Raw genomic sequence first — 53,438 nt, forward strand, 5'->3', positions numbered from 1 at the left:
TGAGGTCAGTGTCTGAGTGCGGCAGGTTGGTGCCGTAAGCCCGGCTGCCGCTCACGGCTTCGAAAAGTATCAGGTTCTGCTCGCGCAGGTCGGCAATGGTCATAGGCGAATGTAGCGCGGACTTTTAGTCCGCTTCTCGCCCCACTACTCAGCACAGTTGCCACGGTGGGCGGCAAGCACTACTCCAAGCCCGTAAACCCAGTGGCAGCTTTACCTAGGGAAAGCCGCGTGCAGCAGCGTCCGAAATATCACATCCAGCTCACTTGCCGCGCTGCCGGCCCTGATAACCGGCAATGACTCCCGCGCCACCTGACCCGCCGCCAGCTCGTCCCGCAGAAACGCCGTCAATGCCTCGGGTCGCGCCACCACCGTTTTCTCGTTCGCCCCAGCCTTGCGCTGCAGTAGCTCGTCCACTTCGGTGTCCAAGGCCGAAGGCAACAGTACCCGCAGCGGGGTAAACTCCATGGGTGGTACCGTCTGCCGCTCCCGAATCCAGCGCGCCGCCAGGGCCGAACGCAAGGCGTAGAACAGCCGCTTTAAGCGCACGTCCTCGCCCGCTAAATCTTCCTCTACTCCGCGTCGCAATTGCCCCAGGTAATGGTGCAGCCCAGCTTTGAGATTGAACGTGGCCGGCAGCAATGGCCCCAGCTGCGCCTGAAAGTCTAGCGCCTCGTGATACAACACCGGCGACTGAAGCCACTCGAACAGCGCCGCATTCGACCCGCGTAGCAGCCGCAGAGCCTTGCGCAGCTCCCAGCCGGCTAAGTCCAGGTCCTCATCCACCGGAAAATCCAGGGTATCACGCCCCTCGTCCAGCGTCAGGTACCACTCCGCCGGGTGGCAGTAGATAAAGCGCACGTCGTAGTCCGAATCCGGCGAGGGAAACCCCCAGGCCCGGCTGCCCGACTCGCAGGCGTAGAGGATGCGGATGTCGTGGGAGGCTTCGAGGGCGGTGAGGGCGGTTTGGATGCGGGCGTGCATGGGCAAAATGGTTTGGTGAGCTCGGCATGATAGCACACTGAAAGCAGTAGAAGCCGCCGCCACGGCTTACTTTAGCGGCTTACTTCGCCAAAGATGAAAACGTATTCGCTGGACGGAGTTATCGAGCAGTACATCGGGTCTATCGGGACGCTTGAGCGTGACGCTTTTGAGGAGCCACTACGCTTCGGTCTGCTCGGCAAGGCCATCAAGGAAGCCCGCCTGAAACGCCACCTGACCCAACAGCAGCTCGGTGACCTCGTGGGCATGCAAAAGGCTCAGATTTCTAAGCTGGAAAATAGCCTGACCGATGCACATTTTGATACGGTGATAAAGGTTTTCAAGGCGCTAGATGCGAAAGCTAGTTTCAGCGTGGAGCTGCTGAATCAGACGATGCCAGTTGTGTAATCTTAATACCTGTAAGAAATTTTTCATAATCACCTACACCATGGAAGCACTAAATTTACAATTTCTCTATGGAAAAGAATTTTGGACTAAATTAGAATTTCTTCTAAAAAATGCTAGCGAGAGAGTTTTTATCCTGAGCGCTTTCATGGGTGAAAACACGTATAAAAAGTATATCAAATTTATTCCAGATGATGTGTTCATATTGACAGTATGTAGAGAGGATAGTTCATATAAGCCAGTGGAGTCGTTGAAGATAAATCATAAATATTTCCACGGCAAAATATATTTAATCGATAACACGATAATAATTGGCTCACAAAATTTATATGAGGCCAACAAGGAAGGCGAATTCAGTACACTTATTGAAACTGATTCATTTAATTCAAGCCTAATTCTCTATCAAGCGCTATTAAAAATAATTGAAAAAGAGCCTATCCAAGCAGAGCCAGTAGATGAGGATTTTATAAGCCTATATGAAGATGGCTGCCCTTTTTGTGGTCATTATATCGCCTCGGATTCTGTTTCGCTTCATACTTGTCCAGGATATGGCGGCGACTTCGTTTCAGACGACGATTGTGAATCTTATGGAGGCGATGGTTTCTGTAAGTACTGCTTACCTGAAAATCGCAGAAGTATTGGTGAAGCAATTTGCTGTGATGACAGCGGTTGTGGACTAGGTATTTCTCTAAAAACGAACTATTTACTTCATCATGCTATAAATCCTGTTACTAAAGAAGAATTTGATTTAGCAAGACAGTACCTAAGGCTATTCAATTTCTTTGCAAAGCAAGGAGAAGATGCTGTCGAAATATTTCATAAACTCGGCTTTGTTGGTGAAGTCTATAAAATAAATCATGAAAGAAAGCAACATAAACTTGTAAGTCATGATGTTGCTCAACGGATGGTAGCTAACCTGCAAAATAGGATAGCGAATAACCAATAACTATTCTACAACCGTGGGTCCACCGCTTCGCTTTCCAGTGCCAGCACCCCGAACACGCACTGGTGCACCTTGCGCAGGGGCTGACCGGCTACAAAACGCTCTAGCCCCTCCACCCCCAGCGCGAACTCGCGCAGGGCTAGGTTGCGCTTGGTTTTCACGTTGCGCTGCTTGAGACGCTCGAGGTTGCCGGGTAGCAGGTAGTCGGGCCCGTAGATGATGCGCAAGTACTCGCGCCCCCGGCACTTGAGCGCCGGCTGCAGCAGCCCCTTGCGGGTGCTGCTCACGAAGTCGTAGGGCTTCACTACCATGCCCTCGCCGCCGGCTGCCGTCAGTTCCGTCCACCACTGGATAGCAGCTTCCACCTCGGCTGGGTCGGCCAGGGGCACCACCCGGTAGGGCGTGGCCCGGAGCAGGCCCGGGTCGGCCAGGGCGAGCGTGCGCAGCGTTTCCATGTGCCAGGCGTGGTCGCGGTCAAAGTACGTCTTGCCCTCGGTGGCCAGCAGGTGAAAGGGCGCCAGCTTCAGGTCCTCGAGCGAATGCACGGGCCAGCAGTAGCGGCGGTATGCATCGGCGTAGTGGCCGGCGGCCTCGCGGCGCGCCACCGTGCGGGCCAGCAGGGCCTCGGCTCCGTCCAGGTCGCGGGCCGCTGCTTCCACCAGCACCGCTTCCACTTGGGGCAGGGCCGCACCGGCAGCAGCAGCCACGGCCGCGTATTGATTCTTGACCAATTCTTGCGCCTTGGCCGACCAGGGTAGTAGCTCGGCATCGAGGCACACCCAGTCGGTGTCGAATTTCTCCCAGAAGCCGGCTGTGGTCAGCGCGTCGCGCAGCCGGGCCAGAAACGCCGTTTCCAATTCGGGGTCAGTGAAGAAGTTGCGGCCGGTGCGGGTGTAGCACTTGCCGATGCCTTCGCCCACGAGCCCGAGCCGCCGCCGGATAGCTTCCTCGTCCTTGCCAAGCACGACGACCACGCGGCTGCCCATGTGCTTTTCCTCGCAAACCACCCGCTCCACGCCCAGCTGCTTGTAGTAGGCCAGGGCCTCGGCAGGGTGTTCGAGCAGGTCGGGCAGCTCCGAGGTTTCGGTGGGGGACATGGTGGGGGGAAGGTACAGCAGCCACTTGGGGTGCAAGGCAAAGCGCGACATCACCTCCAGGGCGGCCACCGCGTTTTCTTCGCGAATGGTCACCCCGCGCATGAGGCGGGTTTCGATGAACTGCTTGCCCGTCACGTCGCGGATGTCGAGCAGGTCGTCGTCTTGCTGCTGCATGGTTAGCTCGCCCTCGCCGGCCGCGCCCTCTGCCAGCAGCGCGGCGGCCCGGTAGTTGAGCGGCCGTGCCGGCTCGCAGTATACTCGCGCCGCGGGCACCGTCACCAGCTCGCGCTCGGGGTAGCGCAGCGCCGTCAGCCGGCCGCCAAATACGCAGCCCGTGTCCAGGTCGATGGTGTTGTTGAGCCACTCCGGGTCCGGCACCGGCGTGTGGCCAAAGGCCACCATGGCCCGTCCCCGGTACTCGCGGGCCCACTCGTACCGCACGGGCAAGCCGAACTCGTCAATCTCGCCGGTGCTTTCGCCAAACAGCGCGAAGGCCCGCACGGCCCCCGAGCCGCGGCCCTGCATCTCCTCGGTCAGGCCCGCGTGGGCCACCACCAGCTTGCCGCCGTCGAGCACGTAGTGGCTCACCAGTCCGTCGAGGAACTGCCGCACCTGCCCGCCAAAGGCCGCCGGCTCCAGCTCCATCTGCGCCAGCGTTTCGCCCAGCCCGTGGTTCACGGTCACTTTTTTGCCGTTGAGGTGGCGCAGCAGCTTGATGTCGTGGTTGCCGGGCACGCAGAGCGCGCTGCCGTCCTTCACCATGCTCATCACCAGGCGAAGGACCTGCGGCGAGGCTGGGCCCCGGTCCACCAGGTCGCCCAGAAACACCGCCCGCCGCCCGGCCGGCGGCGTTACCCGCACACCTAAGTCCCGGTCGTCCGCCACGGGTTCGGCTTCCACATGATAGTCCATCTGGCCAAGCAGCGCCAGTAACTCGTCGTAGCAGCCGTGCACGTCCCCGATGATGTCGAAGGGCCCGGTTTCTTCCTTGCGGTTGTTGTAAAGCCGGTCGCGGACGATGCTTTGCACTCCGTCAATTTCCTCCACGCCACGCAGGTGGTGAATGTGCCGAAACCCTTCCTGTTTGAGGTTGCGCAGGCTTTTGCGCAGTTCCTGGCGGTGCCGGGCCACCACGTGCGGCCCCATGTGCTTGCGGTCCGGCCGCAGCGCGTTGCGCTCGTGCGCCACGCCTTCGGGCACGTCGAGCACGATGGCCACGGGCAGCACGTGATACTGCCGGGCCAGGGCCACCAGCGGCTTGCGCCCTTCGGCCTGCACGTTGGTGGCATCGACGACAGTGAGCAGCCCGCGCTTCAAGCGCTTGGCCACCAGGTAGTGCAGCAGCTCAAATGCGTCTTTGCTGGCCGACTGGTCGTTTTCGTCGTCGGCCACCAGCCCCCGGCAGGCATCCGAAGAGACGATTTCCGTGGGCTTGAACAAGCGCCGGGCGAACGTGGACTTTCCTGCGCCCGTGCTGCCGATGAGGAGAACGAGGGAGAGTTCGGGGAGCTTGAGGGTATCTTGGGGCATAAAAACAGACGCGGACGGTAGTTGCAGGCTACAAGATTAGGCACAACTACCCACTATTGACGCTTTACTATGAAGGTTGGCAAGCAATTCAACACGCTCACCCACGGGGAGTACCTGCACCTAATTGAGCACCACAAGAAGTTCACGGACTTCAACACCCTCGGGCTGTTCCGCTCCATTGTGGAAACCACGAAGCTGAGCCTTGAACAGAAGCTAGAGCTGCGGCAAGTGGCTATTGCCGCGTTTCCGAAGACGTTTGATTTCCTGCAATTGAAAGACCCCCAGACCTATTTCAACGTGAGTACGTTGGGTGAAACGTTAACCGAAGCCGATGAAAATCAGGTGTGGGAAAACATCAAACGAAATCAGCAGAAAATTTGGGAAAACAAGCGGCTAGGCCACCGAAATTTCGGTACATACTCCAAGCATATCTGTGGCTATGATACCTGCCATCTAAACGGAATGATGATTCGACAAGGCTCTCACCTGGAGTATGGCGGGCCAATGCATTTTCACTCGGATAACCATAGCTGGTCCAAGCCAGCAAAAGCTGCGCGGTACAAACAGGAAAGAAAATCAAAACAGCAGCTGATTGCTAAGCGGATTATAGAGGCCTGATGCCACCCGCATGGACAAGTACCAATCCTCCGCTCACGAAAGCGAGATTCTACCCAACCTACTAGGCCTGACCGATGCCTCGTCCATCGGCTTGGCCGAGTTTGAAGGCTTCCTGCGGGCCGACATCGTGTTGACGGAAGCCCTCACGTCCGCCACCACCTTCACCTTGCCGTACCTATTGGCCATGCACCGGCTGGCGCTCGGGCACCTCTATGCCTTCGCGGGCCGCTACCGCGAGGTGAACATCTCCAAGGGCGGCTTTGCGTTTCCCGCTGCTCGTTTTTTGCCAGCATCCATGCAGCAATTTGAGCGTGACTGGCTCCATCAGGCGTTGCCCGCCGACCCGAACGCCTTGCTTGACCGGGTGGGAGCGGTGCACGGCGAGCTGCTGTTTATTCACCCGTTTCGAGAGGGCAACGGGCGCACCGCCCGCTTATTGGCCAATCTGATGTTGGAGCAGCAGGGCCACGAGCGGCTGCGGTGGGAGCGAATCGACGAAGCGTCGTTCCCGCGCTACGTGGCCGCGGTGCAACAAAGTGGCCTCGGCAACTACGCGCCCATGCAAGCCCTTATGCGGATACTTTCCCCAGGCTAGCTTCCACCTTGCGCAAGGCTGCCTGCGCCTGCTCGGCCGATACCTGGATGCCCTCGATGCGGAATGAGGCCCGGAGGGCTTCGGCAATCTGCTGGCGCTTGGCAGTCTGGCGGGTAACAGTGGGGGTAGGCTTCATCTGTAAATGGCTTAGAATGGCAAGGTAGCAACATCGGCCATTCGGTGCCCGGTTCCGTTCGCTACCAACGCCTGACAGACTTCCGGCGACAAAATTTCAGTGGGCTAAAACAAGTGCCGCGCAAACATTGACTTGCCCAGGCCCGTGCTGTCAATAAGGAGAATAAGAGAGAGTTAGGAGAGCTTGAGTGTGTTTTGGGGCATCGGAAGGAATGAGAAGGCTAACTGACACGCTAACTTTGAAACGTGGCCAATGAGTTTGTTGGGCATTAGAACTTGAGTGAAAAGCCCCGCAACTTACAGTACCATGGATGTTTTTATTTGTGAAACACGCGGCCAGAACAAGCCTTTATATTGGTTAATAGAAAGGCCTACACCTAAAGAAGGACGTGCCCTAGTTAACATTTACAGCTGCTCAAGTCGCATCTGGGCTCAAAATCAGACTAAAGACCGAATGGTATCCGTCTGTAATCCTGAACGTGGGGATAAGTATTGGGATTTCCAATGGCAGGAAGATGTCAAATTTGAGTACTGGCTCACAATAGATGTTGACGGAGAGTCAAATTGTTATTATATCAAGTCTCATTATGAATCCTACTCTATTAAGTATGGTGATGAATCTTTGCACAAAGACTATCAGCGTTTTGAAACTATCGAGAGTGAATTCTCTCTCTATTCAATAACTTTGATTTCGCACTTGCCTGACCTGATTAAATTCGCTGTTATGGTAGCTGCTTCCCAAGGAGTACGTGTAACACTTGACGGTCTTGATGAATCATATCTTTAGTTTTTCTCAATAAAAATGGTGCGCCCCGACTCAAACACTGCCATCTGCGAGGGCGGCCCAACGCCCTCCACTTCCTCGCCCATCGCCACAATCCGCACCTGATATCCGTGCCATTCGGCCACGCCCGCAGCCCAGGCCGCAAACTCGGCGCGGGTCCATTCGAAGCGGTGGTCGTCGTGGCGGAAGTCGCCGGCGTTAAGCTTGTCAAATAGCTGGTTATAGTCCGCGTTGGGCGTGGTCACAAAGACATGCGCCGGCCGGGCTTGCCCGAACACCACGGCCTCCAGCGCTGCCAGGCGGTTTTCGTCGAGGTGCTCAATCACTTCCACCAGCGCCGCCGCGTCGAACCCAGCCAGCCGTTCGTCCCGATATAGTAGCGACCCCTGAATCAGTTCGATGCGGGTACGCTGGCGCGGGGGCATCTCGTCCAGATGCAGCCGCTGCGCCGCCCGGCTCAGCGCCTGGTGCGACACGTCCATGCCTAGAATGAACTCAATCTTGTGCTGGCGCAGCAGTAGGCGCAGGAGCTTGCCCTCGCCGCAGCCCAGGTCCAGCACGCGCTTGGGCCCGAGCTGGTAGATTTCGTGGGCCACCTGCTGCAGCCGCTGGTCGTGCAGCGACAGCTTCGGCTCGGCGCTTTCCGCCGCTACCGTCTGGTCCGATGCTGGCACTACTGCTTTCTCGGTTTCATCGGGTACTGCTTCCAACGGGGCTTCTTCCACTTCGTCGCCTTCCATCAGCCGCAGCAGCGTCGGATTTACGATGCCAGCCAGGTAGCGCAGGTACCGCCGCGTGATGAAGCCTCGCTCCGGGTGTTGCGGCAGCCACTCGCCGCCGCGGTGCAGCAGCTTTTCGGCCTCGTTCTCGCCGATGTAGTAGTGCTTGTCGTTGTCGAGCACCGGCAGCAGCACGTAGAGGTGGGTGAGCACGTCCTGCAGGCGCAGGCCCTCGTGGCGCAGGTGCAGGGTGTAGTAGCGGCTGTCGCCCCATTCGGGCACGGTGGGGTCGAGCAGGGTGGTTTCAATCTCCACCTCGTAGCCCAGCGGCTCGAAGAGACGCCGCGGCCAGTCCGGACCGGGTGCCGACACCACGGCCACCTTCACTTCCAGCGGCAGGGCCTGGGCAGGCAGGTTCGGCCGGTCCTTACACGTGCCGTTCATGGCCGTGCCGAATGCTTTGCTCAAGGCTGCGCTCAGGAAGGACGAGGCTACGTAGGGCCGGTCGTTCACGTATTGCTCCAGGGCAAAACCTTCGCCGGATGCCCCGCCCCGTCCACGCACCAGGCCCACGGGGTCAAGGTCGAGCAGCAAGGCCGCCGTGCACCGTTCCGCCGTAGCTTCGGGGTAAAACACGTGGGCCACGCCCCCGGCCACTTCCACGCTTTGCAGGCGAGCCGGGTTCTTATGCAACAGGTAGCCGAGGTCGGTAGCGGGCGAGTAGGAGGTAGTAAGCGTCAGGAGCATGAAAACAGGGGAAGAGCCAACAGGAAGCCGAATGTAGCCACTGCGCCCCGGCTCTGCCTAACCCACAGCAACAGGACATGCTAGGAAACGAAACGAGCGGACTATTTGGCCCGCTCGTTTCGTTTCCGCCCTACACCTCAAAATGCGGCCTGTCCTTGAATTTGGGCCAGTCGCCGCCCCAGCGCACCCGCGCATCGGCCGCTTTCATCAGCCGGGCAAACTTGCTCAGCAGCAGCCCTGACCACGACACCGACCCATCGGCCAGCAGAAACGCCACGTCCAGCGCCCGGCTCGGCAGCGTGTTGTGTTTCGACTCGCCGCCGCGCTTGTACGTCACCACCGGCCCCGGCGCGCTCCGCCCACGGGTATACAGCTCATCCTGCCGTTCCGGACTCCGGTAGCCTTCCGTCACAATCGGCAACCCCAGTAGCCGCAGCACCGGGTCGCCCGACCAGCGCCGCAGCGCCACCTGGTACGCTGCTACCAGCTCCGGCCGTACCTCCGCCAGCCGCGCCGCTTGCCGTACCATCTGCGTCACGTTCAGCCGCGGGGCTACCCGCTTGACTGGTACTCCTACCGGCCGTGGCGTCCCGCTCCCAACCGGCTGGTCACTCAATGCCGCCGTTGCCATTTCGTTCGTCGCTACCGGTTGAATCCTTGCGGGTTGGCCGGGCTTCCACCGGTACCCTCACTACTTCCTCGGGCTGCTGCAGGGTCTTGCGTACCGTCGCCCAAATGGTCACAATAGCTACCAGCGCCTGAATTATCAGCCGTCCGTAGTTCTCGATGGCCGTCGGGTCGGGCGGCACCAATTCGTTAGTGGCCACCTGCCCAAGCAAGGCCGTCATTCCAATGTGGGCCAAGTGCCCGGCTTTCGTGCTGCTGAACATATGCGTATTGTCTAAAAAAGTTGCTTGTCACTATTGACCTTACAAATTTACACTAAATAGACAATTTTGGTTGCACATATCAGATGGCTTTATTCATGTCAATATAATTGCACTTTTAATAGTCAAAAAATTGGCGTGTTGAGTGACATGCAGGAGTTGGGCGGGCCCCCGGCCCTCCGCGCTGCTCCGGGCCGGGGTCAGGCTGTCCAGGGGTCCGCTAACGCTGCCGTGCTGCGCACCACTCCCGTTGGTCGTGCCCTTCCCATCCTTCCCGCATTCCCCCGATGCTGCAGCTGCTGAGTGCGACGACCGCCCTACGCTCCGGCCCACCTCATTTCGCTCCCTGCGCCAACGCGGCGCACCGTTCATCGCTCCTGGCGTCCCTCTGCACTAAGCTTGCTATGGCTCCGGTCGCTGCATTCGGCCAGCCTCCGCTACCGAAAACCCACCCCACGGCCCGCTTCCCGATGGTCAGCCAGCCGTCCACCGCCAACCCACCGCACCGCTGTCGTGCCGCGCAAGGCCCAAAAAGGCCCTCACGCCGCCCGCCAGCACCCCATGATGCGGCCGCAGGCCACCGGCTGGAAAACGCCGGCCACCTGCCCCCAAATTCTGCGTTCAGGCCACGCAGGCCAAAGCATTAGGCCCGCTTCGCGGAGGGTTTCATTGGGGAGGGCCCCAAGCCCCCGCCATCATGCCCCGGCTGACGCCCGGTCATCTTCCTCGGGTTCTGCAGCCTCCCGTTGGTCGGCCGCTCCACCCTCAAGCGGCCGGCTCCGCCGAGTATCCATTGGGGGCCTCAGCCCGCCCCCAAGCCCCTAGGGCAAGGCATTTAGGCTGTTGTGTCAGCGCCTGCCCGGTGCCGTTTCCGGTCGGGTAGGGGGCCGCTAGTCCAGGGGCAGCAGCTCCACCTTGCGGCCCAGCCGTCGGGCGGCCTTCAGCGCGCTCAGCGTGCCCTTGCTCCGGCCATCCCACACCACCAGCACCAGCGCGGCCCGCTTCACTATCTCGGCGTTGCGCACGTGGGTAGCGGCCGTAGGGCCGTGGGCGGCATAGTCCGGACGCAGCTCGGTCAGCGGCACCCCGTGCGCCCGGGCCCAGCTTGCCGCCAGGGCATCCACGCCGGCGGCCCCGCCGCTCACTACTTCCGCCGGCTCCAGTTCGGCTAGCCGTGCCAGCAGCGCAGCACAGCTTTTCACGCCCCGGCTACCCACCACCGCCACTACTTGATTTTTGTTCTTTTCCATGTTTAAAGATACAAAGAAAATACTTGCAGTGAAACAAACTTTTATAAATGTTTAGTTTGTAATTACAAATTTTGTTTGTATCTTTAGAGAGTAGAAAGGAAGGACCTAGCTACTCGCCCACCCGGAGGCCTACGGCGCGGGCACCCCACGGCTAACTCTTACAGCCATGCAACCCAATCAACTTTTGCAGCTCGCCGCTGCTGCTTGGAAAGGCCCCGCCCTCTGCCCGTTCGCCGGCATTTGGGTATCGCAGTCTGCCGCCACCTACGACCAGGGCGGCACCTCCTGGTACATCAGCCTCAAGCTGGCCCAGCAGCCCGCCGAAGGGCAGCCCCGCCCGGACTTCAAAGGCACCGGTAAGTGCCCGTTTCATGCGCTGCGGGAGGCCTTCCGCTCCATGCGCGCCGCGTACCCCGGCTATGCCTTCGGGGCCGTGTGGGAGGTTCTCAAGGCCGAGGATGAGTTTGCCGGCGTGCTGGCTCATGCTTAGCCTAGTTCTAGCCCCAGCCGCGCCCGCCACGGGTGCGGCTGTTGGCCAAGCTGCAATCAAAATGGCTGCCTTGCAGGCCACCCTGGCCCGGTTGGCAGCCAAGTATCCGCCCCGGCCGCAGGTAGCGCCCGCGCCCACGCCGGCTCCCATCAACCCGGCCGCCACCGCCGCCCGCCACGCGCTGGCCCGTGCCCATTCGGCCATGTTCGATGCCCGTGCCGCCAAGTATGCGCTACGCGACGACTACCGCCCCCAGGCCGGCCGCTTCGCCCAGCTGCGTGCTGCCATCATCCGCTGCCGCGAGGCTCAGGCCGCTTACAAAGCCGCTGCCGCCGCTTTCCACGCCAGCCCCGCCGGTGCCGCTTTGCAGGCCGCCCGCGCCAAGTACCCCCGCTTTTAGTCACCCGGCCCGCGCCCTTGCCAGCGCGGGCCCTAAAGCCCGCATCATGCAATACGAACCAACGGAGGCCGAGCTAAACGGTCTGAGCGGCGATGAAATGGCCGCTGATGAAGCCCAGGCCGCCTACTACGAGCAGCAAGAGGAGTGGGAACGCCAGGCCCACTACCACCACGAGCAAGAGCAAGAAGCGTGGGAGGAGGGCAAATACGAGCAGATGATTTTCGAGGTCGAAGGCTACTAGCAGCCCGCCTCACCATTCCCATTCTTTCACCAGGGGCCGCCAAGCCGGGCGGCCCCACCAAAAACCACTCCATCATGTCAAAAACCGCTACTACCTACCAACCTCAATTGCTCGACCCGCACAGCGCCCAGCCGCAACCGGTCAGCCCCGCCAACGGCCGCAGCTTCAAGCTGGCCGAGTTGTACCGGCTGCTCGATTGCCAACTGGTCGATGTCATCCGCCTCACGCCCGAACTGATACTCATTATCGACGACGAGGGCAAGTTTCGCAACCCCGCTTACCTCAATCTGGTGGCCACCTACCTGTGGTACCACCACCAGCCCGAGGCGCGGGGCGTCGACAGCATCGTGGGCCGCGCCATCCTGTGCCACGATAAGCAATTCAAGTAGCATGCCCACGGCGAAGGGGCCGGCCGCCAACAGGCCCCACCTTTTTCATTTCCAACCCACAACCATTTCCCATCATGTCCACCAAAGTAAAAGCCCAACGCACCGCCACCACCGAAGCCGGTGCCGCATCCACCACCGCCACCGAGGCCCCCATGTTCACGCTCAGCGGCCCCATTACCGCCGTGCCTGCTTACCTCACCGAGAAGCTGGACGAGTCCACCGGCGAGCTGGCCCAGGTCTCGCGCTTTCGCTACCTGCCCGGCCATCCGCGCCAAGTGCGTTTCGACGCCAAGGCCGGCCAGTTCAACATTGGCGGCACCGTGCTGCTTGGTAACTCGCTTTCCTTCATTCCGCTGGCCTGGCGCGTGTTCCAGGACGACATTCTGAATATGGGCCGCAAGCTGTGGGCCGAGCTGTTTTTTGCCGATGAGAAGGGCGCCATCTGCGCTGTGCTCTTCCACGGTTACAGCGTGGAAAACCTATACCGTCTCATCGAGCCGCTGTTTTACGACGACCTCACCCTGGCCGACGTGACGGTAAAGGTCACCGCCGAGAAGAAGCAGACCACCAAGGACGGCAAGACGGCCACTTACTACATCGCCCAGTTCAGCTACGAAGCCGCCGACGCGGCCGAGGTAGCCGCCCGCCGCGACTTCGCCCGCGACTTTCCCATCTGGCGTGCCGAAACCTACACCGGTGCCGCTGACCTGCGCATCCAGCACGGCTACACCGTGCCAGCCCAGGACGACCCCACCAGCCCGGAGCCGGCCGCTGCTGAGCTGGCTGCTTTGCCCCAGGCCGCCTAATGCCCCGGCCCCCGCGGTGCACGCCGTGGGGGCCAACCGGCTACCCATTCATTTTATACTATGCCCAATGAATACCACCGCCCACATGCCGCAGCTGTCCATCGAGCAGCCGGCCCGCGACGATGCCGAGGCCGCCTTATTGGTCCGGCTAGCCGAACTGTTAAAGGATGCCTACCTACTGCCTGACCTGCGCGACGTCGCCCCGCAGATACGCCAGCTCTTCCCCGAGCCCGCTTATCTGGTCGGCTGCGGCAGCTCCCACATCTGGCTACACCGCGCCGCCGACCCCAACCGCCTAGCCCTAATCCGCTAATCTTACTCCTTACCCGTCATGTTTCACGCCCTCATCCATCACCCCGACCTGACCCAGGCCCAGCACCGGGCTTTACCTCACGTCAGCAACACCGACCTGAGCATCCTTAAAAACGAGCTGCTAGGCCAGCCACGCCAACTCAACGCCGTGGCCCTGGCTTACGGCTCCCACTTTCACACGGCTGTGCTGGAGCCCACCACCTACGGCCGCACCGAGGAGCGCGGCATCAAGTGGGCCGACCTGGAGACGCTAGCCCGCCAGGTGCGCCGCCAACGCTACTGCCGCGACCTGCTCTACCGAGGCCAGGCCGAGCAGTCCTACACCGCTACCCACACGGCCACCGGAGTAGGAGTGAAGCTGCGCCCCGACCTGTTGGTGCGCAGCCGCGCCGGCCGCCAGCTCACGCTCATCGATTTCAAAACGACCAGCAGCCCCGACCTCGCCCACTTCCTGACCACCATCGAGAAGTACGATTACGACCGCCAGGCCGCCCTTTACCTCGACGTGCTCGGGGCCACGCGCTTTCTCATCATCGGCGTGCAGAAGAAGGCACCGCACGAAGTGTGGCGCGTCGAGCTAACGGCCACGCCTGGCCTCATCGAGCAGGGCCGCAAGAAGTACGCGGCGCTGCTGCGCCACCACGCCCGCCAAGCCGGCTGCTTATCTGTTCCGCTCTACACACCCGCGCCGTTGGCGCTGGCCGCCTAACTTACCACCGTTCATTTCACCCATTCCCTTTTCAGGTCCAACATGGCAACCTTCCAAATCTTCCAGAGCAGCGGCCAGCATTGGTACCGCCTGCGCGCCGACAACGGCGAAATCGTTCAATCCAGCGAAGGCTACACCACCAAAGCCAGCTGCCATAACGGCATTCAGAGCGTCAAGGCCAACTGCCAGCCCCACCGCTTCCAGTCGTTTCTGGAATCTGGCCAGTACGGTTTCAATCACGTGGCCGCCAATGGCGAAATCATCGGCCGCAGCGAGAAATACACCACCGCTCAGGCCAGAGACCATGGCATTCAGGTTGTGTTGCGCGAAGCTCTAGAAGCCCCTATAGAGGACCTCAACTGACTTTGTTTGTATTAACTATTGTTTTAGCTGATGGCATCCGCTTTTACACAGCTTATCTGAAGTCTGCTGCCACCGCTCACTCCGAAGCAGTGACTGTGTGGTTGGTGCTGACAGTCATATCTACCGTACTGATTATTTATAAACCCGCCGGTAGCATGCCGGTGGGTTTTTTACTGCTGGTATTTACCATTTGCAGCTTGCAGCCGCTCCGATATTCTTGCACGAAGGCTCGAAGGCGCTAAAACCTCCAAATCCTCCCCAAAACCTAAAAGCAGCGTTTCCAACTCTTGCGTTGGGATTACCTTAAGGCTCACTTCTATAAATTCTGCGTTTTCGACTTCCAGCCGTTGGCTTGGATGCAGGGGCTTTGTACGCACATAACGTCCTCTGCCTGCCCGAAACCGCAGTAACACTCGTTCCACAACGCTACCTTCAGACGGCACCGACACTCCTACAACATCCGCAAAACGCGCTTCAATATCTGCCGGCGGAGGGACATAGGTAGCATTCGTGACTGGTTCCAACCCCTCGATACGGTCCAGTGCAAAGTTGCTCACCCCGGCTCGTCCCGTGCCTGTACCAATCAAAAACCAGCGGTGATTATACTGCTTCAGTAAGTAGGGCTGCACGTGAATTTCGTAGGCTTCTGGCGCATCAAAAGGTCGGTATCGTAATGCCAGCATCTGTCTCTCCCGAATAGCTTGGTACAGCGGACCCAACAAATGGGCTCCAGCATAATCCGGTACCTGTTCGAACCATACTAGTTGCCGAGAGGTCTGCACATCCGGCCGCGCCTGCAAATGCTCCTCCACGCGTTTCACAATATCCCCCAGCTCATCGCCAAGCCCCAGACCCTGAAACTGTTGGAGCATCGCTAAGGCTTGTCGAAGCACAGGAGCGTCGTTGCTAACCAAGGGACTATTGCGGATAGAGTAAGTGGGGTCGGAGTAGAAGTAGCCCTTAGAGTCGCGGTCGTATTCAATCGGTGCTTCGTAGCCGGTCATGCCTCCTGGTCGCATCTGTTTGATGTCCTCCTGTACCTGACGCTTGCTGATGCCACCTTCCCGGCCAACTCCAAAATCGGCCATCTTTTCGCTTATGAACTCCATCAAGGCCTCAATGGGCCAAGGACGCTTTCGGCGAAGTAGACATTCGTCAATCCATCCGTAGCGAGCAAAGGCGTTTTTATTGATGGGCATAAATTTTTGAAAATTCTTTTCGCAACGCAGAAAGGCTGCATTGGCAGCCTGTTGGTTTGTATCATGAACCAACCCGCTACCCCTGCTGCCGCGCTTCACGCCGCCCAAAGTACGCAACCCCTCGCCTCCGGCTTTGAGAGGGCCGTTTGCACCTGCCCGCGTTGCGGTGGGAGTGGTTACCTGTCACATTATCGTCACATCGAGCAGGGACGGTGCTTCCGGTGCTACGGCACTGGCCAGTTATCAGTAGTGAGGGCCGCATAAAAATGTTAGGCTTTATGGCAATGCAGATACACTGCATTGCAGCCTTTCACCTTTGTATCCACTTCACGAAACGAAACTACTGCGGTAGTTCTCCCGCTGTCGCGTTACTTGCGGCAGCAATTGAAATCCTTTGGCCGCCGAACTGCGGTGGCCGCTCGCTCTTTGAAAGTATCTGCGTTAGGGCTTTTGACCCCGTGCGGCGTTGCGCCGCGCCCGTTTAAACAACGGCAGTAATGACAGTAAACGAAATTGATTAAAATGATTTAATTGATTTTTTGTCATTATTATCTTTTTGAATAGTTGATGATTTTTATCAATTATTTATTTCTTATACAATAAGTATAGGATATGAAAATTCCCAGCAGATACTTTCAATTGAGTAATTTGTTTTTGTTGCTTAATTCCCACTATGTTCGTTCATGTACCTTCTTCTACCAATAATGGGGCTGTTCAGCCTGCATCGGGACCGGTAACGGAAGCAGTTTTGGCGACAAATTTCCGCCTGATTACTGATGTACACCAGTTGGCTCAGGTATTAAACTCTGCGCTTCTGTTGGACTTGGCTGAAAATCCTACACACCAGGACAAACCAATTTCGGCCAAGCTGCTGAACTATTACGCTTACCACAAAAAAGAAACACGCTACCGCACCTTTCAGATTCCGAAGCGCACCCGCGGTGAGGTTCGCACCATCAAAGCCCCCGACCGGGGCTTACTGCGTTTGCAGCGACTGTTGCTGTCCTGCCTGACTGCTGCTTTTACAGGCAACCACCCAGCCTCTCACGGCTTTGTGCCCGGCCGTAGTATCCTCACCAATGCGCAGCCCCATGCGGGCCACCGCTTTGTGCTTAATTTGGATTTACGCGACTTCTTTCCCAGCACTTCCATTGGGCGAGTGATAGCCGTGTTGCAATTGCCACCCTTCGGTCTTGTCAAGGAAGTGGCCTATCTCATTGCCAACCTCTGCTGTGACCAGGGTTGTCTACCACAGGGCGCCCCCACCTCACCGCTGCTCACAAACGTTGTATGTCAGCGCCTTGACCGGCGTTTGCAGCAGTTGGCTATCCGCCACCGCTGTACCTACACCCGCTATGCCGATGACCTCACGTTCTCTTCCAACCGCCCGGTATTTCGAGACCGGTTTCATCAGGAACTGAACACTATTATTGCGGAGGAAGGATATCAGCAAAACCAGCAGAAACAACGGCTGCAAACTCCTGAATTTCGCCAAGAGGTGACTGGTGTCGTGATAAACGAACGCCCCAACGTACCCCGTGAATATGTGAGGCAAATCCGAGCCATGCTACACAATTGGGAAACCAAAGGCTACGAAACCGCTGCCGCGACATTACGTGAGAAATACACAATCAGCAAGGCTAAAGCCCGGCACAAAGGCCAAGTGCCCAAAATAGAGCGTGTGCTCGCAGGCAAAATTGCCTATTTGGGTATGATACGAGGGAAGAACGATGCACTATTTCTGGAATTATCCATGAAACTGATGCAAGTAATGAAAAAGCAAAAACTGTAGCATGGAAAACTTTGCAGAAATCGTTTCACAGCTTGAATCAGCTAAAGTTAACATAGCTGAGGTTGCCCGTAAGTTGAAGCTTCAAATTTTTGAGCTTGAAGTCAATTCAGCGCGATATGATTTTATTGCTCGAGACCATCCTAACAAGTTTGTTAAAGACAAGAATATTGCCCTTCGTGACCGGATATTAGTATGTTATCACAGAATGATGGCGCACGAGTTAAGGTTGGTGAAGGAGTCCGACGCGCTTCGATTTGAAAACATTTGTCGAAATGCGCAAATGCAAATGGAAGGTTTATTTACCTATTTTTATAACTTTCATTACAATGACAATGTCAAGCAATTCGTGGAAGCATATAACTTGTATATTTCAGAAATTAATGCATCACATGGTCAAAACTTCAGAGAAATTCAGCGAGACTATTGGTGGAAGGTGACTTTTGCTGATAAGTACACACTTTTTCAAAAGTTCACTGAAGATGCTGACCTTACAAACTTTTTGAAGGTACTAGCTAAATATCGTAATTCGATTTCACATGTTGGCTATGTTGAAAAAACGAAAGGCAACAACAAGGATGCGGATTCTATCTTGTTTGAAAAAAACGCAAACGTCATCGCGGTGTTGTATGCCTTAGAAAAGCTTTCAGAATATGTCGAATTCAACACTCTAAAAGTAAACACTAACGTGAAAGCTGAGGCTCCTGCGCAAGTGGAAGCTTCTGCGCAGGCACAAGCGGAGGCACAAGCGGAGGCAGAAGCTCAGCCTCCGGCGCAAGCACAAGCGGAAGCTCCTGCGCAGGCGGAAGCTCAGCTTCCGGTACCAGCAGAGACTCCGGCAAAGGAGCAGATAGAAGCTCAGTCTCCGGCACCAGCGGAAGTTCCGGCGCAAGCACAAGAGAAGAGTATTAACTCTCCTTCCGAAATATCTGTAGAGACTAAAAATAAGGCTCAACCTACCCTAAGCAGTCCAAACACACGTGAATTTGAGGGAATACTTAACGTGCCTGATAAGATTGAAAGGTGGGGGTTTGCTGATAATGTATATATTCCAGCAATGTTGGTCAAAAACAATGGGTGGGAGACAGGCCAATTAATACAAGGGACTGCCAAATTGAGCTTTAATGCGAAAAAGAATTGTGATACATGGAAGGCATTAAACGCTAGTGCTGTTCCAAAGGCAGATAATGCTCAGGAATTGCCGAATTCATAAAGAACTGGTCTCGGGAGGCTAGCGTTTCTATTGCGGAGCTATGCAGGCGTATACAAGCTTAAATACATTGCATACAACGTCGTTGAATCACATGAATCTGTATACTTCACTAGTAAAAATTTGTATAGCATGAAGCTGAATCTGTATTGTAACAAAGACCTTGCCTGCGCCATGCTTATTAATGTCGATGCAGAGCAACAAAACGGTCGGCATATTGACCATTGGGAATTGGGAAGTGCAACGAACCCCAATATGACTTATGTCAAAAACCCAAACATTACGGCACTAAACCCTTATAAATATTTGAGGGTTAGGTTTCTTTTTACGATTATGAGCGTTAGAAAAAACAAAGATTTCTTCTGTGTCAATGATATTGTCAAGGTTGACGGTTTGGAAATTGATTTTAAATACTGATTGGTTTTCATGTAATCGGTATTGTATCTATGACTTCCACCGAAGACCAAAAAGTGCACCTAAGCAAGCCGCGCTGACCCAGAAACAACAAGGCCAGCCCCTGTCGAATAGGAGCTGGCCTTGTTGCTATTACCAGTCGTCGGTGCAACCGCTAAGCCTCAACCTCTTCCGAGGCGACCGGTGGTATATCCGGTGGAAGCGTTGTTTTCAGAACCACTTCCTTGGCCAATGACCGCATCGCCTGAGCAGGCGGGATAATGGGTGTGCCAGCGACCAATTCTCCGAACAGCGGATTGGCCGGCAGGGGCAGCCCACCGTTTGCATCCGGTACCTGGTTAAAAATTACCGCCTCCTCGCCTGGGGTACTCTGCGCAAGATGCTCCACCAGCACTTCCTGCCCACTATTGGCGTGCAGTGCCTGCGTGAGCAGCGTATAGGTGCTCACGTCCACGTTATAAATCTGGTTGAGCTCATTCATCTGCATCGCCGCGTCCTCGGCCGCGCCGATGGCGTCGGCCAGCAGTTGAGTATAGCGCCGGGCCTTAGCATCAGCTTTGGCGCGCAAGCGAATAACACGCTTCATACGTCGCTTAAATTGGGTTTGATAGGCTGTGAGTGGCATAAATAGTAAAAATTAAAAGGTCAAAAAAGAATTAATCCAGGTCAACATCAGGGGGCAGTATGGCCCCAGCCGAATTGGCCGTTAAGTTCACAAACACTGCAGCTGGTGCTCCGCCGAGGCTGGCCGCAGCCACTTGGCCAAGGGCTCCTGAGGTGCCGGCCAGCCGGTAACCGTTCACCAAATCGGTGCGTAGGCTCATAGCCGTACCGTAGAGGGTATTGATTCGGTCAATACGGGTAGCGGCGAGTTCTCCTTGCGCCAGCACCGAAACCAGCCGGGCCACCAGGAACCGAGCCTGCCGGTCAGCTTTGGCCCGTAAGGCCAGGGCCTTTTTCATGCGCCGCTTGTACTGCAGCTGGTAGCCAGTTAGTGCCATAGAAAGGAGAGGAGTAAGGGAAGAAAAAACGGCCAGCCGGTGTGGCTGGCCGTTTCGTGCCACTTGCTATGGCTTAGGCCACGTACTCAATAGCCAGCGGGTTAGTGCTGTTGTTGTTGAGCGGGTAGAACTTGCCGTTTACCTGCTGGTAGAAGTTGATGCCAACTACACCCACTACCAGATTTGCATCCGCCGGAGCGGCCGGGAAGCTGCCCACCAACACTTGGTTGGCCAGCGGCGCGCTGTTCACCGCAAGAATGCCCAGCGGCGCGGCCACCACAGCATTGGTGAAGGTCAGCGTCTCCATATCCAGCGAGGAGGCCGCGAACACCAGCTCAAAGTGCGTCGTGCCCTGTGGAGCTGCAATGTCCGAGGCCGGATTCAGCGCCGGAATGGTCATCGTCACGTCAGCGCCGGCCCCCGTCACTTCATAAGGGAAGTACATGGTTTGGCCGATGCCCGCGCCGGCATTGAAGTTGAAGCCGAGCAACGGGGCTGAGTTCGAAGAGTCGAACACGCGCTGGCCCCGGTCATTCGTATCGTCGAGACCGATAATCTCGCGCATCTTCTGCGTGAGACGCGAAGTCACGCGGCTGTCGCTGGCCGAGGCAATGGCTACCCGCAACGAGTCGCGCAGCACCTTGCTGTATTTAGCCGCCTGGCCAAATTCTGCCGTGTTCTCCCGAGTACGGGCCATGCTGGCCGCCGTCATGTACTTGGCTTTGTTGGAAGCCGGCTTCTGCCGGATGCTTCCGTCCTTGGCAAACACGAGGCCACCAACGGTGCCCTGAATGCCCAAAATACCGGTCTGCTGTGCCATAATAAAAAAGAGTTGATAAAAGTGGTGATTGTAATTGCTGTCTGACCCACATAAATGGCCCAGCGCTTAATGGTGAACCAAAATTCATCCACTATTTTTGTCTAAACTAGCGCCGCGCCCATACTAGCCCGGTTTGCGCCTGCTCACCCCATGCCGCGTATCTGCATCTATCCCAAAGACGTGGCCCAGCTCACCGGCCGTAGCTACGACGCCGCCAAGCGCCTGGTCCGCCGCGCTCGCGAGGCCGCCGGCAAACCGGCCGGAGCCTTGGTATCTGTTCGCGACTTCTGCCAGCTCACCGGCCTCGACGAGGACGAGGTAACGCGCGCTCTAAATGGTCCGGCCGGACGGTAGCCCCACGTAGCTAAACCCTACCTCCTCCGTACCTGAACCCAGTCTTCCATATGGTAGAGCGTAGTGCTCATGTCCCAGCTCTAGCCCGGACTACACTGGACTGTTATGGCAATAGCGCAGCATTCCTTTCGGCCCTTTCTGCTTCCACAGCCTTTTTTAGCTGCTTCAATAAGGTCTCAAGCGTAGCTTTGCTCCCGGTACTTGGTGTGGCCTGCTCGTATTTGAGGCCATGCCTTGCCCGAACCAGGCCTTGTACTTGTTCCGCGCTCGTAAACAGCCCGCATACCTTCGCCAATACCTGATGCGGCTGCTCATTGGTTATAGCGTAGCCCTTTTCGAGCAGCCAAAGGCTAACCCAGCGAAACAGTATATCATACTGCTGCAAGAAAGTCGGCCGCGGCACCCCCAGCAACATCGTGAGGGCGCGCTGCTCCTTGCGTTCGTATTCGGGGCCACAGGCTTCAAGCAGGTGCCCCAAGGCTTTCAACTGCTGAAGCCGGGTGTGAGCTTGGGTATTCATAATAGGCACTGACTCAGTGAGTGAATAAGGAAGGCAACTATACTGACACTGCCTGCGCGCTCTCCCAATTCAGGTAGAGCTCGAGGATGCGAATGCGGGTTTTACCGGCCGGTATCAGTACCTCTGCCTCAGCGCCCCGTCGCAACTCATAGAGCGCCGCTCCAATAGGGGAGGTGTAGCTGATGCAGCCCCGCTGCAGGTCCGACTCGCCGTGGCCACCTATCTCGTAGAGAACCTCACGGGCTACTTGGTCGCGGGCAGACTGCATGGAGAAGCGCACAATGGTCCCAATCTGCACCCGATTAGTGCTTGGGGGCTGACTCCACAGGATGGACGTGTTGAGCTGCTTCTCAAGGTTCTTGAGCTCAGTGATTGCCCGCTCCTCGAGTTGCAGCAGCTGGTTATAGCCCGGGTTATCATGCCAGCCATCACCACTCGCTGTGTAGGCGATGTTCTTCTCCGCCTGTATGTTGCGGATTTTCAGGTTCTGGTCCGTGATTTTTGTTTCCAGCATTTGCTTGCCAGCTTCGGTGATGTAGTGCTTCATGTGACTAGGTAAAAAGAGGTGTTGAAAAAGTCGTAGGTGTCAGCTGCTCCATCAGCGTCAGCCAGTCCCGGAAGACAGCCGGGGCGGGCTGATTAGCATTAAGGGTGTGCCACTGCGTGTGGGCAAGGCGGGCAATGCCAAAAGAGGCAATCTGCTGGTAGGCTTCGCGTGCTTCGTGCAGGCGTGGTAGCGACTCGTCGTGCTGCCCGTAGCTGCGCCGCCGGGCCACTGCCCGCTCCCAGGCCACGGTGGGGTCAACGTCCAGCAGGATGACGTGGTCAGGCGCTGGCACCAGGGCCTCCCGCTGGTTCACCCGCTCAATGCAGCGCTTGGGGTGTCCCCACTTCCGCCAGCGAGTGGCGTAGCTTGTCACAATGCTACGGTCCCCCAACACCAGCGGGCGCTGCCAGTCCGCCGTTGTGGCCGCATAGTTAGCCCGGCAGGCGTAGAGGTAATCGTTCCAAGCATCCAGCCGGCGCAGGCAGGGTACCTGAGCCGACAGCCGTTCCTGCCAGCTGCGCTCGGCCGGTACTGCCCGGGTGGGGGCCACCGTACTAAAGGCAACCTGCCGGCTGGTCAGCAGTTGCTGAGCCGCATTGAGCAGGGTAGATTTTCCGCAGCCTTTCAGGCCTTCGAGACAGATATACATAGCTAGGAAATTAAGCTGCCATAGCAGCGGGTGCACAATGGGTGTAGAGCAAAGCCACGAGCTCACGGCGGATGGCCGTGCGGGTGAAGGGCACGTTCTCTTTATCCGCTTCGGCGATGGGGTGGTCAGCGTAGAGCTTGCAGCCATCCAGCACGGGGGTAGCAGTCAGCATCAGCGACCGGGTGTGTCCCTGACCAGGGTCAGTCACCTGGTGCAGTGTGCTGGCGGGCATGTAATACATGTCGCCGGCCCGCAGGGTGTGGGTTGCCTGCTGGCGCAATTGCACCAACCCGTTTTCGCGCACGCCGTAGGTCTGACCTTCCTTAGCGGGGGTATAGGTGCAGTTCAGCCGCACCTCGGGCCCGTTTGGGTCCTCCTCCCAGATAACAGTCGTGAAGCTGCCAGCCAGCAGGGTAGAGGCGAAGTTCCAGCGGTGGTCGTGAATGTTCTCGTGGTGAGCTTCGTTGCGGGCCTCCCACAGGTGTAGGCGCAGCTTGAACACGGCGCTTTGCAGCAGCACCAGCTTACGAAAGCCGTTGTGATGGTAGTAGGAGTTCCGCTGGATGGCACTCAGCGCCTGCTCGTCAGCCAGCAGGTGGTGCAGCAGCAGCTCCAGGTTGTCGGGGCGGCTCAGGGCGCCGATGATGCTGGGCAGGGTGTAGTGCTCCCCGGCCCGTCCTTCCCACAGCAGAATGCCGGCAATGGTCCGCTCGAGGGCGCCAATTCCCTCCTGCAACGCCGCCTCTACCGCCAGCTGGATTGCGAAGTCTAGTTGGCTTGCCTCGCAAACCTGCAGGCTCTGGGCTGCAGGAGACTGGGAGAGAACCGAGGCGGAGGAAGCGTACAGGAGAGGCATAGCAGAAAAAAGAAATCGAACCCTGCTCCATGCTGGATTCGATTTACTTTTTGCTAGAATGCGGCCAAAACCCAAAAGGCCATTTTTAATGCTCAGAAGGCATATTTGACTTTCTGATGCACAGCATAATCTGCGAAGTTGCTACATAAAATGTGGCGCCATGCTGGCTTTGTATGGGGAGTTGATTGTTCTTTGGAGTGTTTAGGCAACCACCTGGGCATTCACACTGATTTGGTCGATGATGTGAAACAGCTGCCGTACCTGAGTTTCTTCTCGGAATACCCCCCACAATCCCAAGGATATGGGGCTCGGTGAAGAGCTTATCGAAAAGCATTTTCTTGTCGATGATGCCGTTGTGAGCCAAGTAGTCAATCAAGCCACATGCTCGTTGCCTATTTAGAATTAGGCACTGTCCACTTCGTGCCTAATTCAAGCGGAGTAACAATGGCTTGGGAGAGCCGGCAATAACTTCTGCCACGGCGTCAAGCACCTCTGGGTTGAGCGTGGGGCAGCCCTCGCTCTGGATTGGGTGCCCCGCGCCAGGCTCAGCTGGTACCCCCACCCAGGAGTGCAGCACTACTGCCCGCCGGCGAACGTTACGAGTGCTGGGTTCGAGGCCATACAAGCGGTACACCGGCCAAAGCGGCCGGTGTACCGCTCACCAATGCTTGCCAGCCCCCGAGAGCTGCAGTTGGAGTCCACCTCATTAGAATATCGCACCTGCCCCTGCGCGTCAGTTTGGCCGTTGAGGCAGATGCCCTGCAGCAGCACTTTCTTCCGGGTCAGGTCCAGCACAAAGAAGCGGTAGTCGTTATCAGGCCGCGTCAGGTCCACATAGCACGCCACATCAGCGTTATAGGCTATGCCTTCGCGCTTCACATCCCGGCGTAGCTCTTCAACATAGCGGCTGATAGGTGGCCCGACTTCCTTAGCTGTGTTCTTGTTGCAGGCACTCAGCCCGGATACCACTATTGCAGCCAGCACAAAAACAAATCGGAAGCTGGGTGTAGTCATGATGGAGATGCGTGGAAGAAAGCCCCTACCAAGCCCGGTTGTGTCTAGTTGCAGAAGCTAATGCAGTGCAGTACGCCGCCCAACTTGGCAAGCTCGGTGCACTCTATCGGGATGATGGAGCCGCCAGGATTAAGCCGCTCCAATTGTGTCAAAATTTCCCGTTCGCCTTCCAGCCCATAGGTGGGTACAAGCCAGTGGCCGTTCAGCTGTAGCATGTTCACATAAAGCCCAACAGCGCTATCGATGGGTGAGGGACCAGCTACATCCTGGGGCTGTTCCTGAATACGGACTACCTTAATATCTAACTCACGTAGCTGTTGAGCCAGCGCGTCCACACATTGTTGGTCCTTCGGGTATTTATGCGCCCAGGCCTCGGGAAAGGTGCTAACTAGGGCCTTATTCGGTGAGATGAAGGCAACGTACCCGTCAGTGTGAGCCAGCTTGTCGGCTCCGGGTAGTTCAACCCATACGGGCTGAATTTGTAACGCTGCCTGAATTACTCTGCCAATTGATTCTCTTGGCTCTTCCAGCTCTATTGTCACCTGCTCAGTCGGCTTGCTTTTTTTGGTGTTGTGCTGAAGCATGCGGGTACTGACAAACCCGTAGCGACCGTTAGACACCAGGTTGCCGCCGTCCCACACCAGCGGAAGTGCAACAAGGTCTACCCCGAGCAATGAATGCAACAGCTTCATATTGTCGCCGATGCGCTTGGGCGAGAAGACAGGCTTTACCAAGTGGGTCCCCATGTTGAAGCCAGCATAGTCGCGCAGCCAGATGCTTTCCAGCTCGTTGTGTACCACGTAGCGAATCCGCTCCCGCACGCTGTTTGCCTTCAAACGGTTGGCTATGCAGCTCGATTTTACTAGTAAAACGACTTCCAAGTCGGCAGGTATGGCTTTCAGCAGCTGGATGTAAAATCCGGCCAGCGGCGAGTAATCCCAGCCTTCGCCGACTACCTGGTCGGGGAAAACTAGGTATACCTGCCGGACGGGGGCAAAATCGGTCAGGAGGCCCGCGCCTGTCTGGAATTGAACGGAGGTCGTCTCTACTTCTTCCAGCGTGCCGAAGGCCTCCTTGGCAGCCTGCAAGAACTCAGTGTGCAGCTCCCGAATTCGTCCCTGAGTTAACCTCCATACTAAGTGGTTTCGAACGTTGTTTTTATGTCCAACACCTGCATACCAAGCCTCGTCGGTGCCTTGCTCCCGAAGGCGCACCTCGTTGAACGCAGCTTCCCGAACATAGGCGGCTTCAAGCTGACCAAGCAGCTCCCGTAGCCGCGCTGTTGCTTCGGGGGTGTGGTCTTGACGGCTTTGTTGCCATAATTGAGCATGTTCTTCAGAAAGTATTTGGTCACTCATTGCAGATTAATTTGGGGTAAGGAATATGTTTTGCAAATGCCGTTTAACTAAACAGTAGGGCCATCGCTAGACGAGGCGGGAGTTGTTGGCTCATCCTCATCAAAGTAATCCGCTTTCGACTTACCACCGAAGGGGTCATTTGCAGGCTTCATATTGTAGCGCCGGCGCGCCGCCCTTTCCTTTTCAAACATCACGTTCATTTCGCCAGCGTCCTGACTAAAAGCCAGCTTGTTGTCAATGGCCAGGGCCTCAGCGGCCCGGTCCACGTCGTGATTAGCTCCGATGTATGTAAAGGTCCAGTCCTGCTCTTTCAGCCCTTCAATAAGCTGGCGGATAGTGGAGCGGCTATACTCCCTCGAGGCGTTTTCTTCGCCGTCGGTCAGCACCGTTACCAATACCTGGAAGTTTGCTGCCCCGGTGGTGGCCAGCACATTCCGCAGCTTGCTCACGCTTTGCCCGATGGCGTCGTGCAGTGGCGTCATCGAGCTAGGCTGATAATCTGCCAGCGTCAGCTGCTGCAAGGCTGATGCTTCCTGCATAAACAGTTTCTCTTTAATGCCAAGACCATTGAAGGTCGTCAGGCTCACCACCTGCTTTTTCTCCGGGAATTCGCGCGCCAGGCCCTGCACGGTTTGCACCAGCTCATTGAAGCCATTCACGGTTGTCTGGCGCACAATGTCCATGGAGCCGCTCTCATCTAGGATGAGTAAGTTGTAGACAGTGCTGGAAGGGGTAAGGGTGTTGGCCATGCTGTGTTAGAAAAAAAGGATGATAGGAATGAATATTCTGCGCGGACCAGCAATTGCAGCCCGCCCCCAACAGGGTATTCACCTTATTCCATTACCTAGCCAATTTCAAAAACTGCCTCTACGTGTCATCAGGGCCTATGCGGCAATGCGCACTACAGCATATTTTGCGAACAGTAGCGCATAAAATGAGGCATTTACTGGCCCCTGCTCCAGCGTCAGCTCTTAATAAAAGTAGATTCTATAAGGACACGAGAGCTTTAATATTCTACTTCTCCGGCAAGCAGCTTAAGATGCAGCCAGGTCCAGCAAGCGGTTGTTGCAGTTGCCGTACAGCAGATTAGTGGCCATCCAGCCTCCCTGTTGCTGATTATGATTACGCAGGGCCGCTGCGGACTTCAGCTCCAGCTGCATGCTCCGCCAGGGAACATCCCCATAGGGCACACGGGCGTCACGAAATGCTCCCTGAATGCGGATGTCGTTGTGGGCATTGACGCGGCCATCCTCCCCAAAGCAGGCAAACCCTCGGTCGCTGCTGCCAAAGTGGTAGTTGCTCACCCACGCGCGGCGATGAAAGCGTCGGTCAGTATCGCCGTGGGTGAGCAAACCCATCACAATCGTGTAGGGACGGTTCAGGGTCGTACGCATCTCGGTGAATAAAGCCGCCAGTACCTCCGGGTTTAATACATTCCGAGGGTTGGTAGTGACGAGCAGCAGGTGAAACTCCTCGTGCAGTGTGGATGGCAGCAGCCCGTCTAGCAGACTCAGTAAGTTGCGCTTTCCCTCCTTGAAGCTGCTGAACAGGTAGTTGTCCACCAGCAACAACGAGTTCATAGGTAGCTTTCCCAGGGGGGCAAGCAACGCCGGCCACCGTTCTTGGGTCTGCCCAGCATCCGCGACTTCGTATGCATCGGCTTTTTCCATCTGCCGATAGTAATGCGTGGTCAGGGTTTGAGCGGGCGTTGGGTCTTGTACAGAAAGCACGCAGATGCCATGTCGGCTGGAAAGGCGAGCGCACACGTCCGGGGCCTGGTCCAAGATGAAGAGACCCCCAGCGGTAATTGCCGCTAAATCGTCCGGCAGCCCGCCGTAAAATTCTGTTTCGCAGTCCACCCCGTAAGTACCGCGTTTGAATAGGCTACGCACATAGGGATTAGACAGCATGGCCTTTTCCAGAGCCTCCTCAGGCAGATTCAGCACCACATCATGGTAGTCGCGCACAATGTGGTAAAGGTCAGCGAAGGCGGTAGGGTCGTCAAATATTTCGTCTAGGGCTTCCAGGGAGCAGTATACTTTGCGCGGCATAGCGAAACTAGGATAGCTTAATGCGGGAAGATTTCTTCTGCAAGCGGTACAATTCCATGGCATTCTCATCGGCTTCATCGAAGAAACCATTTCCGAAAACGTCACTAAGCTTGCCATCTGCCTGGATAGTGATGCGGCGAACGGAGGCCACTGAAGAACCGGATTGGTCTTGCTCTTGGTCCATATAAAAAAGCACCACGTTGTCTTCCTGGTCTTCGTCCGGTGTCCCACTAGCTACAATCAATTGAAGCTTTCGGATGAGGTATTCTGAATGCGTCTCTACCACTAGCCGAATTGAGTAGGTTCGAGTTACCTCTTCGAATAACACGGCTAGCAAGGATTGCAATCGAGGGTGCAGGTTTGCTTCGGGTTCCTCGATAAGTAGTACCGCTGCCACATTGCGAGACCTGCCCGCTGCCGCACGTTCTTCCTGGCGTTCTATAACCGAGGCAATCTGGAGCAGGATGGTTAGGATTTGACCGGCCCCAAAACCGAGGTCGGCCAGATTAATGGGGCTGCCCTTCTTGCCGGTTACGTTGATGGTGATTTTGAAGGCCATGCCTTCAACGGGTACAACGTTAACCGAATCCCCCACATTAAATAAAGGCAACCAGTGGCGTAGGAACTTATCTGCAGCGCTGTTCCGCCGAATGCCTCGGTGTACAAAGGCCTCTACAATAGAGGTGATTTCACTGCCCGTATGATTACTGAAGTAGAGTCGGGATTGGTAGGTGCGGTTTGGGCCAAGATGTGCTACAGGAAATCGCATGAGCTGCAGTAACTCCTGGTAAAAGCGAACCAAAGTGCTTCGGACTTGCTCGGCTAGGTACTTTAACTCCTGCACGGGGCGAGCAGCATCCGCCTCGACATAAGCCAACAACCCCTGTTGAATGATACGTGGTATGCTGGGAACTCCGGGGGCGACTCCTTCTAAGCTTATACTTGTACTGTATACCAAGCCTTTATCGCGAATCCTATGGCTTTCTGCTGCTTTTTTTAACTCGTAAATTCGTATGTGTAACTTTTTCCTGTTGATTTGAAGCTGGTTGAATGCAGTCGAAACTGCAGGATAATTTAACATATCCGGACGCCGCTCGAATTGTGCTTCCCGACCTGTTAATTCTTGGTCCATAGTAGCGAGCTTCTTCTCGGCTTTAGCAGCCTCTGCTAAGTAGCTCTGACTTTGGAGCCTCAGGTAAGCATCTTCATTAACGATGTAATCAATCAGCCCTTGACGTACGGTAATCTGGTAATGAGGATTTTCAAACTCGCTCATCAGCCTCATGTTGAGGTCCTCATTTAATGCAGCTACAACTATGCGAAAGCCGGTGAGAACGGCAATATTAGGCTCAGAGTGACGGGAGAAATCGTACTCAAGACGAACATCACCCATGGTATAACTCAAACGGATGATGTCGTCAGCTACCTCCCAATTTTTTAGGTTGTCGAAGTTGGTTATTTTGTGGCGTGACGCGCGTGGTCCATCTAGTCGAAGCACCGTCTGGTCTTCTTGTTCAATGAAGTCTGCCAGCAATAGTAGGGCTTTGATAAGGGAGGACTTGCCAGCATTGTTGCGTCCTGTCAGAATAGTGAGGGGAGACAAATCAAATTCGGCGGGCGCTCCAAAAACCCGGAAGTTCTTAACGGCAATCTGCTGCATGAACAAGACGTGAGGTAAGGGTTTTTATAATGATTGGGCAAGGCCAATTTCACCACAAGGTAACAGGAAATGAGAGCCTAAACGGCGATTGAAGGTGGGCTGCCATTAATGTGCTGCTAGCCCAGTCTCGAGTTCTGCTTGCTCCCGAATAGCCTTCGCCACAACCCGCTCATCCAAGTCAAGCAGCACTGCCGCTTGCCGCTTCACTCCCTGGCATTGGCTTACCACGCGCACAATGTGCTCCCGGCTTACATCGGCCATCCGCAGCGACATCCCCAAGGACGCCCCGCCTGACCGGATACGTTTAGGCAAGTCCGCGGGCTCCACGGCTTGGCCGGGCTCCTGGAACACGTAGAGAGTCTCAATCAGATTCTCGAGCTCTCGTACGTTACCGGGAAAGGGGTACGACATGAGCTGCTTGCGGGCGGCAGCACTGAGCACCAGCAGCGCCTCCTGGCGCAGATAGTCTTTCTTGATGCGGATAAAGTAGTCAAGCAGCTGCTCGCGTTCAGCGGCTGGTCGGTCCCTCAGAGGAGGAAGTTCCAACTCGGCTACGGCCAGCCGGTAGTACAGGTCCCAGCGAAATTTGCCTTCGCGACAGCGCGTCTCCAAATCGCAATGTGTGGCTGCCACCACACGTACATCTACCTTTCGGGGTGTTCCTCCCAGAGGCTGTATTTCCCCTTCCTGCAACACGCGCAGCAAGGAGGTCTGCACAGCGGGAGAAATGTCACCAATTTCATCCAGGAAAATCGTGCCGTCGTTGGCCAACTCAAAGAGCCCTTTCGTATCCTGGTCGGCACCGGTAAAAGCCCCCTTTTGGTAGCCAAACAAGCGGCTCTCCAGCACCGTGTCCGTAAGAGCAGCGCAGTTGATTGCTAGGAAACGCCCCTTGCTTCTACTCGACTGTTTGTGTACTGCCTGGGCTAGGTGCTCTTTACCCGTCCCGCTTTCCCCGCGCACGAGTACCGTCACCCGGTCAGTCTGTGCGACCTGAGCGGCGCGGCGGTAGGCCTTCGCCAGGCTGGGCAGTGCTAGGAACGAATTGTCCTCATTTTGAACCGGCTGAACAACACCTTTGCGGCTACTTTTTCGGGCAACAACAGGGCTCGACGCAGGCAGCACCGCTTCTGGGGCCAGCTCAGCCATGACACCAGAAGATTCCCGAGCTGTGCGCGCAGCCACCTGTTCCTCACGAATAATTGCCGTGAATGGTGTGGTTGAACGCTCTACTTCAAACCGGCTCAGCACGGGCAGCCCATCGCGGCTGAACTTGCCAGGCTGGGTTTGCACCAGGTGTGTGTTCAGCCCAAGGCTGGTGTGGCAAACGTACCACACCAGCTGCATAATGCTGGTACCGGGAGAAAAGTACAGAGTGAACTCGTGCTGCCGGCGATGAAGGAGCCATGTTTCTACTTTAGCCTTAACCTCCGCTAGGTCAATTACATTGTTAAGGGCCAGCAGTTCAATGTGAATAACACGCCGAGGATGCTGCCGCCGCAGGGAATTCGCCAGATGCTCGGCTGCTAATTCTTGTTTAGGGTCAGCATACAGGAGTATGTGTTCATCAAAGCCGCCGTCGGCGAAGAAGTGCTGATGAAACTGAGTGTTAGGCCCGTCGGTATTGATACTCTGAAATCCGCCACCTTCCTTGTAGTGAAAGTCATTGTTGCGGGCCAGCCAGGAAACGAGCAGATGCGCCATGGATACGGAGGGGAAATAGAGAGGGAGTAAGCTCCGTCTTAAGAATGCTTCCGCAAGCTAGTCTTAAGAATGCTGCTACAAGCTAGCAGAATCAATTGGGCTGCGCGCTGCGAGGGGTGAATGCCCGGCCTAAGGTTTCTTGGGCTGTGGCCAGGTCAGTGCCACGCGGCAGCACCTGCGGCGCTAACATCCCCGATTCCTGCAGCCACTGCTGCCATATTGCGGTAAGTATGTCTAAGTGGTACTCGGCGTGGGGCTGCACCTCGGCCACCACCACCTGCAGGTGGCGTAGAGCCGCAGTCCGGGGCCCTGGCAAGGGCATCAAGCCATAGTTGTTTTTCTTATACACCGCTGGCCACTGCTCCCCGCGCTGTGCTAGCTCTGGTACAAAGCGGGTGGAGGCGTAGCGGTGCCCTGCCTGCCGGTGCCCATCATAGCTTTCAAAGTCCAGGTAGCCATCAGTCAGGACCAGGAGGTGGTTGTGGTCTTCATAATCAGGACTGGACGGGAAGTCCAGCGCCAGCTGGTCACGAAAGTAGTGCCACAGGTCAGCGCCTGCGTAGTGGCGTGGGCTGCGGTCCTGACTCGCCGCCGCGTATAGGTTCGCTACTTGTTGGCGTATTCTGCCCAGCGGTTCAGCCAGTTGTCGACGTTGCGCCAGCGCTACCTGACCCAGGTCCAGATAAAGGCCTTGCCCTAGTTGTTGAACGGCCACTGAATGGCTTGCCTGCGGAGCCAGCACAATCTTAAGTCGGTCTGCACTCCCCACATATAGCTTTTGGGCCACCTCAGCTTGGTAGCTCTTGATTACCTGTCCAATCAGAGCAGTATCCCGAGTTATCTGGCCTTCCTGCAGTATTCGGTCTGACAGGTCAAGCAAGACGACATAGTTATCACGCCGCAGTCGGGCAGCAGGCCGCGTACTGGCAGGTTCAGAGGCGCAACCAGTTAATAGAAGAAGGATAAGCAGGAGTGGGGGTAGGGTAAAATGCATCGAAAGCCAGAAAAAATATGATGTATGAAGCGTATTCGTTTGCCGCTGCTATCGCCGGGCTTGGTGCACGGCTTTGAGTTGGTTGTCGCAATCACATAAGCAGAGGTACTTGGCTATCCTGCTGATTTGAGTCGATGGTTCAGGCTTAGGCTGCTGTTCCCGGCAGGCTTACCATATCCGGGCTAGCCTGGCGTCTGCTGCCCCGGTCAAACCGTCGGTCCAGAAACCGCTCATACACGGTACGGCACTGCGCTGGCTCCGCCGACCCCGGCAAAGTGGTGTTTACAATAAACTGCACCCAGCCCGTAAAGAAGGCGTCGAGGCATAGTTTAAGCCGCCCGTTGAAGCTCACCACCACTAGCTCCTGGGTAAGAGAGGCCTCCAGCCGAATCACCTCGTAGCGGTTGGCTGCTTGCTCGGCCGCTAGCGCCTGCAGCTGCGCCTCAAGCTCGTTTTCCAGGGTTAAAGCTGCCGCTTCCGCCTGGGCGGCATCAGCAGTGTAGGCGAGCCGCTGGGCTTCCCGTTGCCGGTGAGGGTTGCGGGTAGCCAGCAGGGTCAGAAGTCCGTGCAACGCCGCGCCCCAAAGCAGGGCCGTGCCAAAGCCACAGCAGAGCACGGTGTAGAAGTCAGCTGCCCCGTACCACTTCTCAATAGCTTGCCCGGTGAGGCTGCGCACTAAATTGGCATTCACATGAATCTTGTAGGCCAGTAGCCCATCAACTGCTAGCGTGAATAGGAGTAGTCCAACCACTGCCACCTGCTTCGTACGAGCTGCTCCGCTGCCAATAAGGCCTTCAGCAACCAAGTGTAGCACCAGTCCCAGCGCAAAAGGAAAGAAGGGAAACAGCAGGGGATAGATGGCAGCCGCTGCTGGCCGGAGGCCCGTGGCGTCGAAGATGCCCGAGGCTCCCAGCAACGCTCGCAACTGCTCGTGGCCAATAGCGCCACCACCCAGAGTGCCCAGTTGCGCGAAGAAAGCTCGGTAGCTGGTATTAATGTAAAACAGGTAAAGCATCACCGTTAACCCCGCCATTATCGTCCCCAGCAGAGATAGCAAGGGTATGTTGAGAGGAGCTAGCTCGAGCGTTTCCTCTCGGAGTCCGGTCAGCCGGCGACGGGCGGCCATGAGCTGGTCCCGGGATTCGGCTAGCCGGCGGCCCAACGTGTCTTGCACCTGCGTTGCGCGCCGGGTTAGCTCGTGATTTCGCGCGCCCAGCTCTTTTACCTTGCCTGCGACCTCCAAGCGCTGCTGCTCGCCTGCCTCCCACTCCCGTGAGTTGGTGTGCTTGTAAGTTTCAAACAACGCGTCGAGGTGGCCTTCCAATGCCTCCGGGTGACCCCGGTGACTACCGCTCTGCTGCATACCATAGCGCTGAAGCTGCTCTTGGGTATCGCGGTTCTGATGCAGTGCAGCAAGTAGCGACGCTTCGCCGGTTGGGCCTGGACCTGGCGTTAAATAAACCTCAGTAGAGGAAGGTGAAAGTACAGGCGCGTTAAACGGATTAGTCATGGGAGCAAATACAAAGCGACCAGCTTAGTGCTGGGTATCTCTGCTTTTGCTATAATGAGGCCAACCTAGAAAAGTCCTTGAAGAGGCTCCTGAGGTGCTTTTTGAATTTGATACTATCGCATTTTATGCTAACATGTAGCATTGTATGCTGTTTTCTTAGTGCGCTCGGGAAGCTGGTAGGTTTTATTTAATAGGCATATTATTTACTTCGATAATGCACCGGTAAATAGGCTTACATTAGCGCAGAAGAACATAAAAGAGAAAAATCCCGGCGAGGTATCATGCCGGGATTTTCTCTCTAAGCAGAAGTTTACGCAACGGCAGTTTCTATGGCGCAGACTGGGTTTGGTGCTGTTGCAGGCACTACCGCACCTCCAAATTCCCATATCCGCCGCATTTCCTGGTGCTGGAAGTCTTCGACCACCTTGGCGTATAGCATCGTGGTTTGAATCTTGGCGTGGCCCAGCACCTTTTGCAGCACCGCCACTGGCAGCCCTCGCATCAGCGAGAGCACCGCGAAGGTGTGCCGCGCCGTGTGCATGCTCAGCAGCTCGTGCTTGGGCTGCTGCCGCTTCACCACCTTGCCTTCCTCGATAGTTACCAATTCTACCATCTCCCGCAGCCCCGCCAGCTGCGCGATGCGCTTCAAGTTGCGGTTCATCACTTGGTTCGACGTCGACGGCAGCAGGTGGGCCCGCGTCCCGTCGTACTTGTCCAGCAGCGCTGCCGCCGGCGGCGTGAGGTAAATACTCACCGCCGTGCGCGTCTTGGTTTGCGTCAGGCGCAGGATTCGGCTGCCGTCCCAGGTCTTCACGTTGGCCGTGCTCAAGGCCGTCAAGTCCGAGTGCCGCAAGCCCGTGTAACAGCAAAACAAAAACGCATCCCGCGTCCCCACCAAGGAGGAAGGCAGCATTGCCTTTTCCAGTAGCTCCAATTCCGCAGTGCTCAGGTAGACCTTTTCCACGTCGGTCCACTTGATTTTCATCTCCCGCGCTTCCACGGCCACCGGCATCCGCCGGTCTTCGCGCACATAGCGCAGGAAGGCCTTCACGTGCTTCACCGTCTTGCAGACCGTATTCTGCGCCAGCTTCCGCGTCCCGCGCAGGTAAGCCAAAAACTTGTCGTGGGTAGCCAGGTCGTAATCCCCGAGCTGCAGCCGCTTCTTCAGCGACTTTTCCAGCCCTTTCAGGTGAACCAGCGTCGAGGCCACCGATTCCAGCGACTGCGCCAGGTTGCCGCGGGCCAGCAGCGCTGCCTGATAGTCCACGTACAAGTCCGTCAGCCAAATCACCGGTACTTCCGCTTCAACCGCGGGCGCTGCCGCCACCGGCGGCGCTAACACTGCTTTTAATACTTCGGGTGTAATAACCGCGCCAGCGGCCCGCAGCTGCCGGTAATGGGCGTGCAACCGGTCGCACAACGATTGTAAATACTCGTTGGCTTCCTGTGCTCCAGGGAAGTTGCGCCGAAATTGATTGCGCTCGGCGTGCCACTCCGTGGCCAGGCAGCGCTCCCGCGTTGCGAAGCGCAGCCGCTGGTTGTCGAAGTAAGCCCGCAGGTGAATGGTGCAGCGCCCGGTGGCGTCGGGGCGGTCGGTCCGCCGTTCAAACGTAATGGTCATCGGAAAGAGTGGTTAGGGGAGTGATGCCTTTGGGGCCGCCACTGGGGGCGGCAGTGGGGGCGTAAATGCTCCTAAACCGGGCTGTAATTCCGAAAACGTCTAAAAGCAAAAACCCCTAAAAACCGCTTCTGTTGCCAGATTTGCGACTTCTAGGGGCTTTCGTTAGTAAACGGTAGCGGTCTGGACGGGACTCGAACCCGCGACCTCCGCCGTGACAGGGCGGCATTCTAACCAACTGAACTACCAAACCGTTTGCCTTGGTGGAGAAGCCGTGTGCTTTTCCGTTTTGGTGATACAAAGGTAGGGGAAGGAAACCGCGTCCTGCAAGCACAGGGCTAAAGTTTTTCTAAAAACGGGGGTTTGAGAAAGGTTGTGTGTTGTTTTTCAGGCCTATTAATTTTTGTGGGTTGCTGCTGCGATGGATGTTTTACCTTTGCCATCCGCCGAACGAACGGCTTTTGTGGCGGGGGGATGCCTGCTTTCCCCCGTTGCGGCTCTTTGCGGCGTTCTTCTTTCGTCTTTCCATTCGAAATAATCCTTAGTTCATGTTACTCGATTTTGAACAACCCATTGCCGCCCTCGAAGGCAAGCTCCTTGAAATGCAAAAGCTGGCCGACGAGAGTGACGTTGACGTACGCGAGGCTGTTGCGGCACTCGAAGCCAGAATCAAGGCCCTCAAAAAAGAAACCTACGCCAACCTCACCCGCTGGCAGCGCGTGCAGCTCTCGCGCCACCCCGACCGGCCCTATACGCTGGACTATATTGAGGGCATGGCCGAAAAGTTTGTGGAGCTGCACGGCGACCGTACCGTGGGCGACGACAAAGCCATGGTGGGCGGGTTTGGCGAGATTGATGGCCGCACCGTGATGTTTATCGGGCAGCAAAAGGGCCACAACACCAAGCAGCGGCAGTTTCGCAACTTTGGCATGCCTAACCCCGAGGGCTACCGCAAGGCTTTGCGTTTGATGAAGCTGGCCGAGAAATTCAACGTGCCCGTGGTGACGCTCATTGACACGCCCGGCGCTTTTCCGGGCCTGGAGGCCGAGGAGCGGGGGCAGGGCGAGGCCATTGCGCGCAATCTCAAGGAGATGTTTATGCTGAAGGTGCCGGTTGTCTGCGTCATTATTGGCGAGGGCGCCAGTGGCGGGGCTTTGGGTATTGCCATCGGCGACCGGGTGCTGATGCTGGAAAACACCTGGTACTCGGTGATTTCGCCGGAGTCGTGCAGCAGCATTCTGTGGCGCAGCTGGGACTATAAGGAGCAGGCGGCCGAGGCGCTCAAACTCACGGCTACCGATATGAAATCGGCGGGTCTAATCGATGGCATCGTGAAGGAGCCGCTGGGAGGCGCCCACACCGCGCCCGAGCAGATGATTGAAACCCTGAAAAACACGCTGCTCAAAACGCTCAAGGAGCTGGGCGCCATGGACCCCGCCGACCGCATCAGCCAGCGCATCGACAAGTTTTCGGCCATGGGCGTGGTGGTGGAATAAGTCTTTTGAGCTATTAGCTTCTGGCCATTAGCTGTTAGCAGCTACAGGGTTTTGAAAAGGCTAATAGCTAGCAGCTAACAGACTTGTTCCCGAATAAGCAGAAACGAAAAAAGCGAGTCATGTTGAGCGCAGCCGAAGCATCTCTACCGCGCAACTAATCCAATCGACTCAACGAAGCGGTAGAGATGCTTCGGCTGCGCTCAGCATAACCGTCGATTTCATACTTTTTTGTATTTAGGAACAAGTCTACTAAATAAAAATATGAAAATTCATACCATCGGTACTGGTCTTTTTAAGCTCGACGGCGGCGCCATGTTTGGCGTGGTGCCTAAGAGCATGTGGCAAAAGCTGAACCCGCCCGACGCTAATAATATGTGCACCTGGGCTATGCGCTGCCTGCTGATTGAGGACGCGGGCCGGCTGCTGCTCATCGATAATGGCATTGGTGAGAAGCAAGACGAAAAGTTTCGGGGGCATTTCCACCTGCACGGCGACGACACGCTGGAAAAATCCCTGCGCAAGCTGGGCTTCACCAGCGCCGATGTTACGGATGTGTTTCTGACGCACTTGCACTTCGACCACTGCGGCGGCTCGGTGCAGCGCCGGCCCGATGGCGCCTTGCAGGTCGCGTTTCCCAACGCCACGTACTGGAGCAACGAGGCGCACTGGGACTGGGCCGTGACGCCTAACCCCCGCGAGAAGGCGAGCTTTTTGAAGGAGAATATTTTACCCATTCAGGAAAGCGGGCAGTTGCAGTTTGTGGACGTGGCGGCGGGCGTGCCCAGTCGGTTGGCATCGTTTCGCGAAATCATCATGGCCGATGGGCACACCGAGAAAATGATGGTGCCCGTGCTGGACTACAAAGGCCGCACCCTGGCGTTCATGGCTGATTTGTTGCCCAGCACCGGCCATATTCCGCTGCCTTACGTGATGGGGTACGACACGCGCCCGCTCGTGACCATGACCGAAAAAGAGGCCGTGCTGCGCCGGGCAGCCGATGAAAATTGGGTGCTTCTGCTGGAGCACGACGCCACCCACGAGGCCTGCACCGTGCAGCATACCGACAAAGGCGTACGACTGGCCGAAACCTTACGGCTGGCCGATTTGTAAGGCCAGGTTTGGTTGGGTCGAGGCCTGCTTTTGCGTGACGCGCTGGCCCCCGGTGTCTACAAACTAAAAAAGAATAGCACATGGCCCAGCTGGGGTTGGCATTATCGGGGGGCGGCGCGCGGGGAATTGCCCACCTGGGCGTTCTGGCGGCGCTCGATGAGTTGCGGCTGCCCATTGGGCAGCTGGCTGGGGTGAGTTCCGGCGCCATCGCGGCCGTATTTTACGCGGCTGGCATGCCGCCCCGCGAGGTTCTCAAAATGCTGCTCGATACGAACCTGTTTCGGCTTACCCGGCCGGCGTTCAATCGTTTGGGACTGCTGCATCTGGATGCCGTGGCGGAGGTAATTGCCCGGCAGCTAGGGTCAAAAGTGAATTTTGAGGACCTGAATATTCCCCTTACGCTGGTAGCAACCGACCTGCTGGCCGGCGAATCGGTGTATTTCAGCGCGGGACCGGTGTTGCCGCCGCTTTTGGCCTCTTCGGCCGTGCCTATAGTGTACCGGCCGGTGGCGTACCAGGGCCGGCAGCTGGTAGACGGCGGCCTGCTCAACAACCTACCCGTGGAGCCGCTGCTGGGCCGTGCTGATATTCGGGTGGTGGGCGTCAATTGCAACCCCATTAGCCCGGAAGTGCACATTCCCAACCTCCGGCGGCTGATTGAGCGGACGCTCCAGTTGGCCATCAATGCCAATACGAACACCCGCAAAACGCAGTGCCACCTGTTGCTGGAGCCGCCCGAGCTGCGTCATTTCCGGCCGCTGAGCTACAAGCAAGGGGCCGAACTTTTCGCTATTGGCTACCGCCATACTTTGGACAGAGCCAGGGAAATTGTAGCCCTTCTTTCCCCGGAAAAGCGCTAGCTTGGAGCCGGCGGGCCATCTTTGTAGTCTACAATGGTTGGCTCGCTGCCAGCTTCCCGGCTCACCATATCAATACGCTAATCGATGCCCACCCGTAAAACTTCTACAACCTGGTACTTCATCGCAAAATTTGTCTTCTGGATTGCCGGCTGGAAACTGGGCGAAATCCGCAACCCGGAGATTAAGAAAAGCATGATGATTGCGGCCCCGCACACCAGCAACTGGGACCTCATCATGGCGCGGGCCGCCTTTTACCTGATGGATGTGGACGTACGCTTCACCGTGAAAAAGGAATGGACCGAGCACTGGCTGCTGGGTGGCATGGTGCGGGCCGTGGGCGCCCTGCCCGTGGACCGCAGCAAGAACAACAGCCTGGTAGACGGGATGATAAAGCTATTCGACCAGCAAGAGGAGTTGGTGATTCTCATCACGCCGGAGGGCACGCGGGCCTACCAGCCGCGCTGGCGCAAGGGCTATTATTTTGCGGCATTGGGGGCCAACGTTCCCATCCGGCTGGGCTATCTGGACTATAAAAACAAAGAAGCCGGCATAGGTGAAGCCGTGTACCCCTCGGGCGACTACGAAGCCGACGAAGCCAAAATCAAAGCCTTCTATCGGACCAAAACCGGACGCTTTCCGGAGAAAGGCATTCGCTAGCGCTGCGGCCGGATTGGCGCGTCTGCTTATCTTCCGGCATGGATAAAATATTCACCCTGCTTTGGGTTCTGTTTGCCATCGGCGTTTTCGTGTTTCGCATGATTGCGAAGATGCGCGCCACCAACGCGCAGGATAGCCAGGAGCGACCCCGCAACCCTGGCAACGGGGTGCCGGGAATGCCCGCCGCCACGTTTCAGGAACTGCTGAAGCAGATGCAGGCCAAAAACGCGGCCGAACCCGGCGCCCCGGCACCATCGTCGGTACCGGTGCCGCGCCCAAGCCAAACCCCGCCGCCGGCCCCAGGCCGGCGCACGCCCGGCGGCCGCCTGATGCCCCGGGAAATTGCCCGCCCGGCACGTAGCCAGGAGCGCACCACGGTGCGCCAAAGGTCGCTGGAAGCACCGGCCACGGCCCGGCCGCATACCCACCTGGGCCCGTTGGTGCGGCGCTCGGCCGATATGCCCCGCGCTTCGGAAGAAGCGGCTTTGGAACGGAGCATTCAGCCCACCGACGTACGCCCCACGAGTGCCCTGAATACGACCGTGCGCCAGATGCTGGGGCAGCCAGCCACGGTGCGGGCCGCCTTCGTGCTCAGCGAAATTTTTCAGCGCCGGTATTAGGTGCCAAGTCTGAAATTAGCAAGAAGCTGTTTTTGAGGAGCGGAAGTAGTAGATTAGATAGGTTGTTCAGGAAGTAGCCATAAATTAAAATCTGTCATGCTGAGCTTGTCGAAGCATCTCTACCGCATCGTTGAATGGTGCTGACGATGCGAGCGAGATGCTTCGACAAGCTCAGCATGACAGATTTCAGTCTGCGATTACTTCTGCGCGATGGCCTAATCCTGCGTCAGGGCGTAGGCCACTAGGTTGGCACCCATGCGCAGGGCGGCGTCGTGGTTGGCGGGCGTGTCTTCGGGGTAGGTGCCGAGGTCTTCCCAGCCGTTGCCCAGGTCGCATTCGTAGCTGTAGAAACAGACGAGGCGGCCTTTGTAGAGGAGCCCGAAACCCTGGGCGCGTTTGCCGTCGTGCTCGTGTACTTTGGGTAGGCCGCGCGGGAAATCGAACTTTTGGTGGTAAACGGGGTGACCAAAAGGCAGCTCCACGAATTCCAGCTCGGGGAAAACCTTTTTCATTTCGGGCCGGATAAATTTGTCCAGCCCGTAGTTATCGTCGATGTGCAAAAAGCCCCCGCCGATGAGGTAACGGCGCAGGTTCCTGGCTTCGGCCGCAGTGAACGTCACATTGCCGTGGCCCGTCATGTGAATGAACGGGTAGGTGAGCAGCTCGGGCGCGTCGAGCTCCACGGTGGCTTCGTCGGGCGCGATGTTGGTTTTCAGCGTCTGGTTGCAGAACTGAATGAGATTGGGCAGGGAGGTTTTGTTGGCGTACCAGTCGCCGCCGCCGCCGTAGTGCAGCTTGGCAATGCGGAAGCTAGGCGCGGGCGGCGCGGCCGCCGTGAGCGCGAGGAGGAAGGTAACAAGCAGGAGAAACGTAGCGCGCATAAGGGAGAAAGCGAATAGCGGGACAATACCCGTAGCTGGAAAAGAACGAAGGCGGCGCGAAAAGTTCAGCCCGCCGGCCGCCCAACAAAGAAAGCCACTGCCGAACTTCGCGGCTCACCCGCCCGATTTTGCGACCCCGCCCCAACCCATGAGCAAGCAGCAGCTGCACCAGTTTCTTCAGAGCACCGGCCGCATCGGGGCGGCCGACGCGGCGGCCATTGCCGAGCCTTTCGTGGCCAAAACGCTGGCGCGGGGCGAGCTGCTGCTGCGGCAGGGCCAGGTGAGCAACGACTACCTCTTTCTGGATGCGGGCTGGCTGCGGGCCTTCGTGCTGAGCCCGGCGGGGCAGGAGGTGAGCACCACTTTCTACCAGCCGGGGCGCATGGTGCTGGAGCCGGCCTCGTTCTTCACCCGCGCCCCCGCCCAGGAAAACATTCAGGCCCTGACCGACTGCGCCGGCTGGTGCCTCACGTTCCAGCAGTTCAACGAGTTATTTCACGCGCGGCCCGAGTTCCGGGAGTTTGGCCGGGGGCTGCTCGTGCACGGCTTTGCCAACCTCAAGGCCCGGATGCTGGAAATGGTGACGCTAACGGCCGCCGAGCGCTACGCCCAGCTCCTGCGCACCAGCCCCGCGCTGATGCAGCATGTGTCGGTGCGGCACCTGGCCTCCTACCTGGGCATCACCGATACCTCGCTGAGCCGGATTCGGAAAGGGTAGGCCGCGCATTTACTGTCATTTGGCAGGCACTGTGGCCCGGCGGCGGCCGTGCTTTGCGGCGTATTAATTCCTGCTGCTTATGCTGCCCGTTCCTGCTTATCTGGCCGTTGTTTTCATTATTACCACGTTGCTGGCGGTGGGCCTGTTTGGCTGGGCTGCGGGCTGGCCGGGCCGGGCGCTGGTGCTGCTAGCCGGCTGGCTGCTGGTGCAGGGCGGCCTGGCCTACAGCGGGTTCTATACGCACCCGGTGGGCTGGCCGCCCCGGTTTACCCTGCTGTTGCTGCCACCCGTGGGGCTGCTGGCGGCGTTGTTTTGCACGCCTCGGGGCCGCGTCTGGCTCGGCCAGCTGCGCCTCGACCGGCTCACGCTGCTGCACGTGGTGCGTATTCCGGTGGAGCTGGTGCTGCTGGGCCTCTACAAAGCCGACACCGTGCCGCAGCTGATGACGTTTGAGGGCCGCAACTTCGACATTCTGGCCGGGCTCACGGCCCCGGTGGTGTACTGGGTGGCGTTTCGGCAGCGGCGGTTGGGCCGTCGGGGCCTGCTGCTGTGGAATCTGCTGGCCCTGGGGCTGCTGGGCAATATCGTTGTCAATGCGCTGCTTTCAGCCCCTTCGCCGTTCCAGCGCTTCGCGTTCGGCCAACCCAACGTGGCCATTCTGCACTTTCCCTTTGCCTGGCTGCCCGCCGTCGTGGTGCCGCTGGTGCTGCTGGCGCACCTCACGGCCATTAGGCGGCTGTGGTCGGGCGGTACTTTTCCTGAAACAGACGCTTCCCATGCTGCTGCTGCTGCTACTACTGCCGGTTGTGGGCCGAACCGTTAGGCTTATGGCGGGTGGGTACCGGGCTGCCCGGTGCAGCGTATATTTCCGGCAGCGCATTCGCCCTCTTTCAAATAAAACACCGATGACAACTGGCCAGGACCTCCTCGACCTCGGGTTTAAGCCCGGCAAATGGTTTAAAGACGCACTAGCGCACATCAACGACCACGACCTGAGCGGTGCCGCCCTGACGGCCTACCTCGATACCGTGAAGCCCGCGCCCACCATTCCGCTGCTTGCCGCGCCGGTGGCCTACCACGAAAACATCCGGGCCGAATCGGCTGTGGAGCAGGACAATATCGATTATGTGAAGAAGTCGATGGCCCTGCTCATGCGCACGCCCACGGTGGTGGCCGGGGCCATTATGCCCGATGCCTGCCCGGCCGGGCCGCTGGGCACCATCCCGGTGGGCGGCGTAGTGGCCACGCTGCGGGCCATTCATCCGGGCATGCACTCCGCTGATATCTGCTGCTCGGTGATGCTGACCAACCTGGGCAAAGCCGACCCCAAAACCGTGCTCGACGTGGCGCAGCGCACTACGCATTTCGGCCCCGGTGGGCGGGAGGAGGGCCGGCAGTTTGCGCTGCCGGCCGAGATTGCGGCCGAAATGGCGGCCAACCCGTTTCTGAATTCAGCGCGCAGTTTGAAAATGGCCCGCGAGCATTTGGGTACGCAGGGCGATGGCAATCATTTCTTGTACGTGGGCGTTTCGGCCGCCACCGGCGATACCATGCTCATAAGCCACCATGGCTCGCGCGGTGTGGGGGCGGTGCTCTACGGTCATGGTATGAAAGTGGCGGAGTTTTTTAGGCGTGAAATCTCGCCCGAAACTGCCCCGGCCAACGCCTGGATTCCGAGTGATACCGTGGAAGGCGAAAACTACTGGCAGGCGCTGCAAACCGTGCGCAAATGGACCAAGCAGAACCATCTGGTACTGCACGATGCCATTGTGGCGGAAACTGGCGCGGCCGTGCAACAGCGCTACTGGAACGAGCACAACTTCGTGTTCCGCGACGGCGACGTCTTCTACCATGCCAAAGGCGCTACACCGCTGGATACCAAATTTATGCCCGATATCACCGGCCCGCGCATTGTTCCACTCAACATGGCCCAGCCCATTCTGATTGTGGAAGGCGACACGAACGAGAATAATCTTGGCTTTGCTCCGCACGGCGCGGGCCGCAACCTGAGCCGCACCCGCCACAAATTCAGCAAAGCCGGCCAGACCACCGAGGAAATTTTTGCCGAAGAAACCCAAGGCATCGACGCCCGTTTTTTCTTCAACCGCATTGATATTTCGGAGCTGCCCAGCGCTTACAAAAACGCCGAGGACGTGAAGCAGCAAATCACGGAATTCAACCTGGCCACCATCATCGACGAAATCCGCCCCTACGGCTGCATCATGGCCGGCGACTGGGAGCAAGATGCCCCGTGGCGCAAGAAAAAGCTGGCGAAAAAAGCCGCTGAGGCCGCCGCGGCAGCCGAAGGAGCCGCCAATTCGCAGGCCGATGCTTCGGCGCTGGCGGAGTAGGTGCTGGGGAGGAGTGCCTGTTGGCTGAACTCAATTCTACTGGTTGCAAACTATTGTTTGAAGCAGGTTCTGCAGTGAAAATTATGAAGCTGCCAAAATAGCGCTATGAGGTAGCGTTGCCCTCCCTGAATAAAGCTACCTTGCCCACTCTTCCACTAATAATTTAACTGCCGCTTCCATATGGAATTCAATAGCAAAAAGCTGGAACGCACCTCGAAACTGGTCTACTACGCCATCGCCATTATTCTGTGCGCCTTTTTGATACTGCTCTCCAACCAGATTATTGGCGACCTCGATACTGCCACCGCGCAGCCGGAGGTGGAGGATTTTATGAATAAGCAAGCCGTAGCCCGCCTCCAAAGCCGGGAAAACCAACTGGCGGCGGAAGTGGGCACCCTGCGCGATAAAAACACGGCCGTGGAGCGCATCATGGAAACGGCCCAGCAGAACTACGCCAACGAAAAGCAGTCGTTCGATAACTGGGTGAAGGCCCGCAAAACCCTGGGCTCGCCCAACGAAGACCAGGAAGTACTGGACCGGGCCAAACGCCTCGACGAATTTTACAAAGTAGAGCAGGCCTGGCGGGCGCAGCTGTCGGCCCGGCAGGTGGCCATCGAAGCCAAGGAGCGGCAGCAGGAGCAGCTGGAGCTGGAGAAGGAACGGGAGAACAGCCTGGCCTACGACAAGTACGAAACCGAGCTTAAAAGCTACCAGCTGCGCGTATTTCTGATTCGGCTGCTATTTGTGGGGCCTATTCTGGGGCTGGGTATTTTCTTCTTCGTTCGCTACCGCCGGCATAAGTTTTGGCCGCTTTTTCTGGGCTTTACGCTGTTTTCGCTCTACGCTTTTTTCTTTGGCCTGGTGCCTTATCTGCCCAGCTACGGCGGCTACGTGCGCTCGGCCGTGGGCATTGCGCTGTCGGTCGGGTTGGGCTACTACGCCATCAAAACCATCCGGGCCTATCTGGAACGCAAGCGGCTGGAGCTACAGGAGTCGAGCCAGGTGCGGGCCCAGAACGTGCAGCTGGAAGTAGCCGAAAAGGCCCTCGAAAACCATTACTGCCCTTCCTGTGGCAAAGACTTCATCCTGAAAAAATGGGAATTTCCACTCCCGGCCGAAGCCAGCATCGCCAACCGGCTGGTAACCGATTTCTGCCGCCATTGCGGACTGGAGCTATTTTCGGACTGCCGGAACTGCGGCAGCAAAAACTTTAGCCACATGCCTTTCTGTGCCACCTGCGGCACCCGGCCCAGCGCTGCGGCGCAGCCCCAAAGCGGCAGCCCGGTGGCTATCTGATTCTAAGACGGCTCACCGGCCAGCTGCCGCGCAATGTGGGCCGTGAAAACCGCCGCCAGCGCCGCCGTTTCCGTGCGCAGCCGTGAAGCCCCCAGCGTCACCGGCCGGATGCCGCATTCCAGCGCCAGCGCGATTTCGGCGGGCGTGAAATCCCCCTCCGGGCCGATGAGTACGCAGCAGCCCGACCCGGTGGCGGCCACTTGCGCCAGGTCGGTGCGCTCGCCTTCTTCCAGGTGCGCGATGTAGGTGGCTTTCGCCGTCATGCCCGCCACAAACGCCCCGAAATCCTGTAGCTCGTCCAGCTGCGGCAGCCACGCCTGGCCGCTCTGCTTCATGGCGCTGATGGCAATTTTTTCCAGTCGCTCCAGCTTCAGCTCGCGGCGCTCGGAGCGGGCGCAGCGCAGGAAGCTGATGCGCTCGACGCCCACTTCCACGGCCTTTTCCACGAACCACTCCATGCGGTCGAGGTTTTTGGTGGGGGCCACGGCTACGTGCGTGCGGTAGGAGCGGGGCGCCACAGTTTCCTGCTGGATGATGCGTAGTTGGCAGCGCTTGGGGTTGGCATCGGCCACGGCCGCCGTGTAGCGGCTGCCGCGGCCGTCGAGCAGCTCCACGTCATCGCCGGCGCCAAGGCGCAGCACGCGCACGGCGTGCTTGCTTTCGTCTTCGGGTAAGGTGTAAGCAGTGCCGCTAAGTTCGGGCGCGTAAAAAGTGTGCATGGGACAAAGTACGGGACAGCGCCGCAAATGGCATGAGGCAGTCCGGGGCTAGCGCCCGTATGTCCACCCTGCGCTAAGACTGCCCATCCGGTGCTCATCAAAGCCTTCAACCACGCGTAGGGCGTCCTTTTCAGAGCGGTAGCCACCCTGCAAACGGGTTTCTACACGGCTGCTGTCATGGCCGGCAGCCCGGCTCATCCGCACAGGCTCCAGAGCCAAGCTTGCTCACTTCGCTGAACCGACTTCGCTGAACCGACTTCGCTGAACCGACTTCGCTGAACCGACTTCGCTGAACCGACTTCGCTGAACCGACTTCGCTGAACCGACTTCGCTTGCGAGGCAGTAATCCCGGCCAAGGCGCGCGAAAGTGATGAATTGACAAATGCGCTAGTTAAAAAAAGATACCGCGTAGCGTAGCATTCAGCTGGTTGACGTAGACTTTATTGTTCGGAATATATAAATTTATAAAATATTATGTTTACATAAATTTTGGTCTGATAGTGAAGAGTTGAAATGAACGTGAACGGGCAACCTAATCGGCAAAATAATGAAACGACGCGCCTTTCTGGTATCTGCGGCCATAGCTTTTCCCGCGGTAGCTGCTGGTAAATACGGACCTTCCCAGGTGAATTCTCCCGGCAAAGGATTTAAAGTCCCGGCGGGCGAGGGGCGGCGGCACGGGCACATCAAGTTACAGGGAGTAAACGCCAACATCATGGACGTTAAAGTCTCAGGCAGAGACACCGCTGGGGCCTTAGCCATTTTTGAGCAAACCAGCCTGTCGCCCAAACGCGGGACGCCATTGCATGTGCACGCGCACCAAGATGAAGTCTTTCAGGTTTTGGCAGGAGAATACGTTTTCCGGGTCGGCAGCGAGAGCTTCAGGCTCAAAACCGGCGACATTATTTTCCTGCCGCGTGCTGTTCCACACGCTTGGACGCAAGTTTCGGAGCGCGGCAAAATGTACGTAATTTTTCAACCCGCTGGAAAACTCGAAGAATTTTTTCTGGCGTTGGCTTCTTTGACCAAAGAACCCACGCAGGGTGAGCTGGCGCAGATTTTTGCAGCCCATGACATGCAAGTTGTCGGCCCTCCACTTTCCGTTGAATGATGCCAACCTTGCGAAGCAACAAAAAAACCCCCACCAGCTGCAACTGGTGGGGGTTTTTGTTTGAGAGAAACGCTGCTTACGCTACCTCCGCAGCTACTGCTACTTTGGGGGCGCCGGCCATGATTTCATCGTTGGCATACTCGGCGTATTTCTTGAAGTTCTCCACGAACTTCTCGGCTAGCGAACCGGCCGTTTTGTCGTAAGCGGCTTTGTCGGCCCAGGTGTTGCGCGGGTCTAGGATTTCGGTGGGCACGCCGGGCACGGCGCCGGGCACGGCCACCCCGAAAATAGGGTGCTTGGTGAATTTCACCTGGTCGAGCTGCCCGTTGAGGGCGGCCGTAATCATGCCGCGGGTGTAGCCCAGCTTCATGCGCGAGCCGGTGCCGTAGCTGCCGCCGGTCCAGCCGGTGTTGATGAGCCAGACGTTGATGTTGGGGTTTTCATCCATTTTCTTGCCCAGCATCTCCGCGTATTTGGTAGGGTGCAGGGGCAGGAACACGGCGCCGAAGCAGGCCGAGAACGTAGTTTGCGGCTCGGTGATGCCCATTTCGGTGCCCGCCACCTTGGCCGTGTAGCCCGACATGAAGAGGTACATGGCGTGGCTCTTGTCGAGCTTGCTGATGGGAGGTAGCACGCCGAAAGCATCGGCGGTGAGGAAGAAAATGTTCTTCGGCGCATCGGCCACACTGGGCTCGATGGCGTTGTCGATAAAGTTGATGGGGTAGGCGGTGCGGGTGTTTTCCGTCACCGACTTGTTGGCGTAGTCCACGGTGTGGGTGCCGGGCACGAAGCGCGTGTTTTCCACGATGGAGCCGAAGCGGATGGCATCCCAAATCTGGGGCTCTTTCTCCTGGCTCAGGTCAATCACCTTGGCGTAGCAGCCGCCTTCAAAGTTGAAGATGCCGGCCTTGGGTGTCCAGCCGTGCTCGTCGTCTCCGATGAGGCCGCGGTTCGGGTCGGCCGAGAGGGTGGTTTTGCCGGTGCCCGAGAGGCCGAAGAAGATGGCCGTATCGCCAGCTTCGCCCACGTTGGCCGAGCAGTGCATGGGCAGCGTTTCGCGCTCGTGGGGCAGCAGGTAGTTCAGCACGCCAAAGATGCCCTTCTTCATCTCGCCGGCGTAGCCTGTGCCGCCAATCAGAATCATCTTCTTGGTGAAGTTGAGGATGGCGAAGTTGGGCTGGCGGGTGCCGTCCACGGCGGGGTCGGCCTCAAAGCCGGGCGCGCAGATAATGCTGAAATCGGGCAGCCAGCTGGTGTCGGCACCCTCGGCGGGGCGCAGAAACATGTTGTAGCAGAACAGGTTGTGCCAGGCCTGCTCGTTCACGATGCGCAGCTTGAGCTGGTAGTCGGGGTTAGCGCCGGCGTAGGCTTCGCGCACGTACAGGTCTTTATCGGCCAGGTAAGCCACCATTTTCTGGTGCAGCTGGTCAAATTTGTCTTCCTCGAAAGGGATATTGATGTCGCCCCACCACACGCTGTCTTCGGTGTTGGCGTCGCGTACCACGAACCGGTCTTTGGGCGAGCGGCCGGTGAATTTGCCGGTGTCGGCCATCAGGGCGCCGGTGTCGGTGAGGTGGCCCTCGCCGTTGCGCAAAGCGTGCTCAATGAGCGCTGCAGGCGTTAAATTGAGGTGGACGGTGCCCGTTTTGGTAAAGCCCAGGGGCTGCAAACGATTGGGGGATTCGGAGGCCAGGGGAGAAGGTTCTTGCATGGCGGTGGTGGTGTTGGGTGGGAATTCCGTTGGATTAGGGTGCAAAGGTAGAATTAAACGGCCCATTGGCAGTGAAACAATTCACTAGTTTAAGGGGACAAATTAAACCTTGTCTGATTTGTGGGTTAGTTTTAGGGCCCTAAGTAACGGCCGCAAGCCCATCCGTGGCCCCGCGGTATGGTCGCGGCCGGCCGTTTGGTTTGCTTTGTCCCTGCCTCAACCGCCTGCCCAATGACCACTAACATCGCCAGCTACAATGGCATTTACGGCGACCGCAAGGCCCAGCTTTCGCACGACTACCTGCAGAGCCAGCTCATTGTGCCGCGCCTGCGCCTCACCGACTGGGGCCTCAAGCCGCACCTGCACGAAAACCTGTTTCAGCTATTTTTCCTCGAAGCCGGCCGGGCCACGTTTGAGGCGCCGGAAATGGTGGAGCTGGTCACGCCCTGCCTGGTCATTATTCCGGCCAATACCGTGCACGGCTTCACCTTCAGTCCGCAGGTGCAGGGCCGTACCCTCACGCTTTCCGAGGCCCTGCTCGACACCATTCTGCAGGCCACGCCCGGCGTGCTGGTCGAGCTCAACAGCGTACACATTCTCTCCGACTTCAACTCCGAAGTCACTTTTGCCGACCTGCAGGCGCTGGAGCAGCGGATTCACGAGGAAATCAACTCCGAGCTGCCCGGCAAGCAGCTGGCGCTGAATGGTTACTTCAAGCTGCTCTTCGTGAAGATATTCCGGCTGCTGCACCACAACCGCCGCAAGCAGGAAAGCCCCAACCGCGCCCTGCACTACTACCGCGAGTTCCAGAAAGCCATCGCCCGCACGGCTCCGTTTGAGAAAAAAATCTCGGAGTTCGCCCAGGAGCTCAAGATTACCCAAGTGCACCTCAACCGCATCTGTCAGGCGGTGAAGGGCAAAACGGCCCAGCAGATTGTGCAGGCCCACACCATTCGCAAGGCCCACAACTACCTGCTCTACACCTCGCTCTCGGTGGCCGAAATTGCCTACGAGCTGCGGTTCGTGGACCCCGGCTATTTCACCCGCTTCTTCCGCAAGCAAACCGGCCTCGCGCCCGGTGCCTACCGCACCAAAGCCTATCGCAGCGACTCCACAACGCATAATTCGTAGCAGCGCGCCTTGGCGCGTTCAATCGTTGGATTCGCTTGGCGACGACAAATCAGGGCGCCACCAGTACCTACTCCAATGATTGAACGCGCCGAGGCGCGTTCCTACGATAATGCCGAAACTTTCCTAGCTTTACCGTGCCCATACTGCACTAATTCGTAATCAGGGCCTCATTTTTCGCTAGTTGCCTTCTCATTACTCACTCTAATTTTGCTTATGCAACCACTTGCTGCCCAGCCCGGGCAACCACTTTCCTCGGATTCCACGAGCCACCCCAGCGGGCTGTACCTGCTGTTTGCCACCGAAATGTGGGAGCGGTTCAGCTACTACGGCATGCGGGCCGTGCTGGTGCTGTTCCTCACCAAGGCCATGATGATGGACAAGGCCTTCGCGTCGAAGTTCTACGGCGGCTACACCAGTCTGGTATACCTCACGCCGCTCATCGGCGGCTTCATTTCCGATAGGTACTGGGGCAACCGGCGCTCCATCATCACGGGCGGCCTGCTGATGGCGCTGGGCCAGTTTACGTTGTTTTTCTGCGCTTCGAACTACGGCCCGGTCGAGTCGCACGCGCTCAGCCATTGGCTGCTGTACCTGGGCCTGGGCGTGATGATTGTGGGCAACGGCTTCTTCAAACCCAACATTTCGTCGATGGTGGGCACGCTCTACAGTGCCACCGACAAGCGCAAAGACGCCGCTTACACCATCTTCTACATGGGTATCAACCTGGGTTCCTTCATCGGCAATACCATCACCAGCCTCATCGGCGACACCGGCAACCCATCGGACTTCCGCTGGGCTTTCCTGGCCTGCGGCATTGCCATGCTGCTGGGCACGGCGGTGTTCAACTGGGGCAAAGACAAGTACCTGCACACGCCCACCGGCGAAGAAGTTGGCCTGACCCCCGTGGAGTCGGGCGGCATCATGGGCGTGTACGCGCTGCTGCCGGTGCTGCTGGCGCTTATCCTGGGCATCCTGTGGCTCGATTCGGCCAAGTTTCCCACCATCGCGCCGCTGTTGGGCGTGGCCGTGCTGGGTATTTCCTACATGATTTTCAGCGATAAGTCGTTGAGTGGGGCCGACGTGAAAGGCATCATGGTTATTTTCATCGTGTCGTTCTTTGTGGTGTTTTTCTGGGCGGCTTTCGAGCAGGCTCCGGCTTCGCTCACCTTCTTCGCCGATGAGCAGATGAACCGCACCATCTTCGGCTACACCCTGCCGGCCAGTATCTTCCAGAACCTGAACGCCATTTTCGTGGTAATTGGCGCCCCGCTCATGGCCATGGTCTGGACGGCCCTGGGCCGCCGCGGTGCCGAGCCGCCGTCCCCCCTTAAGATGGCTATCGGCCTGGCCTTCCTGGCCGCGGGCTACCTCGTGATGTGCTTCGGCGTGACTAACCTGCAGCCCGGCGTGAAGGTGAGCATGTTCTTCCTGGTGGCGCTGTATTTCCTGCACTCGGTGGGTGAGCTGTGTTTGTCGCCCATCGGCCTGTCGCTGGTAAATAAGCTGGCCCCGGTCAAGTTTGCCTCCCTGCTGATGGCCGTGTGGTTCCTGGCCAACGCGGCCGCCAACTACCTGGCCGGCTACATGAGCAGCCTCTATCCCGACCCCGCTTCTACTGGCCCCGCGCCGCAGCTGCTGGGCTTCCAGATTAATACCCTCTACGACTTCTTCATGGTGTTTGTGGTATCGGCCGCCGCTGCCGCCATCATCCTGTTCCTCATCAGCGGCAAGCTGGCCAAGATGATGGACGCCCGCAATTACCCCGCGCCCGCACCTAAGGCGTAGGGAGCAAGGTGCGAAAGCAACAACTAAAAGCCCCCGATGCTGCTGCGTCGGGGGCTTTTTCTTTGGCTCGAAACGATGACTGACTTTTACATCAAATTGCTTGGAGCGGCTGTTCCGCAGTCAGGGCCGCCCGGGCGTTAACCTCACGGGACCTCCTAGCCCCAGCGTTGGGAGGTTCTGACTCGCCGGGCGCGGGCCCCATCTCCTAGCCCCTTCCCCTGCGGGAGAAGGGGGACTAATTCTAGTTTTCTAGTTTGCGAATTTTAAGCCTAGAGCTAAAAGCTAGTCCCCCTTCTCCCGGAGGGGAAGGGGCTAGGGGATGGGGTGTTGCGCCCGGCGAGTAGAGCGTAGCAACTCTGGGGCTAGGCCCAAAAGGGGGCCCGTGCGGTCAACGCCTGGGCGGCCCTGACCGCAAAAGTGCCAAAAAAAGCCCTCCCGGCCGCAGGGCTGGAAGGGCTTTTGAGCGTGGGAAGCGTGGTGGCCCGCCCGGCGCTGGCGTCGCTCCCGCTGGCCCAGGAGGCTACGCGGGCAGCGCGGGTTTGCGGGTCGCTACCAACGGCAGCAGTGTTTCGGCGCGGGTCAGGCGGGCGTCGGCGGTGTTGGCGTCGAACATGCGTTCGGCCTTGTCGTCGCCGCCCTGGCGGTAGGTTTTCAGCACGAGGTTGTTGAGGCGGGTTTCGTCGGCCAGTAGCTCGGCTTTGGCTTTTGCGTTGGCTTCCGGGTCGGCGATGGCGGCCACTTCCAGGGTGCGGGCCGCGTTCTGGGCCGTGAGGCGCGATATTTCGGCAGCGCGGCCTTCGGCGCTGCCAAAGTTGGTGACGGAGTTGGTCAGGCCCAGGCGCTGGTATTCAGCCGTGGACTTGCTGCTGGTCAGGAAGAGCGTGAACCGGTCACATTCGGCCTTGGTGAGGAGGGCCGCTACGATTTGGGCATCGGTGTAAGACATAGGGAAGACGGTTGAGGTGGAAAAAATGGAAGGAAAAAATGCCGGGCTATCTGAAGGCGGTTCAAAAAATCCTTAAACCACCTTCCTTGCCGCCCATAACATCCGCTATTCCTATTTATTGTGTTTCCTCCAAATTTCCGGCGGCGGCCGTTTCCCCCGCCTCGAGCGCGGCAGCCAGTACGGCCGCTTCGGCGCGCAGGCCCGCCAAACGGGCCTCGGCCAGCAGCGTAGCGGCCCGGCCGCTGGTGCCAAGCAGCTCCTGACGGGCCTGGCTGAGTAGCAGCGCCCACTGTGCCTGCTGGGCCCCGAGGCGGGCGGGCGGCAGCGGGTCGGTGGCAGCGGCCGAACCCAGGGCGTTGGGCACGGCGGTAGCGGCGGCC

60 protein-coding genes and 1 tRNA gene (1 of these 61 only partly in view) are annotated in these 53,438 nt (G+C 57.8%); 29 read left to right on the forward strand and 32 right to left on the reverse strand.

The genetic code is table 11. The features are described 5' to 3' along the window. Together GM79_RS01540 and GM79_RS01545 are read right to left on the reverse strand one after the other, a co-directional pair. Positions 1–103, reverse strand: partial view of a DNA polymerase beta superfamily protein gene (locus tag GM79_RS01540; RefSeq protein ID WP_035558100.1) — the beginning only. The gene continues 971 nt to the left of window position 1, outside the view; 103 of the gene's 1,074 nt are visible here — the first part of the coding sequence; its start codon is at positions 101–103; the stop codon falls past the left edge of the window. Positions 104–210: 107 nt separating this feature from the next. After that, positions 211–981, reverse strand: a complete 771-nt coding sequence (locus GM79_RS01545; RefSeq protein WP_035558103.1) for a DNA polymerase beta superfamily protein — start codon at positions 979–981, stop codon at positions 211–213. Between the two features lie 93 nt (positions 982–1,074). On the opposite strand from GM79_RS01545, the gene GM79_RS01550 reads away from it, so the two are divergent. Both GM79_RS01550 and GM79_RS24515 read left to right on the forward strand, forming a co-directional pair. Beyond that, positions 1,075–1,386: a helix-turn-helix domain-containing protein gene (locus tag GM79_RS01550; RefSeq protein WP_035558108.1), complete on the forward strand. Its 312-nt coding sequence runs from the start codon at positions 1,075–1,077 to the stop codon at positions 1,384–1,386. Positions 1,387–1,426: 40 nt separating this feature from the next. Further along, the gene (locus tag GM79_RS24515; protein WP_152559774.1) at positions 1,427–2,329 is read left to right on the forward strand and encodes a hypothetical protein; all 903 of its coding nucleotides are present in this window, start codon (positions 1,427–1,429) and stop codon (positions 2,327–2,329) included. Positions 2,330–2,334: 5 nt separating this feature from the next. On the opposite strand, the gene GM79_RS01560 is transcribed toward GM79_RS24515, so the two are convergent. Next, positions 2,335–4,953 (reverse strand): polynucleotide kinase-phosphatase, encoded by a 2,619-nt coding sequence (locus GM79_RS01560; RefSeq protein ID WP_035558114.1) that lies wholly within the window; start codon positions 4,951–4,953, stop codon positions 2,335–2,337. Between the two features lie 69 nt (positions 4,954–5,022). Between GM79_RS01560 and GM79_RS01565 the strand changes: the two genes are divergently transcribed. Together GM79_RS01565 and GM79_RS01570 are read left to right on the forward strand one after the other, a co-directional pair. Then, on the forward strand, positions 5,023–5,571 hold the full coding sequence (locus tag GM79_RS01565; RefSeq protein ID WP_035558117.1) for a hypothetical protein: 549 nt from the start codon (positions 5,023–5,025) through the stop codon (positions 5,569–5,571). A 10-nt stretch (positions 5,572–5,581) separates the two neighbouring features. Continuing rightward, positions 5,582–6,166 carry a Fic/DOC family protein gene (locus GM79_RS01570; protein ID WP_035558120.1) on the forward strand — a complete coding sequence of 195 codons (585 nt, stop codon included), beginning with the start codon at positions 5,582–5,584 and terminating at the stop codon, positions 6,164–6,166. Here the strand turns inward: GM79_RS01570 and GM79_RS25280 are convergent. Beyond that, the gene (locus GM79_RS25280) at positions 6,141–6,302 is read right to left on the reverse strand and encodes a hypothetical protein (RefSeq protein ID WP_161787096.1); all 162 of its coding nucleotides are present in this window, start codon (positions 6,300–6,302) and stop codon (positions 6,141–6,143) included. The genes GM79_RS01570 and GM79_RS25280 overlap by 26 nt on opposite strands. 306 nt (positions 6,303–6,608) lie before the next feature. Here GM79_RS25280 and GM79_RS24520 point away from each other — a divergent pair, with 306 nt between their 5' ends. Further along, entirely contained in the window at positions 6,609–7,088 is a 480-nt protein-coding gene (locus GM79_RS24520) for a hypothetical protein (RefSeq protein ID WP_152559775.1), read from the forward strand. Here the strand turns inward: GM79_RS24520 and GM79_RS01575 are convergent. The 4 genes from GM79_RS01575 to GM79_RS01590 all read right to left on the reverse strand — a co-directional run bounded on the left by GM79_RS01575 (position 7,085) and on the right by GM79_RS01590 (position 10,688). Then, on the reverse strand, positions 7,085–8,551 hold the full coding sequence (locus GM79_RS01575; protein WP_035558124.1) for a 3' terminal RNA ribose 2'-O-methyltransferase Hen1: 1,467 nt from the start codon (positions 8,549–8,551) through the stop codon (positions 7,085–7,087). The genes GM79_RS24520 and GM79_RS01575 overlap by 4 nt on opposite strands. 130 nt (positions 8,552–8,681) lie before the next feature. After that, positions 8,682–9,080, reverse strand: coding sequence for a M15 family metallopeptidase (locus tag GM79_RS01580; RefSeq protein WP_051718365.1), 399 nt, complete (start codon positions 9,078–9,080; stop codon positions 8,682–8,684). A 79-nt stretch (positions 9,081–9,159) separates the two neighbouring features. Next, positions 9,160–9,441 carry a hypothetical protein gene (locus GM79_RS01585; RefSeq protein WP_035558126.1) on the reverse strand — a complete coding sequence of 94 codons (282 nt, stop codon included), beginning with the start codon at positions 9,439–9,441 and terminating at the stop codon, positions 9,160–9,162. A gap of 887 nt (positions 9,442–10,328) precedes the next feature. Continuing rightward, positions 10,329–10,688 carry an SLOG family protein gene (locus GM79_RS01590; protein WP_051718366.1) on the reverse strand — a complete coding sequence of 120 codons (360 nt, stop codon included), beginning with the start codon at positions 10,686–10,688 and terminating at the stop codon, positions 10,329–10,331. A 166-nt stretch (positions 10,689–10,854) separates the two neighbouring features. On the opposite strand from GM79_RS01590, the gene GM79_RS01595 reads away from it, so the two are divergent. From GM79_RS01595 to GM79_RS01630, 8 genes are all read left to right on the forward strand, one after another. Then, positions 10,855–11,178, forward strand: coding sequence for a hypothetical protein (locus GM79_RS01595; RefSeq protein WP_152559776.1), 324 nt, complete (start codon positions 10,855–10,857; stop codon positions 11,176–11,178). 61 nt (positions 11,179–11,239) lie between these two features. Beyond that, positions 11,240–11,578 (forward strand): hypothetical protein, encoded by a 339-nt coding sequence (locus GM79_RS01600; protein WP_035558132.1) that lies wholly within the window; start codon positions 11,240–11,242, stop codon positions 11,576–11,578. 46 nt (positions 11,579–11,624) lie between these two features. Further along, positions 11,625–11,819 carry a hypothetical protein gene (locus GM79_RS01605; RefSeq protein WP_035558134.1) on the forward strand — a complete coding sequence of 65 codons (195 nt, stop codon included), beginning with the start codon at positions 11,625–11,627 and terminating at the stop codon, positions 11,817–11,819. A 74-nt stretch (positions 11,820–11,893) separates the two neighbouring features. Next, a complete protein-coding gene (locus tag GM79_RS01610; protein WP_081867489.1) occupies positions 11,894–12,208 on the forward strand; it encodes a hypothetical protein in 315 nt (104 codons plus the stop codon). A gap of 74 nt (positions 12,209–12,282) precedes the next feature. Further along, positions 12,283–13,014 carry a hypothetical protein gene (locus tag GM79_RS01615; protein ID WP_235183891.1) on the forward strand — a complete coding sequence of 244 codons (732 nt, stop codon included), beginning with the start codon at positions 12,283–12,285 and terminating at the stop codon, positions 13,012–13,014. 67 nt (positions 13,015–13,081) lie between these two features. After that, the gene (locus tag GM79_RS01620; RefSeq protein ID WP_035558142.1) at positions 13,082–13,327 is read left to right on the forward strand and encodes a hypothetical protein; all 246 of its coding nucleotides are present in this window, start codon (positions 13,082–13,084) and stop codon (positions 13,325–13,327) included. Positions 13,328–13,345: 18 nt separating this feature from the next. After that, a complete protein-coding gene (locus GM79_RS01625) occupies positions 13,346–14,035 on the forward strand; it encodes a PD-(D/E)XK nuclease-like domain-containing protein (protein WP_035558145.1) in 690 nt (229 codons plus the stop codon). Between the two features lie 42 nt (positions 14,036–14,077). Then, complete coding sequence (locus GM79_RS01630) at positions 14,078–14,398, forward strand: YegP family protein (RefSeq protein WP_035558148.1); 321 nt, start codon at positions 14,078–14,080, stop codon at positions 14,396–14,398. Between the two features lie 170 nt (positions 14,399–14,568). On the opposite strand, the gene GM79_RS01635 is transcribed toward GM79_RS01630, so the two are convergent. After that, positions 14,569–15,696: a helix-turn-helix transcriptional regulator gene (locus GM79_RS01635; RefSeq protein ID WP_152559777.1), complete on the reverse strand. Its 1,128-nt coding sequence runs from the start codon at positions 15,694–15,696 to the stop codon at positions 14,569–14,571. Positions 15,697–16,270: 574 nt separating this feature from the next. Between GM79_RS01635 and GM79_RS01640 the strand changes: the two genes are divergently transcribed. From GM79_RS01640 to GM79_RS01650, 3 genes are all read left to right on the forward strand, one after another. Beyond that, positions 16,271–17,389 carry a reverse transcriptase domain-containing protein gene (locus GM79_RS01640; protein ID WP_081867491.1) on the forward strand — a complete coding sequence of 373 codons (1,119 nt, stop codon included), beginning with the start codon at positions 16,271–16,273 and terminating at the stop codon, positions 17,387–17,389. Position 17,390: 1 nt separating this feature from the next. Continuing rightward, positions 17,391–18,599 carry a hypothetical protein gene (locus GM79_RS23555; RefSeq protein WP_072008495.1) on the forward strand — a complete coding sequence of 403 codons (1,209 nt, stop codon included), beginning with the start codon at positions 17,391–17,393 and terminating at the stop codon, positions 18,597–18,599. A gap of 129 nt (positions 18,600–18,728) precedes the next feature. Beyond that, positions 18,729–19,013 (forward strand): hypothetical protein, encoded by a 285-nt coding sequence (locus GM79_RS01650; RefSeq protein ID WP_035558152.1) that lies wholly within the window; start codon positions 18,729–18,731, stop codon positions 19,011–19,013. 151 nt (positions 19,014–19,164) lie between these two features. Here the strand turns inward: GM79_RS01650 and GM79_RS01655 are convergent, their stop codons facing one another. The 3 genes from GM79_RS01655 to GM79_RS01665 form a co-directional block, all read right to left on the reverse strand. Then, the gene (locus GM79_RS01655) at positions 19,165–19,596 is read right to left on the reverse strand and encodes a hypothetical protein (RefSeq protein WP_035558155.1); all 432 of its coding nucleotides are present in this window, start codon (positions 19,594–19,596) and stop codon (positions 19,165–19,167) included. Between the two features lie 70 nt (positions 19,597–19,666). Continuing rightward, a complete protein-coding gene (locus tag GM79_RS01660; RefSeq protein WP_035558158.1) occupies positions 19,667–20,011 on the reverse strand; it encodes a hypothetical protein in 345 nt (114 codons plus the stop codon). 73 nt (positions 20,012–20,084) lie between these two features. Continuing rightward, entirely contained in the window at positions 20,085–20,831 is a 747-nt protein-coding gene (locus GM79_RS01665) for a hypothetical protein (protein WP_035558161.1), read from the reverse strand. A gap of 150 nt (positions 20,832–20,981) precedes the next feature. Here GM79_RS01665 and GM79_RS01670 point away from each other — a divergent pair, with 150 nt between their 5' ends. Next, a complete protein-coding gene (locus GM79_RS01670; RefSeq protein WP_035558164.1) occupies positions 20,982–21,185 on the forward strand; it encodes a hypothetical protein in 204 nt (67 codons plus the stop codon). Between the two features lie 103 nt (positions 21,186–21,288). Here the strand turns inward: GM79_RS01670 and GM79_RS01675 are convergent, their stop codons facing one another. From GM79_RS01675 to GM79_RS01740, 15 genes are all read right to left on the reverse strand, one after another. Next, positions 21,289–21,705 carry a hypothetical protein gene (locus tag GM79_RS01675; protein ID WP_035558167.1) on the reverse strand — a complete coding sequence of 139 codons (417 nt, stop codon included), beginning with the start codon at positions 21,703–21,705 and terminating at the stop codon, positions 21,289–21,291. 37 nt (positions 21,706–21,742) lie between these two features. Next, positions 21,743–22,252 carry a GreA/GreB family elongation factor gene (locus GM79_RS01680; RefSeq protein ID WP_035558171.1) on the reverse strand — a complete coding sequence of 170 codons (510 nt, stop codon included), beginning with the start codon at positions 22,250–22,252 and terminating at the stop codon, positions 21,743–21,745. Positions 22,253–22,256: 4 nt separating this feature from the next. Further along, positions 22,257–22,901 (reverse strand): hypothetical protein, encoded by a 645-nt coding sequence (locus GM79_RS01685; protein WP_035558175.1) that lies wholly within the window; start codon positions 22,899–22,901, stop codon positions 22,257–22,259. 10 nt (positions 22,902–22,911) lie between these two features. Continuing rightward, positions 22,912–23,757, reverse strand: a complete 846-nt coding sequence (locus tag GM79_RS25285; protein ID WP_161787097.1) for a hypothetical protein — start codon at positions 23,755–23,757, stop codon at positions 22,912–22,914. A 424-nt stretch (positions 23,758–24,181) separates the two neighbouring features. Beyond that, positions 24,182–24,391, reverse strand: coding sequence for a murein L,D-transpeptidase catalytic domain-containing protein (locus GM79_RS26405; RefSeq protein ID WP_081867494.1), 210 nt, complete (start codon positions 24,389–24,391; stop codon positions 24,182–24,184). Continuing rightward, positions 24,334–24,771 carry a murein L,D-transpeptidase catalytic domain-containing protein gene (locus GM79_RS01695; RefSeq protein ID WP_035558178.1) on the reverse strand — a complete coding sequence of 146 codons (438 nt, stop codon included), beginning with the start codon at positions 24,769–24,771 and terminating at the stop codon, positions 24,334–24,336. The genes GM79_RS26405 and GM79_RS01695 overlap by 58 nt, the downstream gene beginning before the upstream one ends. A gap of 44 nt (positions 24,772–24,815) precedes the next feature. Next, positions 24,816–26,129 (reverse strand): agmatine deiminase family protein, encoded by a 1,314-nt coding sequence (locus GM79_RS01700; protein ID WP_035558181.1) that lies wholly within the window; start codon positions 26,127–26,129, stop codon positions 24,816–24,818. 47 nt (positions 26,130–26,176) lie between these two features. Next, a complete protein-coding gene (locus GM79_RS01705) occupies positions 26,177–26,878 on the reverse strand; it encodes a vWA domain-containing protein (RefSeq protein ID WP_072008497.1) in 702 nt (233 codons plus the stop codon). A 285-nt stretch (positions 26,879–27,163) separates the two neighbouring features. Beyond that, positions 27,164–28,180 carry a hypothetical protein gene (locus tag GM79_RS01710; protein ID WP_035558184.1) on the reverse strand — a complete coding sequence of 339 codons (1,017 nt, stop codon included), beginning with the start codon at positions 28,178–28,180 and terminating at the stop codon, positions 27,164–27,166. 7 nt (positions 28,181–28,187) lie between these two features. After that, positions 28,188–29,840 (reverse strand): AAA family ATPase, encoded by a 1,653-nt coding sequence (locus GM79_RS01715; RefSeq protein ID WP_035558187.1) that lies wholly within the window; start codon positions 29,838–29,840, stop codon positions 28,188–28,190. 105 nt (positions 29,841–29,945) lie between these two features. After that, the gene (locus tag GM79_RS22620) at positions 29,946–31,544 is read right to left on the reverse strand and encodes an RNA repair transcriptional activator RtcR family protein (protein WP_051718370.1); all 1,599 of its coding nucleotides are present in this window, start codon (positions 31,542–31,544) and stop codon (positions 29,946–29,948) included. A 91-nt stretch (positions 31,545–31,635) separates the two neighbouring features. Then, positions 31,636–32,424: a hypothetical protein gene (locus GM79_RS01725; RefSeq protein WP_035558190.1), complete on the reverse strand. Its 789-nt coding sequence runs from the start codon at positions 32,422–32,424 to the stop codon at positions 31,636–31,638. A 259-nt stretch (positions 32,425–32,683) separates the two neighbouring features. Then, positions 32,684–33,901 (reverse strand): hypothetical protein, encoded by a 1,218-nt coding sequence (locus GM79_RS01730; RefSeq protein WP_035558193.1) that lies wholly within the window; start codon positions 33,899–33,901, stop codon positions 32,684–32,686. A gap of 457 nt (positions 33,902–34,358) precedes the next feature. After that, on the reverse strand, positions 34,359–35,669 hold the full coding sequence (locus tag GM79_RS22625) for a site-specific integrase (protein ID WP_051718371.1): 1,311 nt from the start codon (positions 35,667–35,669) through the stop codon (positions 34,359–34,361). A 176-nt stretch (positions 35,670–35,845) separates the two neighbouring features. Continuing rightward, positions 35,846–35,919, reverse strand: a tRNA-Asp gene (locus tag GM79_RS01740). A 295-nt stretch (positions 35,920–36,214) separates the two neighbouring features. On the opposite strand from GM79_RS01740, the gene GM79_RS01745 reads away from it, so the two are divergent. The 5 genes from GM79_RS01745 (at position 36,215) to GM79_RS01765 (ending at position 40,409) form a co-directional block, all read left to right on the forward strand. Next, positions 36,215–37,162 carry an acetyl-CoA carboxylase carboxyltransferase subunit alpha gene (locus GM79_RS01745; protein WP_035558195.1) on the forward strand — a complete coding sequence of 316 codons (948 nt, stop codon included), beginning with the start codon at positions 36,215–36,217 and terminating at the stop codon, positions 37,160–37,162. A 261-nt stretch (positions 37,163–37,423) separates the two neighbouring features. After that, the gene (locus GM79_RS01750) at positions 37,424–38,272 is read left to right on the forward strand and encodes an MBL fold metallo-hydrolase (protein ID WP_035558197.1); all 849 of its coding nucleotides are present in this window, start codon (positions 37,424–37,426) and stop codon (positions 38,270–38,272) included. Positions 38,273–38,352: 80 nt separating this feature from the next. Continuing rightward, the gene (locus tag GM79_RS01755; protein WP_035558201.1) at positions 38,353–39,132 is read left to right on the forward strand and encodes a patatin-like phospholipase family protein; all 780 of its coding nucleotides are present in this window, start codon (positions 38,353–38,355) and stop codon (positions 39,130–39,132) included. An 84-nt stretch (positions 39,133–39,216) separates the two neighbouring features. After that, positions 39,217–39,789 carry a 1-acyl-sn-glycerol-3-phosphate acyltransferase gene (locus tag GM79_RS01760; RefSeq protein ID WP_035558204.1) on the forward strand — a complete coding sequence of 191 codons (573 nt, stop codon included), beginning with the start codon at positions 39,217–39,219 and terminating at the stop codon, positions 39,787–39,789. 38 nt (positions 39,790–39,827) lie between these two features. After that, positions 39,828–40,409, forward strand: a complete 582-nt coding sequence (locus GM79_RS01765; RefSeq protein WP_035558208.1) for a hypothetical protein — start codon at positions 39,828–39,830, stop codon at positions 40,407–40,409. Positions 40,410–40,624: 215 nt separating this feature from the next. Here GM79_RS01765 and GM79_RS01770 read toward each other — a convergent pair whose 3' ends face one another. Then, on the reverse strand, positions 40,625–41,290 hold the full coding sequence (locus GM79_RS01770; protein ID WP_035558210.1) for a DUF4159 domain-containing protein: 666 nt from the start codon (positions 41,288–41,290) through the stop codon (positions 40,625–40,627). Between the two features lie 148 nt (positions 41,291–41,438). On the opposite strand from GM79_RS01770, the gene GM79_RS01775 reads away from it, so the two are divergent. The 4 genes from GM79_RS01775 to GM79_RS01790 all read left to right on the forward strand — a co-directional run bounded on the left by GM79_RS01775 (position 41,439) and on the right by GM79_RS01790 (position 45,655). Next, entirely contained in the window at positions 41,439–42,008 is a 570-nt protein-coding gene (locus GM79_RS01775; RefSeq protein ID WP_035558214.1) for a Crp/Fnr family transcriptional regulator, read from the forward strand. A 79-nt stretch (positions 42,009–42,087) separates the two neighbouring features. Beyond that, complete coding sequence (locus GM79_RS01780; RefSeq protein WP_072008498.1) at positions 42,088–42,831, forward strand: hypothetical protein; 744 nt, start codon at positions 42,088–42,090, stop codon at positions 42,829–42,831. 82 nt (positions 42,832–42,913) lie between these two features. Then, positions 42,914–44,359: an RtcB family protein gene (locus tag GM79_RS01785; RefSeq protein WP_035558217.1), complete on the forward strand. Its 1,446-nt coding sequence runs from the start codon at positions 42,914–42,916 to the stop codon at positions 44,357–44,359. A 180-nt stretch (positions 44,360–44,539) separates the two neighbouring features. Next, positions 44,540–45,655, forward strand: a complete 1,116-nt coding sequence (locus tag GM79_RS01790; protein WP_035558220.1) for a hypothetical protein — start codon at positions 44,540–44,542, stop codon at positions 45,653–45,655. Between the two features lie 2 nt (positions 45,656–45,657). Here the strand turns inward: GM79_RS01790 and GM79_RS01795 are convergent, their stop codons facing one another. Beyond that, positions 45,658–46,374: a 16S rRNA (uracil(1498)-N(3))-methyltransferase gene (locus GM79_RS01795; RefSeq protein WP_035558223.1), complete on the reverse strand. Its 717-nt coding sequence runs from the start codon at positions 46,372–46,374 to the stop codon at positions 45,658–45,660. 547 nt (positions 46,375–46,921) lie between these two features. Here GM79_RS01795 and GM79_RS23565 point away from each other — a divergent pair. Next, positions 46,922–47,485, forward strand: coding sequence for a cupin domain-containing protein (locus tag GM79_RS23565; RefSeq protein WP_072008499.1), 564 nt, complete (start codon positions 46,922–46,924; stop codon positions 47,483–47,485). Between the two features lie 76 nt (positions 47,486–47,561). Here the strand turns inward: GM79_RS23565 and pckA are convergent, their stop codons facing one another. Next, the gene (pckA, locus tag GM79_RS01805; protein ID WP_035558299.1) at positions 47,562–49,196 is read right to left on the reverse strand and encodes a phosphoenolpyruvate carboxykinase (ATP); all 1,635 of its coding nucleotides are present in this window, start codon (positions 49,194–49,196) and stop codon (positions 47,562–47,564) included. Between the two features lie 231 nt (positions 49,197–49,427). Between pckA and GM79_RS01810 the strand changes: the two genes are divergently transcribed. Continuing rightward, positions 49,428–50,327 (forward strand): AraC family transcriptional regulator, encoded by a 900-nt coding sequence (locus GM79_RS01810; RefSeq protein ID WP_035558230.1) that lies wholly within the window; start codon positions 49,428–49,430, stop codon positions 50,325–50,327. Positions 50,328–50,540: 213 nt separating this feature from the next. After that, a complete protein-coding gene (locus GM79_RS01815) occupies positions 50,541–52,112 on the forward strand; it encodes a peptide MFS transporter (RefSeq protein WP_051718372.1) in 1,572 nt (523 codons plus the stop codon). Between the two features lie 520 nt (positions 52,113–52,632). Here the strand turns inward: GM79_RS01815 and GM79_RS01820 are convergent. Both GM79_RS01820 and GM79_RS25290 read right to left on the reverse strand, forming a co-directional pair. Continuing rightward, complete coding sequence (locus tag GM79_RS01820; RefSeq protein WP_035558233.1) at positions 52,633–53,058, reverse strand: hypothetical protein; 426 nt, start codon at positions 53,056–53,058, stop codon at positions 52,633–52,635. Positions 53,059–53,173: 115 nt separating this feature from the next. Beyond that, the coding region (locus tag GM79_RS25290) for a hypothetical protein (RefSeq protein WP_035558235.1) at positions 53,174–53,438 on the reverse strand (265 nt) is incomplete at its 5' end.

The organism is Hymenobacter sp. IS2118 (assembly GCF_000715495.1).
Classification (GTDB): domain Bacteria; phylum Bacteroidota; class Bacteroidia; order Cytophagales; family Hymenobacteraceae; genus Hymenobacter.

Bases quoted from the DNA above. Each gene is read 5' to 3' on its own strand.
- GM79_RS22625 (WP_051718371.1), bottom strand. From the start codon at position 35,669: ATGACCATTACGTTTGAACGGCGGACCGACCGCCCCGACGCCACCGGG.
- GM79_RS01765 (WP_035558208.1), top strand. From the start codon at position 39,828: ATGGATAAAATATTCACCCTGCTTTGGGTTCTGTTTGCCATCGGCGTT.
- GM79_RS01650 (WP_035558152.1), top strand. From the start codon at position 18,729: ATGAAGCTGAATCTGTATTGTAACAAAGACCTTGCCTGCGCCATGCTT.
- GM79_RS23565 (WP_072008499.1), top strand. From the start codon at position 46,922: ATGAAACGACGCGCCTTTCTGGTATCTGCGGCCATAGCTTTTCCCGCG.
- GM79_RS01560 (WP_035558114.1), bottom strand. From the start codon at position 4,953: ATGCCCCAAGATACCCTCAAGCTCCCCGAACTCTCCCTCGTTCTCCTC.
- GM79_RS01615 (WP_235183891.1), top strand. From the start codon at position 12,283: ATGTCCACCAAAGTAAAAGCCCAACGCACCGCCACCACCGAAGCCGGT.
- GM79_RS01695 (WP_035558178.1), bottom strand. From the start codon at position 24,771: ATGACTACACCCAGCTTCCGATTTGTTTTTGTGCTGGCTGCAATAGTG.
- GM79_RS01780 (WP_072008498.1), top strand. From the start codon at position 42,088: ATGCTGCCCGTTCCTGCTTATCTGGCCGTTGTTTTCATTATTACCACG.
- GM79_RS01710 (WP_035558184.1), bottom strand. From the start codon at position 28,180: ATGCCGCGCAAAGTATACTGCTCCCTGGAAGCCCTAGACGAAATATTT.
- GM79_RS01575 (WP_035558124.1), bottom strand. From the start codon at position 8,551: ATGCTCCTGACGCTTACTACCTCCTACTCGCCCGCTACCGACCTCGGC.
- GM79_RS23555 (WP_072008495.1), top strand. From the start codon at position 17,391: ATGGAAAACTTTGCAGAAATCGTTTCACAGCTTGAATCAGCTAAAGTT.
- GM79_RS22620 (WP_051718370.1), bottom strand. From the start codon at position 31,544: ATGGCGCATCTGCTCGTTTCCTGGCTGGCCCGCAACAATGACTTTCAC.
- GM79_RS01815 (WP_051718372.1), top strand. From the start codon at position 50,541: ATGCAACCACTTGCTGCCCAGCCCGGGCAACCACTTTCCTCGGATTCC.
- pckA (WP_035558299.1), bottom strand. From the start codon at position 49,196: ATGCAAGAACCTTCTCCCCTGGCCTCCGAATCCCCCAATCGTTTGCAG.
- GM79_RS01790 (WP_035558220.1), top strand. From the start codon at position 44,540: ATGGAATTCAATAGCAAAAAGCTGGAACGCACCTCGAAACTGGTCTAC.
- GM79_RS01660 (WP_035558158.1), bottom strand. From the start codon at position 20,011: ATGGCACTAACTGGCTACCAGCTGCAGTACAAGCGGCGCATGAAAAAG.
- GM79_RS01605 (WP_035558134.1), top strand. From the start codon at position 11,625: ATGCAATACGAACCAACGGAGGCCGAGCTAAACGGTCTGAGCGGCGAT.
- GM79_RS01595 (WP_152559776.1), top strand. From the start codon at position 10,855: ATGCAACCCAATCAACTTTTGCAGCTCGCCGCTGCTGCTTGGAAAGGC.
- GM79_RS01700 (WP_035558181.1), bottom strand. From the start codon at position 26,129: ATGAGTGACCAAATACTTTCTGAAGAACATGCTCAATTATGGCAACAA.
- GM79_RS24520 (WP_152559775.1), top strand. From the start codon at position 6,609: ATGGATGTTTTTATTTGTGAAACACGCGGCCAGAACAAGCCTTTATAT.
- GM79_RS01680 (WP_035558171.1), bottom strand. From the start codon at position 22,252: ATGAAGCACTACATCACCGAAGCTGGCAAGCAAATGCTGGAAACAAAA.
- GM79_RS01715 (WP_035558187.1), bottom strand. From the start codon at position 29,840: ATGCAGCAGATTGCCGTTAAGAACTTCCGGGTTTTTGGAGCGCCCGCC.
- GM79_RS01620 (WP_035558142.1), top strand. From the start codon at position 13,082: ATGAATACCACCGCCCACATGCCGCAGCTGTCCATCGAGCAGCCGGCC.
- GM79_RS01750 (WP_035558197.1), top strand. From the start codon at position 37,424: ATGAAAATTCATACCATCGGTACTGGTCTTTTTAAGCTCGACGGCGGC.
- GM79_RS01570 (WP_035558120.1), top strand. From the start codon at position 5,582: ATGGACAAGTACCAATCCTCCGCTCACGAAAGCGAGATTCTACCCAAC.
- GM79_RS01585 (WP_035558126.1), bottom strand. From the start codon at position 9,441: ATGTTCAGCAGCACGAAAGCCGGGCACTTGGCCCACATTGGAATGACG.
- GM79_RS01545 (WP_035558103.1), bottom strand. From the start codon at position 981: ATGCACGCCCGCATCCAAACCGCCCTCACCGCCCTCGAAGCCTCCCAC.
- GM79_RS01565 (WP_035558117.1), top strand. From the start codon at position 5,023: ATGAAGGTTGGCAAGCAATTCAACACGCTCACCCACGGGGAGTACCTG.
- GM79_RS01600 (WP_035558132.1), top strand. From the start codon at position 11,240: ATGGCTGCCTTGCAGGCCACCCTGGCCCGGTTGGCAGCCAAGTATCCG.
- GM79_RS01610 (WP_081867489.1), top strand. From the start codon at position 11,894: ATGTCAAAAACCGCTACTACCTACCAACCTCAATTGCTCGACCCGCAC.
- GM79_RS01640 (WP_081867491.1), top strand. From the start codon at position 16,271: ATGTTCGTTCATGTACCTTCTTCTACCAATAATGGGGCTGTTCAGCCT.
- GM79_RS01580 (WP_051718365.1), bottom strand. From the start codon at position 9,080: ATGGTACGGCAAGCGGCGCGGCTGGCGGAGGTACGGCCGGAGCTGGTA.
- GM79_RS01730 (WP_035558193.1), bottom strand. From the start codon at position 33,901: ATGCAGCAGAGCGGTAGTCACCGGGGTCACCCGGAGGCATTGGAAGGC.
- GM79_RS01625 (WP_035558145.1), top strand. From the start codon at position 13,346: ATGTTTCACGCCCTCATCCATCACCCCGACCTGACCCAGGCCCAGCAC.
- GM79_RS25285 (WP_161787097.1), bottom strand. From the start codon at position 23,757: ATGCCTCTCCTGTACGCTTCCTCCGCCTCGGTTCTCTCCCAGTCTCCT.
- GM79_RS01775 (WP_035558214.1), top strand. From the start codon at position 41,439: ATGAGCAAGCAGCAGCTGCACCAGTTTCTTCAGAGCACCGGCCGCATC.
- GM79_RS01655 (WP_035558155.1), bottom strand. From the start codon at position 19,596: ATGAAGCGTGTTATTCGCTTGCGCGCCAAAGCTGATGCTAAGGCCCGG.
- GM79_RS01755 (WP_035558201.1), top strand. From the start codon at position 38,353: ATGGCCCAGCTGGGGTTGGCATTATCGGGGGGCGGCGCGCGGGGAATT.
- GM79_RS01745 (WP_035558195.1), top strand. From the start codon at position 36,215: ATGTTACTCGATTTTGAACAACCCATTGCCGCCCTCGAAGGCAAGCTC.
- GM79_RS01675 (WP_035558167.1), bottom strand. From the start codon at position 21,705: ATGAATACCCAAGCTCACACCCGGCTTCAGCAGTTGAAAGCCTTGGGG.
- GM79_RS01665 (WP_035558161.1), bottom strand. From the start codon at position 20,831: ATGGCACAGCAGACCGGTATTTTGGGCATTCAGGGCACCGTTGGTGGC.
- GM79_RS01550 (WP_035558108.1), top strand. From the start codon at position 1,075: ATGAAAACGTATTCGCTGGACGGAGTTATCGAGCAGTACATCGGGTCT.
- GM79_RS01810 (WP_035558230.1), top strand. From the start codon at position 49,428: ATGACCACTAACATCGCCAGCTACAATGGCATTTACGGCGACCGCAAG.
- GM79_RS01705 (WP_072008497.1), bottom strand. From the start codon at position 26,878: ATGGCCAACACCCTTACCCCTTCCAGCACTGTCTACAACTTACTCATC.
- GM79_RS01795 (WP_035558223.1), bottom strand. From the start codon at position 46,374: ATGCACACTTTTTACGCGCCCGAACTTAGCGGCACTGCTTACACCTTA.
- GM79_RS01785 (WP_035558217.1), top strand. From the start codon at position 42,914: ATGACAACTGGCCAGGACCTCCTCGACCTCGGGTTTAAGCCCGGCAAA.
- GM79_RS01670 (WP_035558164.1), top strand. From the start codon at position 20,982: ATGCCGCGTATCTGCATCTATCCCAAAGACGTGGCCCAGCTCACCGGC.
- GM79_RS01760 (WP_035558204.1), top strand. From the start codon at position 39,217: ATGCCCACCCGTAAAACTTCTACAACCTGGTACTTCATCGCAAAATTT.
- GM79_RS25280 (WP_161787096.1), bottom strand. From the start codon at position 6,302: ATGAAGCCTACCCCCACTGTTACCCGCCAGACTGCCAAGCGCCAGCAG.
- GM79_RS01590 (WP_051718366.1), bottom strand. From the start codon at position 10,688: ATGGAAAAGAACAAAAATCAAGTAGTGGCGGTGGTGGGTAGCCGGGGC.
- GM79_RS01820 (WP_035558233.1), bottom strand. From the start codon at position 53,058: ATGTCTTACACCGATGCCCAAATCGTAGCGGCCCTCCTCACCAAGGCC.
- GM79_RS24515 (WP_152559774.1), top strand. From the start codon at position 1,427: ATGGAAGCACTAAATTTACAATTTCTCTATGGAAAAGAATTTTGGACT.
- GM79_RS01685 (WP_035558175.1), bottom strand. From the start codon at position 22,901: ATGTATATCTGTCTCGAAGGCCTGAAAGGCTGCGGAAAATCTACCCTG.
- GM79_RS01770 (WP_035558210.1), bottom strand. From the start codon at position 41,290: ATGCGCGCTACGTTTCTCCTGCTTGTTACCTTCCTCCTCGCGCTCACG.
- GM79_RS01630 (WP_035558148.1), top strand. From the start codon at position 14,078: ATGGCAACCTTCCAAATCTTCCAGAGCAGCGGCCAGCATTGGTACCGC.